Genomic DNA, 55,407 nt, shown 5'->3' with positions numbered 1-55,407 from the left:
GCCCGTTGAAGTCGTGGAGCAGTCCGTGCAGCCTGCCCTGCAGGCTGTTGATGGACCGGACGACCTGGGCGAACTCGTCGTTGCGGCCGGTGTAGCGGACCGGCTCCGCGGTGTCGGGTTCCGCCGCGAGGCGGGCGGCGCCGATCCGCAGCACGGCGAGCGGCTGGGTGAGGGTGCGGGCCACGGCGGTGGAGACGCCGACGGCGATCAGGAAGCAGCCGCCGAGGAGGGCGATCCGCAGTTCGAGCGCGGTGACGTCGTCGTCGCGCAGCTGCTCAAGCCGCCGCACCTGGGCGGTGCCGAGCGCGGACTCGACGCTGCGCATCCGGTCGATCCGGGCGGAGAGCGCCGCTCCGGTCTTCTTGCCGCTGACCTTCTGGTCGGCGTCGGAGAGCTCGGGGCGGTCGGTGAGCTCCGCGAGGTACTTCTCCGCGTCGTTGACCTCGGGGCCGGTGACGGTGGAGGCGAGCTTGTCGCGGGCGGTGGCCCCGGCCGCCTGGTCGAAGTCGGCGAGCGAGGAGAGTTCGCCGACCCTGGCCTGCTGGGCGGCGGCGCTCAGCTCGTCACGGGTGCGGTCCTCCTTGGTGGGGCCCTCGTCCTGGGTCTGGACGGGCAGCCCGGTGAAGGGGTCGGTCTGTGTCACCGGCTCCTTGCGGGGGACGGCGAGCGCGGCGAGCAGCAGCCCGCGGGTGGCCGAGGCGTGTTCGGTGGCCTGGCCGAGGGCGAGCGGGGCGCGGCCCGCTCCGGCGGCGCGCGGCGGGGTCTTCTCCGCGAGTTCGTCCGCGAGGTCGTGGAGCTTGGCGATGACCTCGGAGTACGACTGGTGGGCCTCCAGCGCGGAGCCCTTGCCGCTGACGGCGTCGCGGCGCAGCGAGGGGATGGTGGAGAGGTCACGGCGCAGGGCGTCGGGGGCCGCGTCGCGGATCTCGTCGACCTGCTGGTCGACACGGGCGCTCCGGCTTCCGGTGGCGCCGCCCTGGCCGGGCTTTCCCTCCCGGCCGGCGGCGATGTACGCGGTGACCTCGTCGCGCTCGTCCGCGAGGGAGTGCGCCAGCGCAATGGCCTGCTGGTTCAGCTCCGCGAGGGTGACCAGCCGCTGCGAGTCGTTCAGCTCGGACGAGGCGCTGAGGGCGGCCGGTGCCCCCGCGGCTATGACGGTGATCCCGACGACCGCGACCCCCGCGACCAGCCGACTGCGTACGCGCACGGTGCGCCCGCCTTCGGCCGGCGCCGAAGACGCCACCTCGGAACCGCTGTTCTTGCCGCCCTTGCTCCGAGGCCGCTTCTTCTGCACCGGTGCTCGCAATCTTGACTCGTCCGCCCTTGAAGCAGAGGTGACGCACGGCCACTTGAACGAGCGCCCCGCCCCCTGGTACGGCTTCTGACCATTCCAGTGCTTTTGAGAGGGGGGCGCGCATCAACCACTCCGCCACTTGAACGAGTGAACAACACTCAAGAGTTGACGAACAACTCTCCCCACGGGGCCCCGTCGGTACACCTGGCCGTCCGGCTGGAACTTCCGGGCGGCCTTTGGCAGGATGCCCGCCCGCACGCTTGGCGGAGTGATTACCTCCGCTCCAGCCGCCCGCCTGACCTGCTGGTACGAGCCGGCCCGGCTCCGTGCACGCCTCGTGAAGGCGTCGTGCAGACTGACCGTATGCGTATGGAGCTCGCCACCGCCCCCGGCATTCCCGGGCGCTCGAACGAGGACTGGGCCGCCACCGTCCTCCCCGCCTCCGGCCAGGGTGGAGGGCTGGTGCTGCTCGACGGGGTCACCCCGCCGCAGGGGGACGACGGTTGTGTGCATTCGGTCCCGTGGTTCACCGCACGGCTGGGCGGCGCCCTGGTCGAACTGTCGGGTTCGCGGCGGGATCTGACCCTGCGGGAGATCCTGGCCGAGTCCATCCGGCGCACCGCTGACACACACCGCCCCCTGTGTGACCTTTCTCACGTACGCACGCCACAGGCAACCGTCGTCATGGTGCGTTGGGACGAGACCTCCGTCGAACACCTGGTCCTGTCCGATTCCGTACTGCTCCTCGAATCGCCCGACGGGACCGTGCGCGCCCTGCTGGACGACCGGCTGGACCGGCTGCCGGCCGGATCGCTCGCCTCGGAGGCGATCGCGGACGCGCGGGTCCGGAACAAGGAGGGCGGCTTCTTCACCGCCGCCGCCGATCCGGCCGTGGCGCGGCGCGCGGTGACGGGGCGCACGCCCCGCGCCGAGGTGCGGGCCATGGCCGCGATGACGGACGGCGCGAGCCGCTGGACGGAGATGTTCGGCGAGGGCGACTGGACGGACTGCCTCGGGGTGCTGCGCAAGGAGGGGCCCCAGGGACTGATCGACCGGGTGCGGACCCTGGAGGACGCGGACACGGACCGTACGCGGCTGCGGCGCGCCAAGACCCACGACGACGCGACAGCGGTCTACGCGGAGCTGTGAGCAGGTGCGCGGCGCGACACCCCGCCACGCCTCCGCCCAGGTCTGCGGCTCAGTCCTCCGCGCGGGCGTTCAAGTGGTGCAGCAGCCGGGCCAGTTCCGCGACCTCGGCCCGGTCCCAGTCCGCGAGCTTGCGTACGTAGCGGTCCCGGCGGGCGTCGCGGACGTGCCGGAAGCGTTCGAGGCCCTCGTCGGTGAGACGGACGAGGAAGGCCCGCCCGTCGGCCGGATCGGGCTCGCGCGCCACCAGTCCGAGACCTTCCAGGGCGCGCAGTTGACGGCTCATGGTGGCCTTGCCGACCCCGAAGTACGAGGCGAGATCCGTCGCCCGCTGCCGGCCCGCCGACTCCAGGCGCACGAAGAGCCCGTAGGCGGCGGCCTCCAGCTCGGGGTGCACCTCGCGCGCCATCTCGCCGGAATTCGCCCGTGCGCGGCGCAGGAACACGGCCAATTCCAGCTCCAGGGCGAGGAATTCGTGGTCCACACCACTCGTCCCGGCTGCGCCGGGTTCACTCCCTTTTTCGCTCCCGTGCACGTCAACACCCCTCATGAGCTTTCCTGCCGCTGAAAGTTTCTTTCACCGCTGGTCATCGCCGCAGCTCCGCCAGTATTTCGCAGGAGTAGACCAACGGCACCGCCCCGGCCCTCTTCCGCAGCACGGGTCTACGTGCGTAGCGTCATGCATGGCATGTTCACACCATGACGTGCCATCAGGGGTGCGCCCACCGGTCCCTGAGTCAGCAGATCCCCCCACTGAGGCCTCGGAGGCACGCAATGCCCGTGCACAGATCCGGCTCGAAGACCGCTCGCCGCTCACGCATCGCGGCCGCGGGAACTCTGCTCGCAGCACTCTCCCTCCTCATCACCCTGCCCGGCGCCGCGGGCGCCGCGGGCAACCCGGCCACCGGGGACCCCACGAAGCCCGCCAGGGGCTCGGCCACCATGGGCATGGGCGTCGCCGCCCACGACGGCCGGGGCGGACTGCCGACCGACACCCGTGCGGTGCAGACGGAGGGCGTGGACGTCAGCGGCCACCAGAACGCCGTGAACTGGTCCGCCCTCTGGAGCAGCGGCGTCAAGTGGGCGTACGTGAAGGCGAGTGAGGGCACGTACTACACGAACGAGGACTTCGCCCAGCAGTACAACGGTTCGTACAACGTGGGGATGATCCGCGGCTCGTACCACTTCGCCACCCCGGACACCACGAGCGGCGCCGTGCAGGCCAACTACTTCGTCGACCACGGCGGCGGCTGGTCCAAGGACGGCAAGACGCTGCCGGGCGCGCTCGACATCGAGTGGAATCCGTACGGCGACCAGTGCTACGGCAAGACCCCGGCCGCGATGGTCTCCTGGATCCGCGACTTCGTGAACACCTACAAGGCGCGCACCGGACGCGACGCGGTCATCTACACCGCGACGAGCTGGTGGCAGACCTGCACGGGCAACAACGCGGGCTTCGGCACCACCAACCCGCTCTGGGTGGCCCGCTACAACTCCACGGTCGGCGCGCTCCCGGCCGGCTGGGGCTTCTACACGATGTGGCAGTACACCTCGACGGGCCCCACCGTGGGCGACCACAGCCACTTCAACGGCGCCCTCGACCGCGTACAGGCGCTGGCCAACGGCTGAGCCGCCCCGCCGGCAACCGCCCGGCGCACCCTCCCCACAGAAGAGCCCGGTGACGCACCCCGTCACCGGGCTCTTCCCGTTCCACGCCCCTGACCTGCGATGAAGCATCTGAGGGAGGCAGGCACCCCCGCTATACATGGCATGTATACGCGGTGTGTATAGTCCCTCCGGGCGCACGCCGAGTGCGCCATTCGGCCAAGACATTCAGCCAAGAAGGAGTGACCCGCCTTGCCCAGTAGGACGAAGTCGATCGGTACGGGGTTGGCCGTCACCCTTGTGACAGCCCTCACCCTCACGCTCAGCGGCTGCTCGATGGAGACCACCGCCCCCGGTTCCGCGCGCGCCGACGCCGCCTCGGACTCCAAGGGCTCTTTCGGCCCGGTGGACTGCCGCAAGGCCAAGTGCATAGCCCTGACGTTCGACGCGGGCCCGGCCGAGGACACCCCCCACCTGCTGGACATCCTCAAGGAGAAGAAGGTCCACGCGACCTTCTTCCTGCTGGGCAAGAACCATGTGAAGAAGCACCCGGACACGGTCCGCCGGATCGAGGCCGAGGGTCACGAGGTGGCCAACCACACCTGGTCGCACGAGATCCTGACGGACAAGAAGCCCGCCCAGATACGCGCCGAGCTGGAGAAGACGCAGGACGCGATAGCGGCGATCACCGGCAAGAAGCCGAGGCTGATGCGCCCGCCGCAGGGCCGCACCGACGACACCGTCTCCAACATCAGCAAGGACCTGGGGCTCTCCCAGATCCTGTGGAGCGCCACCGCCAAGGACTACTCGACGACCGACTCCGCGCTGATCAAGAAGCGGATACTCGACCAGGCGAGCAAGGACGGCATCATCCTGCTGCACGACATCTACAAGGGCTCGGTGCCCGCGGTGCCGGGCATCATCGACGCGCTGAAGAAGCAGGGCTACACCTTCGTGACGGTCCCCCAGCTGATGGCACCCGCCGAGCCGGTCCCGGGGACCATCTACCGCCCGTAGGACCTCCGGTACGCGAAACGGCCCGCCGCCCCCGCGAAGGGGGAGGCGGGCCGCCCGTACCGGCCGTGCGCGTGGTGCCACGTCCGTCACGCCGTGGCGCTCAAGCGGCGGCCGGGATCCTCCGCTCCGCGAGGGCCGAGGCCGGGGCGAGGGCGATCTCCAGCACCTGGCGGACGTCGGTGACCGGGTGGACCTCCAGGGTCTCCAGCACCTCGGCGGGGACGTCGTCCAGATCCGCCTCGTTGCGCTGCGGGATCACCACGGTGGTGATGCCCGCGCGGTGGGCGGCGAGCAGCTTCTGCTTCAGGCCGCCGATCGGCAGCACCCGTCCGGTCAGCGACACCTCACCGGTCATCGCCACATCCGTACGGACCAGCCGTCCGGAGAGCAGCGAGGCCAGCGCGGTCGTCAGGGTGATGCCCGCGCTCGGGCCGTCCTTGGGGACCGCGCCCGCCGGGAAGTGGATGTGCACACCCCGGTCCTTGAGGTCCGCGACCGGCAGTTCCAGCTCCGCGCCGTGCGAGCGCAGGAAGCTCAGCGCGATCTGCGCCGACTCCTTCATGACGTCACCGAGCTGGCCGGTGAGGGTCAGTCCGGAGGCACCGGTCTCCGGGTCGGCGAGCGAGGCCTCGACGAAGAGGACGTCACCCCCGGCACCGGTCACCGCGAGCCCGGTGGCCACGCCCGGCACCGCGGTGCGGCGCTCGGCCGGGTCCTGGGCGGACTCGGGGACGTGGTGCGGGCGGCCGATGAGGCCGCGCAGGTGCTCGTCGGTCACCGTGAACGGCAGCTCCCGGTCGCCCAGCTCGTGCTGGGCCGCGACCTTGCGCAGCAGCCGGGCCACGGAACGCTCCAGGTTCCGCACGCCTGCCTCGCGGGTGTACTCGCCGGCCAGCTTGCGCAGGGCCGACTCGTCGAGGGTGACCTCGTCCTGCTCCAGGCCGGCCCGCTCCAGCTGGCGCGGGAGCAGGTGGTCGCGGGCGATGACGACCTTCTCGTCCTCGGTGTAGCCGTCGAGCCTGACCAGCTCCATCCGGTCGAGCAGGGCTTCCGGGATCGCTTCCAGGACGTTGGCGGTGGCCAGGAAGACGACGTCGCTGAGGTCGAGTTCGACCTCCAGGTAGTGGTCGCGGAAGGTGTGGTTCTGGGCCGGGTCGAGCACTTCGAGGAGGGCTGCGGCGGGGTCGCCCCGGTAGTCGGAGCCGACCTTGTCGATCTCGTCGAGCAGGACGACCGGGTTCATCGAACCGGCCTCCTTGATGGCGCGGACGATGCGTCCGGGCAGCGCGCCGACGTAGGTGCGCCGGTGGCCGCGGATCTCCGCCTCGTCCCGGACGCCGCCGAGCGCGACGCGGACGAACTTACGGCCCATGGCGTGCGCGACGGACTCCCCGAGCGAGGTCTTGCCCACGCCGGGCGGACCGACCAGGGCCAGCACGGCGCCTCCGCGCCGCCCGCCGACCACGCCGAGACCCCGGTCCGCGCGCCGCTTGCGCACCGCGAGGTACTCGGTGATGCGCTCCTTCACGTCCTGCAGGCCCGCGTGCTCGGCGTCCAGGATCTCCTGGGCGCCCTTGATGTCGTAGGCGTCCTCGGTCCGCTCGGTCCACGGCAGTTCGAGGACGGTGTCGAGCCAGGTCCTGATCCAGGAGCCCTCGGGGCTCTGGTCGGAGGAGCGCTCCAGCTTGTCGACCTCCTTGAGCGCGGCCTCGCGGACGTGCTCGGGAAGGTCCGCCGCCTCGACGCGGGCCCGGTAGTCGTCGGACTCGTCGCCGGAGCCGGAGTCGCCGTTGAGTTCGGAGAGCTCCTTGCGGACGGCGTCGAGCTGGCGCCGCAGCAGGAACTCGCGCTGCTGCTTGTCGACGCCCTCCTGGACGTCCTTGGCGATGGACTCCGCGACGTCCTGCTCCGCGAGGTGTTCGCCGAGCCACTGGATGGCGAGCTTCAGCCTGGCGACCGGGTCGGCGGTCTCCAGCAGCCGCACCTTCTGGGCGGTGGTGAGGAAGGGGGAGTATCCGGAGTTGTCGGCGAGCGTGGAGATGTCCTCGATCTGCTGGACCCGGTCCACGACCTGCCAGGCGCCGCGCTGCTTCAGCCAGCTGGTGGCGAGTGCCTTGTACTCCTTGGCCAGCTCGGCGACGGCTCCGGGAAGGGGATCGGGGGCCGACGCGTCGACCCGGGTGCCCTCCACCCAGAGCGCGGAACCCGGTCCGCCGGTACCGGCGCCGATCCGTACCCGGCCGCGGCCCCGGATGAGCGCGCCGAGGTCTCCGTCGGAGAGCCGTCCGACCTGTTCGACGGTGCCTATGACACCGATGCCGGTGTAGGTGCCGTCGATGCGCGGGACGAGCAGCACCTCGGGCTTGCCGCCGCCCTCTCGGGTGACGGCCTGCGCGGACTCCACAGCGGCGCGTACGTCGGTGTCGGACAGGTCCAGAGGCACCACCATTCCGGGCAGCACGACCTCGTCGTCGAGCGGCAGCACAGGCAGGGTGAGCGGTGTGACCGCATTGGACTCAGTAGCCATGATCTCCCCTTCGGCAGTCAAGTTGAGCTATGCAGACTCAATGCTTATGAGCTGCTCAATGTTCCCCAAGCCGTGTTCGCTGTGAGCGATCAGGAGCCCGGTCAGGAGCGCGAACGGGAACGACTGCCTCCGCCTGCCCTTCGTGCAACACGGGAGAGCGCCCGTGAAATCCCGCGAAATCCCGTGGAAGGCGGCGGCCGCGCCGGACAGTATGGCGCCATGAACGATGCGGCTTCCCCCTCGCAGGCCCTGCTGGTCGTCGACGTCCAGAAAGCGGGGGTGGCGGGCGACCGCGCGGTGCCCGGCGCGGCCGGACTCCTGGAGCGGGTGGCGGAGCTGATCGCACGGGCCCGGAGCGGCGGCGCGCTGGTCGTGCACCTCCAGAACGACGGCGCGCCCGGCTCGGGCGACGAGCCGCACACCCCGGGCTGGGCGCTGCACCTGCCCGTCGAGGCCGGTCCCCGGGAGGTGGTGATCCGCAAGACCAGGGACGACGGCTTCGCGGGCACCCGGCTGGGAGAGCTGCTGAGCGGTGCCGGGGCCCAGTCGCTCGCGGTGTGCGGGGTGATGTCGGAGATGTGTGTCCAGGCCACCGCCCGCACCGCCCTGGCCCTGGGCTACCGGGTCGTCCTGCCGTACGACGCCCACGCGACGCAGGACATCCCGGCCGCCCCCGGCATCAGCGCCGCCGTCCCGGCCGCCGTGGTGTCCCGGGTCGCGGCGTGGGCGATCAGCGGCGATGCCGAGGTCACCGTGGCGGCCGCGGACGTGACGTTCACCGCCCCGCCGTCCCGGCCGCGCTGAGCCCGGAAAAGCGTTCGGCATGGTCCGGGCGGCAGGGCAGAGTGCCCGTATGAACGAGGACAGATGAACGAGGACAGAGGACTGGAACCCGACGGCACGATCGCCCGCGAGGGCTCGCTGAGCCGGGTGCCGGAACGGTTCGCGCCGGTCGTGGCGGCTGCCCGTTCCCGGATCTCGGAGGTCTTCGGCCCCGACCGGCTGGACAGCGCCTACATCTACGGAAGCATTCCGCGCGGCACGGCCGTTCCCGGCGTCTCCGACCTGGATCTGCAACTGGTCCTGCACGACGAACCCACCGGGGCGGACCGGGCAGACACCGACGCCGTCGGGGCCGGACTCGACGCCTCGTTCGGGGAGATCGACGGCGTCGGCGTCCTGCTGTCCGGCAGGGACACCGTGCTCAGCGAACTCGAACGCCACGACATGGGCTTCTTCATCGCCTGCCTGTGCACCCCGCTGCTCGGCGACGACCTCGCCGGGCGGCTGCCGCGCTACCGGCCGGGCTCGCTCCTCGCCCGGGAGACCAACGGCGACCTGTGCCTGCTGCTGCCCGGCTGGCACGAGCGGGCGGCCGGGGCCACGACGGACTCCGAACGCCGCGCCATGAGCCGCCGCGTCGCCCGCCGGATCGTACGGACGGGCTTCACGCTGGTGATGCCGAGGTGGGGCGGCTGGACCAGCGATCTGTCCGAGTGCGCCGAGCTCTTCGCCCGTTACTACCCGCAGCTGCCCGAGCGGGCGGAACAGATGCGGCTCGCCGCCCGTACGGGCCGCACCCCGACCGCCGACCCGGCCGTCCTGTCGGTGCTCGTCGACGACCTCGCCCCGTGGCTGGCGGCCGAGCACATCGCGGTGCACGGCGAGAAGGCATCGCGCCCCTGACCGCGCCGCGAACCGGGCACCCAGCGCCCCGCCGGCCGGGCAACCCGCTGGCCCCGGCACCGCCGCTCGGGCCAGGATGGGCCCGACACCGACCGGCGGTGACCGCACCCGCCGACCAACCCACCGGAGACCCGCGCCATGCACCACGCCTACGGCCCCGACGCCCTCGCCCCCGTCACCCTCGACCGCCGCGAGGGACCGTACGGGGAGGTCGTCCTGCGCAGGCGGGGCGACGACTTCGAGATCATCGCCAACGGGTGCTTCCTGATGGACACCTCGGACGGGCGTTCGGAGCGGCTGCTGATCGACGCCGCCCTCGCCGCGCTGCCCGCGGACCGGCCGGCCCCGGCGGTGCTCATCGGCGGCCTCGGGGTCGGGTTCTCGCTCGCGCGGGCCGCCTCTGAACCCCGCTGGGGCCGGGTCGTGGTGGTGGAGCGGGAACAGGCCATCGTGGACTGGCACCTGGGCGGGCCGCTGGCCGGGATCTCGGGAGAGGCGCTGGCCGATCCGCGGACCGGGATCCTGACGGCGGATCTCGTCGGCCATCTCCGTACCACTACGGAACGTTACGACGCACTGTGTCTGGACATCGACAACGGGCCGGACTGGACGGTCACGGAGGACAACGGGAACCTCTACTCCCCCGCCGGTCTGGCCGACTGCCTCCGGTGCCTCACCCCCGGCGGAGTGCTCGCGGTGTGGTCCGCCCAGCCGTCCGCAGAGTTCGAGGAAGCCCTGCGGGATGCCGGATTCCATGGGGTTCGGACCGAAGAGGTAGGCGTTGCCCGAGGTGTGCCCGACGTGGTCCATCTCGCAATTCGCGCCGACTGAGATTCCCCCGCCGGGTATCCGGACCCCGGGGACGGCCGGGGTCCAAGCGCCACAAGAGCGACACTCCACCTCCTTCGCGCGGGCCGCGCGCCCCCGCGCCCTTGCACCCTGCGTAGCCGGGAAGCGTCCGCTGCCTTTACGCTGCTGACCGATAACGGGATCTCCCGCGAAATTCACAAGCGATAACCGTGCGTCCGGGGGAATGACCCCCGCGAGAACGGGCAGGGGCGGGGCGATGGAACAGACACACACCACCCACAACGGTGTCGCGGCCACCCCTGGCGCGCAGCGCCGGGTGCTGGTGGTCGAGGACGACGCGACGATCGTCGATGCCATTTCCGCCCGGCTGCGGGCCGAGGGCTTCCTGGTGCAGACCGCGCTCGACGGCCCCGCGGCCGTGGACGCGGCCGAGGCCTGGCAGCCGGATCTGATGGTGCTCGACATCATGCTGCCCGGTTTCGACGGGCTGGAGGTCTGCCGCCGGGTACAGGCCCAGCGCCCGGTGCCGGTCCTGATGCTGACCGCCAGGGACGACGAGACCGACATGCTCGTCGGCCTCGGGGTCGGCGCCGACGACTACATGACCAAGCCGTTCTCCATGCGCGAGCTGGCGGCCCGGGTGCACGTCCTGCTGCGCCGCGTCGAGCGGGCCGCACTGGCCGCCGTGACGCCGCGCAGCGGCATACTGCGCCTCGGTGAGCTGGAGATCGACCACGCGCAGCGCCGGGTGCGGGTGCGGGCGGACGACGTCCATCTGACGCCGACCGAGTTCGACCTGCTGGTCTGCCTGGCCAACACGCCGCGCGCGGTGCTGTCCCGGGAGCAGCTGCTGGCCGAGGTCTGGGACTGGGCGGACGCCTCCGGCACCAGGACCGTCGACAGCCACATCAAGGCGCTGCGCCGGAAGATCGGCGCGGAGCGCATCCGTACCGTGCACGGTGTCGGCTACGCCCTGGAGACCCCCGCGCCATGACCGCGCCCGGACCGGGGCTGCGGCCGTTCTCGATCAAGGCCAAGCTGGGCACCCTCGTCGTGGTCTCGGTCTTCATCACGACCGGGCTGCTGATGGTGGCCCTGCGCACCCGTACCGAGCTGCGGTTCATCACGGTGTTCTCGGTCATCGCGACCCTGCTGATCACCCAGTTCGTGGCACACGGCCTGACCGCGCCGCTGGACGAGATGCGGGCCGTGGCCCGGTCGATCTCGCACGGCGACTACACCAGACGGGTGAGCGGCGCCGACCGGCGTGACGAGCTGGGCGATCTGGCCCAGACGATCAACCTGATGGCGGACGATCTGGCGGCCGTGGACCGGCACCGCAAGGAGCTGGTGGCGAATGTCTCACATGAGCTGCGCACGCCCATCGCGGCGCTGAGAGCGGTGCTGGAGAACGTCGTGGACGGGGTGTCCTCGCCCGATCCGGAGACCATGCGCACCGCCCTCAAGCAGACCGAGCGGCTCGGCAGGCTGGTGGAGACGCTGCTGGACCTGTCCCGGCTGGACAACGGGGTCGTCACGCTGAAGGCCCGCCGGTTCGAGGTGTGGCCGTATCTGTCGGGGGTGCTGAAGGAGGCGAACCTGGCCACCGGTCACCGCCGGCTGTCGTCCGGCTCCGGGAACTCCACCCGTAAGGACGTCCATCTCCATCTGGACGTGTCGCCGCCCGAGCTGACCGCGCACGCGGACGCGGAGCGGCTGCACCAGGTGGTGGCGAACCTGATCGACAACGCGGTGAAGCACAGCCCGCCGCACGGCCGGGTGACGGTGCGCGCCCGGCGCGGCAGTCAGCCGGAGTCGCTGCATCTGGAGGTCCTGGACGAGGGCCCCGGCATTCCGGAGTCCGAGCGGCACCGGGTCTTCGAGCGTTTCAACCGGGGCGACGTGACGTCCCCGCACGGTCCGGGCAGTGACGGCGGTACCGGGCTCGGCCTGGCGATCGCCCGCTGGGCGGTGGATCTGCACGGCGGACGGATCGGTGTGGCCGAATCAGCTCGCGGATGCCGCATCCGCGTCACTCTTCCGGGGACCCATCAACCGCGAGGTTGACATAGGGTTCGAACCGGAAGGGCACGTTCTGCGTGTTCTGTTCAAGGGGTACGGTCCAAGGGGCCGTAACTGCGGTCTCGCGTACCCGGAGCAATGCGGAACCAAGCTTGTTTCCCGCCATTTCCTGCGCCGAAACCCGACTTTCGATGTGACTTGCACGACGAAGACCGGCCCGGTCCGCATGGAACGGTCCGGGAGGCGTAGCCTTGATTTCCGCTGTCCACCACCTTGTGAAGCGGAAGAGGGCGGTTGCCGCCGTGTCGTCTCAGTCCCCCAGTAACTCGAGCATCTCGACCGACCAAGCCAGCCCGGGTTCGAACCCGGCTGCTGCTTTCGGCCCCAATGAGTGGCTCGTCGACGAGATCTACCAGCAGTACCTCCAGGATCCCAATTCGGTCGATCGCGCCTGGTGGGACTTCTTCGCCGACTACAAGCCGGGTACGTCCGGCACGGCGGACAAGCCCGTTCCCGGCGCCGCAGCCGCGGGGGCTGCGGTGCCCACGGCTCCGGCCGTGACCGCGCCGACCGCCACCAACCACACCGCCCCTGCCGCGCCCGTGCAGCCCGCGGCCCAGGCCCCGGCCCCGGCCGCGCCTGCCGCCCCGGCGCCCGCACCCGCCCCGGTCGCCCCAGCGGCTCCTGCCGCTCCGGCCGCCCCGGCGAAGGCGGCACCGGCTCCCGCGAAGGCCGCCCCGGCCGCCAAGGCCGCCGCCGAACCGGCCGCGGAGGCCCCTGCCGGGCCCGAGTACGTGACGCTGCGCGGCCCGTCCGCCGCGGTCGCGAAGAACATGAACGCCTCGCTGGAGCTGCCGACGGCCACGTCCGTCCGCGCCGTCCCGGTGAAGCTGCTCTTCGACAACCGCATCGTCATCAACAACCACCTCAAGCGCGCCCGGGGCGGGAAGATCTCCTTCACGCACCTCATCGGGTACGCGATGGTTCAGGCCCTCAAGGCCATGCCGGCGATGAACCACTCCTTCGCGGTGAAGGACGGCAAGCCGACCCTGGTCAAGCCGGAGCACGTCAACCTCGGCCTGGCCATCGACCTGGTGAAGCCGAACGGCGACCGCCAGCTGGTCGTCGCGGCCATCAAGAAGGCCGAGACGCTCAACTTCTTCGAGTTCTGGCAGGCCTACGAGGACATCGTCCGCCGGGCCCGCAACGGCAAGCTCGGCATGGACGACTTCACCGGCGTCACCGCCTCGCTCACCAACCCCGGCGGCATCGGCACCGTCCACTCGGTGCCCCGCCTGATGCCCGGACAGGGCCTCATCATGGGCGTCGGCGCGATGGACTACCCGGCGGAGTTCCAGGGCACCTCGCAGGACACCCTGAACAAGCTGGGCATCTCGAAGGTCATGACCCTGACCTCGACGTACGACCACCGGGTCATCCAGGGCGCCGCGTCCGGCGAGTTCCTGCGGATCCTGTCCCAGCTGCTGCTCGGCGAGAACGACTTCTACGACGAGATCTTCAAGGCGCTGCGCATCCCCTACGAGCCGGTCCGCTGGCTCAAGGACATCGACGCCTCGCACGATGACGACGTCACCAAGGCCGCACGGGTCTTCGAGCTGATCCACTCCTACCGGGTCCGCGGCCACGTCATGGCCGACACCGACCCGCTGGAGTACCGCCAGCGCAAGCACCCCGACCTGGACATCACCGAGCACGGCCTCACCCTGTGGGACCTGGAGCGGGACTTCGCCGTCGGCGGCTTCGCCGGGCAGACCCTGATGAAGCTCCGCGACATCCTCGGTGTGCTGCGTGAGTCGTACTGCCGCACCACCGGCATCGAGTTCATGCACATCCAGGACCCGAAGGAGCGCAAGTGGCTCCAGGACCGGGTGGAGCGTCCGCGCCCCGCTCCGGAGCGCGAGGAGCAGCTGCGGATCCTGCGCCGCCTCAACGCCGCGGAGGCGTTCGAGACGTTCCTGCAGACCAAGTACGTCGGCCAGAAGCGGTTCTCGCTGGAGGGCGGCGAGTCCGTCATCCCGCTGCTCGACGCGGTCATCGACTCCGCCGCCGAGGCGCGCCTGGACGAGGTCGTCATCGGCATGGCCCACCGCGGCCGGCTGAACGTCCTGGCGAACATCGTCGGCAAGTCGTACGCGCAGATCTTCCGTGAGTTCGAGGGCAACCTCGACCCCCGGTCGATGCACGGCTCCGGTGACGTGAAGTACCACCTGGGCGCCGAGGGCACCTTCACCGGTCTGGACGGCGAGCAGATCAAGGTCTCGCTGGCCGCCAACCCCTCGCACCTGGAGGCGGTCGACCCGGTCCTGGAGGGCATCGCCCGCGCCAAGCAGGACATCATCAACAAGGGCGGCACGGACTTCACCGTCCTGCCCGTCGCGCTCCACGGCGACGCGGCCTTCGCGGGCCAGGGCGTCGTCGCCGAGACGCTGAACATGTCGCAGCTGCGCGGCTACCGCACCGGTGGCACCGTGCACGTGGTGATCAACAACCAGGTCGGCTTCACCGCCGCCCCGGAGTCCTCGCGCTCCTCGATGTACGCGACGGACGTCGCGCGCATGATCGAGGCGCCGATCATCCACGTCAACGGCGACGACCCGGAGGCCGTGGTCCGCGTCGCGCGGCTCGCCTTCGAGTACCGGCAGACGTTCAACAAGGACGTCGTCATCGACCTCATCTGCTACCGCCGCCGCGGTCACAACGAGGGCGACAACCCGGAGTTCACCAACCCGCAGATGTACACCCTGATCGACAAGAAGCGCTCGGTGCGCAAGCTCTACACCGAGTCCCTCATCGGTCGCGGCGACATCACGCTGGAGGAGGCCGAGCAGGCGCTCCAGGACTTCCAGGGCCAGCTGGAGAAGGTCTTCGCGGAGGTCCGCGAGGCCACCTCGGCGCCGTCCCAGCCGCACGTCCCGGACGTCCAGGCCGAGTTCCCGGTGGCCGTGACCACCGCGGTGTCCTCGGAGGTCGTGAAGCTGATCGCCGAGTCGCAGGTCAACATCCCCGACTCGATCACCGTCCACCCGCGCCTGATGCCGCAGATGCAGCGCCGTGCCGCTTCCGTGGACAACGGCACCATCGACTGGGGCATGGGCGAGACGCTCGCCATCGGCTCGCTGCTGATGGAGGGCACCCCGGTCCGGCTCGCCGGCCAGGACACCCGCCGCGGCACCTTCGGCCAGCGCCACGCGGTGCTCGTCGACCAGAAGACCGGCGAGGACTACACCCCGCTGCTCTACCTCTCCGAGGACCAGGCCCGTTACAACGTCTACGACTCGCTGCTCAGCGAGTACGCGGCGATGGGCTTCGAGTACGGCTACTCGCTGGCCCGCCCGGAGTCGCTGGTCATCTGGGAGGCCCAGTTCGGTGACTTCGTCAACGGCGCGCAGACCGTCGTCGACGAGTTCATCTCCTCGGCCGAGCAGAAGTGGGGCCAGACCTCCGGCGTCACGCTGCTGCTGCCGCACGGCTACGAGGGCCAGGGCCCGGACCACTCGTCCGCCCGCCCGGAGCGCTTCCTCCAGATGTGCGCGCAGGACAACATGACGGTCGCCATGCCGACGCTGCCGTCGAACTACTTCCACCTCCTGCGGTGGCAGGTCCACAACCCGCACCACAAGCCGCTGATCGTCTTCACCCCGAAGTCGATGCTCCGGCTGAAGGCGGCCGCGTCGAAGGCCGAGGAGTTCACCACCGGCGGCTTCCGTCCGGTGATCGGTGACGACTCGGTCGACCCGAACGCGGTGCGCAAGGTCGTCTTCTGCGCCGGCAAGGTCTACTACGACCTTGAGGCCGAGCGCGAGAAGCGCGGCGTGACGGACACCGCGATCATCCGCCTTGAGCGCCTGTACCCGCTGCCGGGTGCCGAGCTCCAGGCCGAGATCGCCAAGTACCCGAACGCCGCGAAGTACCTGTGGGCCCAGGAGGAGCCGGCCAACCAGGGCGCGTGGCCGTTCATCGCCCTGAACCTGATCGACCACCTGGACCTGGCCGTCGGCGCCGACGTCCCGCACGGTGAGCGCCTGCGCCGCATCTCGCGGCCGCGCGGCTCCTCGCCCGCAGTCGGCTCGGCCAAGCGTCACCAGGCCGAGCAGACCCAGCTGCTCGACGAGGTCTTCGAGGCCTGACCGGCACATCACGAACCGAGGGCCCGGCCCCGCGAATCCATCGCGGGGCCGGGCCCTCGGCGTTGCCGCCGGTGCTCGGAGGTACTCAGATCATCTGCGGCTCGAAGTCCCAGTACGGCCGGTTGCGGGAGCGTGCCGAGACCGTGTGAACGTGCTGCGCTCCCAGGGTGGCGGCCAGATCGCCGAGCGCCTCCGTCTCGACCTTGTCCGCCCGCTGCCGGTCGCGCAGTGCGCGCAGATCGGCCGCGTGCGCGATGCGGGCGGTGAGGGTCAGCGGGTGGGTCCTGCCGAGGACCTCGGTGGCCCGGGTGATGACCGAGTCCGTCAGCGCGGCGGCGGACTCGGGGTCGCCCACGAGATTGCGCAGCGCCGCGGCGTTGACCGCGCAGCCCAGCGTCCAGGGGTGGTCCTCGCCCACCGCCCGGCCCATGTCAGCGAGAGCCTCCTCCGCCAGGTGGTGCGCGTGGTCACGCTCCCCGACGTTGCGCAGGATCAGGGCGTGGTTGCCACGGGTGCCCGCCACGTAGGGATGCTGCTCACCCAGCATGTCCGTGTAGGCCTCGATGACCTTCTCGCTTATGGCCCGGGCCTGGTCGATGTCGGCGTGCTCCCGAGCGAAGCAACTCTGGCTCGCGGCGAACATCGTGGTGAGCGGGTCGCTCTCACCGAGCACCCGCTCACCGCGTTCGAGCACCCGGGTGAAGAGCTCGGCAGCCGGACCGCGCTGCCCCGAACGGTAGTAGCAGAGCGCCAGGTTGTGCTCGGCGCGCAGCGTCTGGGGGTTCTCGTTGCCCATCACGAGCCGGTGCACCCGGACACTCTGGGTCTGGAGCGATTCGGCCTCGCTGTACCGGCCGAGCAGGCGCAGATCGGTGGCGTAGTTGATCTCTGAGTACAGCGTCCAGCTGTGGCGCTGCCGGAGCAGCTGCCGCCGCGATTCCAGGGTGCGCCGATTGTGTTCCAACGCCTCCTCGTACCGTCCGAGCAGGCGCAGGGACGCTCCCAGGTTGTTCTGCGCGCTGAGCGTGAGCGAGTCCTGGTCCCCCAGCAGTTCGCGGTACGCGCTCAGGACCCAGCTGGACATCTCGTACGCCTCGTCGTATCGCCCGAGGCCGCGCAGGTCGGCCGCGAGGCCACTGGCGGCGCGCAGGTGCTCCAGGTCGTGGGTGCCCCGCTCGGCGCGCAGGTGGTCGACGGCGGCCCGCTCGATCACCTCGGTCCCGGCGTAGTCACCGACCGCGCGCAGCAGGTTGGCGTAGTTGTAGCTGAGGTCCCAGACCCGGGGGTGGATCTCCCCCATCAGCTCACCCCATGCCGACATGGCACGGGAGCCCAGCTTGATTCCGGCCCGGTACTCCCCGGAGAGGTACATGTAGCGCAGGCAGTTGAGCACCAGGGACTGGACCGCCGGGTCGGTGCTGCGCAGGACGTCGGCCCACTTCAGGTGCGGGGCGATCTCCGCGTACCGGGGCCACAGCCGGGTGTCGGTGGGACGGCCCGGGTCCGCGGCGGCGAGTGCGCGGCGGACCACGTCCATGAATTCCTGGCGGTCGTGCTCCGGCATGTCCTTGCGGACGATCTGGTGGACCATGCGGTGCAGATAGATCGACTCGCCCGAGGACGACTCGTCGATGACGGCCTCGTGGGACTCCAGGCGGACCACGGAGTACTGACGCAGCTGGCCGATCGCCTTGTTCCACAGCAGCGGGTCGTTCATCAGTCCGGAGAGCTGCTCGGGCAGCTCTCCGGGCGGCATCTCCTTCAACAGCCGTACGGGGATGGAGCCGGGCGCGAAGAAGCTGCACAGCCGCAGCAGGTCGACGGACTCGGGGACGGTGTCCCGGAGTTTGTTCAGCAGTATCGACCAGGCGGTCTGGAAGGCCAGCGGGAAGTCGGCGGAGACCTTGACGACGTCCTGGTCGATGCCGCCGCCGAGGAGTTCGATGTACTCCTCGACGGACATGTCGGAGTCGTTCAGCCAGCCCGCGGTCTGGTCGAGCAGCAGCGGGAGGTCCTCCAGTGCCTCGGCCAGCTGGTCGGCTTCGGTCCGGGTGAGGCGCGGGGCCCGGCGGAGGATGAAGGCGACCGATTCGTCGCGGTTGTAGACCGGCACATCGACCAGGTTGCTGTTGTGCTCGCCCCACTCGGGGTTGCGGGAGGTGATCAGGACATGGCCGGGGCCGGTCGGCACCAGGTCCCAGATCTGTTCCGGCTCGTCCGCGCCGTCCAGGACCAGCAGCCAGTGGGAGTGCGGGTCGCCGCGGCGCAGCGAGTCGCGGACCGCGCGCAGCCGCTCCCCGTACTCGGCGCCGGTGGACAGGCCCAGCTCCGGAGCGAGTTCGGCGAGCCTCTGGCGGTAGAGGGCACGCCGGTCGGCGGGCACCCACCACACCACGTCGTACTCGGAGCCGAACCGGTAGACGTACTCGGCGGCCAGCTGGGTCTTGCCCACGCCCGACATGCCGTGCAGGGTGACGACGCCCGCGCCGGCTCCGGCGTCCTGGAGTGCGGTGTAGGCCTTGCTGAGCAGTTCTTCGCGGCCGGTGAAGCGGGTGTTGCGGCGCGGCACCCCGCCCCACACCTCGGGGGTGTCGGCCGGGTAGCGCGGCCCCGGCCGCGCCTCGGCGGACTCGGGCAGCGGGTCCGTGGGCAGTCCCAGCCGTACGAGCAGCCGGCGCTCGGCCTCGTCCGCGCCGACGTTCGTCAGGTCCGCGGCGCCGAAGACAGAGGTGGCGCCGGGCAGCGCGGAGGTGGTGACGGACGCCGCGGCGAAGCGGTCCGGGTCGGGTGCGACGACCTCGCGCAGGGCGCGGTTCCACTCCTCGTGCCCGCGGGGCCCGACTTGGAAGTACCAGTCGCTGAGCAGGACCAGGATCCGGCCGCGGGAGAGCATCAGGTCCCGCAGGGCGTCCTCCAGCGGTACCTCCATCGGCGGGTCCCAGCGCTGCTGGACGACCGCCACCCCGCGCCGCTCCAGCCGGTCCGCGATCCACGCCGCCCAGGCTCGGTTGAAACCGGCGAAACTGAGGGTGACAGTCTGCGCCCCGATTGCTCCAACTTGCTTACGCGTTCCGGGCATTCAACCGTCTCCCTGACCTCGTTGCGAGCTCTGTCAAGATACACCTGAGCACTGACTCTCCGGCCGAATTCACCTGGCCGCTCAGCTCCCGGGTGATCCGTTCCTCTGCTGCCATATCACCTTGGCGGTGCTGACATAGGCCTCCGCGCGAGCCAGGTGACCCGTGGGGGGCGGCGAATCCTCCAGACGGTGGTAGACCGTGATCATCTCGTTGACCAGCACCCGCCCCTCGTTCGTCAGCCCGGCCGAGCCGGCCAGGACCGGCAGTACGGCGCCGACCTGCCGGTGGGAGCGCGCGTGTTCCGTCCAGGCCAGATCGCGGTGGGTGACCCGGCGCGCGCCGAGCGCGAACCGCTGCCAGTAGTCGGCCAGCGCCAGGTGCGAATAGGCTCCCTGGAGCAGCCCGTCGAAGGGCCTGGGGTCGGAGCGCCACGGGGCGAAGTGGCGTGGGGTGGCGTCCTCGTGGTGCAGCCGGACGAGTGCGCCGAGCGCGGCGAGCTTGGTGTGCTGGAGTTCGTGCACGAGGGTCGAGGCGAAGTAGGCGGGGGTCGCGGGCTTGCTGCTGAGGACCGCGCCGAACGCCTCGCGCCGGGTGCCACTGCAATGGGCCCCGCCCTGTCCGGGCGGGCCGGAACCGGGCGGCGGGCCGAGCGGGACGAGGCAGCGCAGCAGGACGGCCGCTTCGGTGAGCCGGTGTTCGCCGCCCACCCGCAGCAGTGGTTCGACGCCGGACCAGGATTCCGTCCAGGCCTTGCGTTCGTGGTCGTCGATGTGGGTGGCGGCGCTGAGTCCGTGCCGTTCGAGCCCGGTGCCCCGGGTGCGGTACGGGTCGAGGTCGTCCAGGGGTACGGGCCCGGTGCCCGGCAGTACGGCGGGCAGGGTGAGCACCGGCAGCCAGCGGGGGTCGGCCGAGCTCATGGTGCTATCCGGCAGGGCCCGTACCGAGAGGGGCGGGGCACCGGCCGGGCGGACCGTCATCTCGCCGTCCGCGTACGTGAGTTCGACCAGCCCGTCGGCCGCCCGTACCGCGCCCAGGGTGGGCAGCGGGAGCAGCCCCTCGCGGGCGGTGAGCCGAGCGGTGCAGGGCAGGCCGGCCCGGATCGCGGCCGCCGCGGCGAGGGCGCCGAGGTGGGCCAGGTCGGTGCGGAGTTCCGGGCCCGCGGCGGTGGTGCCGGTGAGGCCGCCCAGGAGCCGTTGCGCCCAGGGGCCGGTCATGGGGTGGAACAGCACGGTGCGGGCGGCGGCCCGGTCGGCACGTTCGGCGGCTTCGAGCAGCGCCCAGTCCTCGCGCAGCCGGTAGAGCAGCGGGGGCGGGCACACGGTCGTGGGGGCGGCGGCCGCCGCGTCGAGCAGGGCCCGCAGGAGGACGAGACGGCGGGTGTCCTGGTCGCGGACGAGCAGGCCGAGGGAGTCGGTGTCGCCCTCGGTGCGGCCGAGTTCGCGCAGTACGCGCTCGGGGATGGCGGGGCTCATGGGGGGTCTCCTGCGGTTGCGTCGGCGAGCCGGGCCGCCACGTGGCGGACCAGCCGTTCGAGGTCCGCGCAGTAGACGGACGGGTTGCTGAAGCCGTTCTCTGCGCGGTAGCGGTGTGCGTAGTGGCCGCCGCCGCAGACGGTCAGCAGCGGGCAGGCCCGGCAGACGGCGGCGAGCGCGCCCGCTCCGGCCTGGCGGGCGGCGACGCCGGGGTGGCGCAGGGCGTCGTCGAAGGTGTGCCGGAAGACGTCGAGGCCGGTGGCGGCGGCGGTGTCGTAGGCGGACTTGAGGGAGTCGACCTGCTCGATCGAACCGTCGGTCTCGACCACGACCGCGTTGACGGGGTCCAGGCCCAGGGACTCGGTGGCGGCGGGCAGCCCGAGGAGCAGGGCGACGCACTCCTCGAAGAGTCGGATCCGGGTCTCCCGCCGGGCCGCCGGCCACCAGCGGTCGAAGACGGCGCACAGCCAGTCGCCGTACGGGGTGGCGCGGCCGGAACCCGGGCCCGTGGGGATGCCCGCCCGGTCCGGCAGTCCGGGCGGCGGGCTGGTCCAGTTGCCGTGCGGCAGGAGCAGATCCAGGGCCGGCGGGCGCAGGGCGAGCAGTGACTCGTACATCTCGACGGGGTCCGTGCGCGGGTCCACGACGGTGAGGATGCCCGCGTACGCGCCGGGGTGGCGGTCCGCGAGGAGCCGGGCACCGCGAGCGGCGGCGGGCCAGGAGGGGCGGCCCGCGTGGTCGGTGCGCTGGGTGTTGTGGGCGGCCAGTCCGCCGTCCAGGCTGATGCCGACGCTGATGCCGTGCCGGGCGAGCACGGTGACGCCCGCGTCGGTGAGCAGGGTGGCGTTGGTCTGCACGGTCGCGTGGACGGTGCAGCCGGCGGGCACCCGCTCCCGCACCCGGTCCGCCAGTGCGGCCAGCCGGTCCGGGCCCGCGAGCAGGGGTTCGCCGCCGTGCAGCACCAGGGCGACGTGGAGCAGCCGGTGAGTGGCGGCGTGCTCCGCTATCCGGTCCGCGGTGCGCTCCAGGACGGCGGGCGCGGCGGCGGCGGGCCGGTCCCGCCAGGTGCGGTCGGGGCCCTCGTACAGGTAGCAGTACCGGCAGGCGAGGTTGCAGCGGCCGTGCACCTTCACGATGAACTGGCCGAACGGTACTGGTGCGGGCGGGCCCGCTCCGCCGGCCGGTTCCGGGCGCGGTCCGGGCCCGGTGGGGCGCGCGGCACCCGGGAACGGCTCACCGCTCCCGTGCTGGTACCGCCGCTCCCTCTGCGGCGTCGTCCGTCGGGCCACTCCGGCACCCCCGTGCTGTACGTCTGCCGGGACGGTTACCGGTACCGGCGCGGGGTGAGTATCCCCGTCGCCCGGCGCAGGCAGACACGTCCCGGACGATGATGTCCTGATCGGACTCGCCCCGGGCCGAAACCGTCCGCCTGTCGCGGTCCGGGCGGCGGTACCGCGAGACGGCCCGCCGGCCCCCGCTCCGGTGGCGGTGACGCGGGACCCTCCGCCTCAGAATGCGCTGGTGAACCCCCAGAGCATTTCCTTGGGCTGTTCCGCCCGGCCGCGCAGATCCGCGACCACCTCGGCCAGCACCGGGTGGTGCAGGGTCCGCAGGGTCTCCAGATCGAGACCCAGCAGATCCGGCAGCGCGCCCTCGGCCCCGGACGGACCGCCGCCCGTGCCGGCGGGCACTGCCGCCCCGTCGCTACGTGTCGACTCGTTCATCACGCCTCCCCGTACTCAGCACCGGGCCGCCCGTGCCGCGCTCGCCGTTGAGCGCGCACCGCCGGTCCCGCGTCCCTGACCCGTTTCGTCCCACTGCCCGTGCCGTCGGCCGGCGCCGGTCGCGCGCCGGTCGCACTCCTGGCCGGTCCGGGCGCACGGCCGTGCCGGGTGCTCGCCATTGAGCACTCAGCGCTCCAGCTCCGCCAGCCGCTCCGCGGTCCGGTCGCCCGCGGCTCCGCCGCCATCCGGCAGTTTGCGCCACTCCAGGCGGGCCGCCCGGTAGGCCTCTCGCGCGGCCCGGGGACGCCCCGCTCTCTCATAGGTCATACCCCGCCAGTGGTTGGCTGTAGCACCCAACTCGACGGCTTCCCATCGCCGTTGCGGACTCTCCAGCTCCGCTTCCGCCGTCGCGGCGGACGCGGCGGCCGAGCGGAAGGCCTCCGCCGCCTCGTCGCGCCGGGTCGGCCGGGCCAGCGCGTCGGCGGCCTCCAGGAGCGCCCGGCCCAGCTCCAGCCAGCAGCGCGCGGCGGTCAGCGGGTCCGCGGCCTCCTGCGCCGCCAGCCCGAAGAGGTACTCGGCCTCCCGCAGGTCGACCCGGTCCGCCGTCGCCCGGTGCCGCAGCATCAGGGACCGGCCGAGCATCAGCAGCCGCTCCGACTGGTGCGGGCCGCCGGCCGGCGTCTCGGTCCGGCAGTCGCGCAGCACGCGCACCGCGGCCCCGATGTGCGCCGCGCCGTCCGGGAGTTCGGCGCGGCGCAGCAGTGTGCCGCCCCATTCGGCGAGCAGGTCCGTGTGGGCGCGGGAGTCCCGGGGGGTGCCCCGGGCCGCCCGGGCGAACCAGTCGGCGGCCGCCACCAGCTCGTCCGGGTCGCCGGTGTGCTCGTAGCGGGCCACCCGGACCCGCCCGGCCCTGGTCTGCAACTGGGCGCGCTGGCGCTGTTCCCGTACGGTCTCCAGCGCCTGGCCGGTCAGGGCGGCGGCCTCGTCCGGTTCCTCGCCGGAGGCCAGCAGCGCGTCCACCAGGTCCAGCACGATGCGGACCTCGGTGCCCATGGTGTGCCGGCCGCCCTGGGCGAAGGCGGTGTGCAGCGAGCGGGCGGCCTGCCGGGCGAACTCCCTGGACTGTTCGGTGTCCTCGGTGGCGCCGGCCAGCTTCAGCAGCGTCCGGCCATGCTGGAGCGGGAGCGCGGCCGGCCGGTTCTCCTGGTCGGGCCAGGCGTCGGCGAAGGCCTCCAGCATCCCGCAGGCGCTCTGCAGCAGGGCGCTGTCCCCGTCGAGCCGCCACTGCGCCTCCAGGGCCCGCACCCGCTCCAGGGTGAGCCGCAGCGCCTCCGCCGGTGCCAGGCCGGGGGCGGCGCAGGCGGCGGTGTACTCGCGGTCGGCGCGCCGCAGCAGCTCCAGGGCGCCGCGCCGGTCGCCGCGCCGCCGCCGGTCGTCGGCGGCCGCGTGCAGCACCTTGGCCAGTACCGCCCGTTCGCGTACCGCACCGGGAACGGCGGCGGCCCGCTCCGCGGCGCGCTCGGCCTCGCGGAGCAGTTCGCCGCCGCCCTGCACCTCCCAGAGCCGCAGGACGCAGCGCGCGTACTCCGCCCAGAGTTCGGGGTCGGCAGACTGGCGCGGGCCGTTCTCGGCGGCGCCGCGCAGGAGTTGGACCGCGTCGATCAGGCGCTGCACCATCTTGTCGGCGTCGAACTCCCTCGCCAGCTCGCGGGCCCGCTCCACGACAGAGGTGGTGCCGGGGGGCGGCGGTCCGGGGACGGGGGGCTTCGGCGGGATCACGAATCTGGGGGGCACAGGCATGAATCGCTCCAGTACGCGGGCTGCGACCTCGGCAAAGGCATGGGGTGCGCGGGGGCCACCGCGCCTCCCCGCCGCCCCGTCCGCCTCGTTCTCCTCGTTCTCCTCGTTCTCGTCACTCTCTTCCCTGTCGTCGCCCCCGTCTTGCTGGTCTTCCTGGTCAACAGGGCCGGACCCCGGGTACCCGGGGTCGTACGGGGAACCGTCCGCCCCGGCGTCACCGAGCTGGGCGAAGGCCAGCGCCGGGAAGTTGGGCCCGCCCTTGCCGAACCGCGTCTCGATGTACTGCGAACAGTGCTTGAGGACGAGCAGCGCCTCGTCCCGGCCCAGCGGACCGAGCAACGCCTCCTGGACGCCGGGCTCGAACGCGTACCACTGGCCGCGTCCGCCGCCCGTGCCGTCGGCGCGCGAGAGCAGCCCGCTCAGCAGCACCTCGGCCAGTTCGGAGGGCCCCGACTGGGGCAGCATGGTGCGTTGCACGAGCTGCATCACCGGCAGGTAGAGGGGCGCGGCCGCGAGGTAGACGGCCAGTTGTCCGGCCGCCGGTGAGGCGGTTGACCGGAAGCGGCTGACGAGCTGGAGCGAGGACAGGGTGGCGCCGGAGCGCTGGACGGCCGCCGGGGGCTGGTCGGCCCGCACCCAGCCGACCGCTCCGGAGATCCGGGCCGCGCCGGTACCGGAGAGCAGCCTGGCCCAGGCCGCGAGCGCGTCCGGCGCCGGCGGGAGGACCGGGACGGCGAGGGCGCCGGGGTGCACGGCGGGGCCCGTTCCGGCGTCCTCCGTGACCTTCAGCAGGGTGGCTCCCGCGAGGCCGTCGCCGCGGGAGAGCGAACCGAAGGTGACCGGCAGCCGGGTGCGGTTCCACATGCGCTGCGGCAGCGGCTGGAGCACGGCGACCGGGGCCAGCCGGGCGAGCTGGTGCAGCAGCCGGTGGGCGCGTCCGCTGCGCCAGAGCGGCCCGGCGCAGTCGCTGATCATCACGGTGACCCGGCGCCCGGTCGGATCGCTGAGCCGGTCGGCGGAGTGCAGCGGGGCCGAGGCGGGGTCGGAGCTCCTGCTGACCGTGCAGCCGCCGTCCGGGCCTTGGTGCAGATAGCGCACCTGCACATCCCGGAAGGCACCCAACTGACCGAAGATCTGCTGGAGTTCGCCGAACATCCGGTCCCACACCAGCATGGACGACGAGGCGTCCATGACGCACTGGAGGATCGCGTCGCCCCGGCCGACGCCACGGAACACCGGCATGACCATGCCGCCCGCGCGGGCGCTGCGATCAGCGGTGGCCGTCTCGTCAAGGGTGCGTCGCAGCGGGGCGGAGACCGGGCGGTAGCGCTGCAACGGGCGTAGCGCGCGGGTGAGTTCCAGGGGCGCGGGCAGGACCGGGGCGGCCGGTACGCCGAGCGCGAGTTCGGTGGTTCGGGACCCGGCCGGGGATCTGCGGCGGCCCCGCGCACCGCCCCCGTCCAGGCCGCCCCCGTCCAGGCCGTCTCCGTCCAGGCCGTCCCCGTCCGGGTCGTCCCCGTCCCTGCCGGTTCCGGAGCGCGGGGTGCCGGGGTCGGGGTACAGGGCGATGCGTCCGTCGGCGGCCGGCCCGTCTCGCGGCTCACGGTCCTCGCCGGGCCGGTCGGTGTCCGCGACGGCGCCGCCGTCCGCGCCGGTCCGTTCCCGTCCCCCCGGGCCGGCCTGCCCCCCAAGGGCCGGGAGGTCCGGGAGCGTCACCCCTGACCCGTCCCCCTCCTCCTCCGGGCCGCCGGACGCACCGGTCAGGCCCGCCAGCCAGAGGGCGTCGCAGAGCTGCTCGGCATCGGGATCGAACCCGGCCCCGCGCAGCCGGGCCACCAGCGCCTGCAGGAGCTCTCCGTCGTACGGCTCCGAGGCACGGCCCGCACCGGGCCGCGCGACGGCGTCGTCCGCCCCGGGCATCAGTACCTCACCTCGGCCGGTCGAGCCGCTGGATGAGCAGTTCCGCCAGCCGGTCGCGGCCGGCCGGCGCAGCGGCTTGGGTGAGGTAGATGGCGTTCAACAGCTGATCGGTGGCGAGGAGTTCGCTGCGTGAGCGCTCCAGGAACCGGGCGATGAGATCCTCGCTGGAGCGGGCCGCCTCCTCGCCCAGATGGGCCTTGACGAAGGAGGCCAGCCGCTTGTGGTCGGGGCGGTCGAGCTCCAGATGGATGCAGCGGCGCATCAGGGGCGCCGGGAAGTCCCGCTCGCCGTTGCTGGTGAGGACGACGAACGGGAACGCCCGGCACTGCACCCGGCCGCCCTTGATCCGCACCTTGTTGCCGTCGTGGTCCAGCACGTCCGCCTCGCCGTCGGGCAGCCGGTCCACGATCCGCTCCAGCTCGGGAATGGCGAACTCGCCCTCCTCCAGCACGTTGAGCAGATCGTTCGGCAGGTCGATATCGCTCTTGTCGAGCTCGTCGATGAGCAGCACCCGGGGCCGGTCCGAGGGCAGCAGCGCGGTGCCGAGCGGGCCGAGCCGGATGTAACTGCCCACGTTCTGGGCCGAGTCGGCTCCTGTTTCGCCGTTCGCGGCGGTGTGCGAGGCGATCTGTACGTCCTGCAGCCGGGCGATCGCGTCGTAGTGGTAGAGGCCGTCCAGCAGCGTGGAGCGGCTGACGATGGGCCAGCGCAGCACCTTGCCGAATTCGAGCTCACGGGCGACCGAGTGGGCCAGCGTGCTCTTGCCGGCCCCCGGATCCCCGGTGACGAGCAGCGGCCGCCGCAGATACAGCGCGGCGTTGATCATTTCGAGCTCCTCCGCGCCCGGCCGGTGCTCCTCCGCGATGCGCCCGGGGATGCCGAGCCGGCGGTCCGCGGAGTCGTCCCCGTCCGCCGGGTCACCGCGCCCGCCCGAGAAGTCACGCCAGGGCGGCGGGGGCGGCAACTCCGGTAAACCGTCGTGCGGTTCGCCGATCCCTCGGTAGATGAGCCACTCAGTGGGTTCACTCATAGCGTGGTCCTTGTGTCACTCGTCCGCCGGGTACGGCGGCTGCTCCGCAGGAGACGGCAGCCGCCGGACGTGCTTTACCGTAGCGATCGGGCGCACCCCTCGTAAGAGGACCGGCACGGTCCTCAGGGGTCCTTTCCCTATGATGACCGGCGCGTCTGGTCACGGCGCCTCCAGGAACTCGTCGGAACCGGGCAACGGATGGTGCGGATCGTCCCAGAACAGGGCTATTCCATCGGACCAGTACGTCTCGGGGCGTTCCGCACCCACTCCCTTTCTCAGCTCCAGCATTTTCAGCGGCAGCACGTCACGGGACCGGGCGTCGGAGACGGCCTCGGTCACGCGTCGGTGGAATTCCCGGCAGACCGTGTCGGTCTCCGTCGGCCGCCGTTGCAGCAGGGCCACGCCGAAGCCGGTTTCCAGCACCCGCACCACCCCGGCCGTGATCTCGGGGTCCGGCCGGCTGCCGTAACGGCAGAGCACCGGCACGCTGTCGTGGGCCAGGGTGCGCAGCTGCGCGACCTCCGGTACTCGTACCCGCATTTCGTTCTCGCAGTCGACGACTTCGGCCCGGCTCTGGCTGTCCTGGGGGAGCTTCCAGCGCGCCAGGCGCTCCTCGGCAGGCCCGTGGACGGTGCTGCGCAGCACCACCGGGCGCATGACGCCGAGCGGCAGCCCGTCCGAGGGGAGCGTCCAGCGGTCGACCTCAAGGCCGAACAGCGCGGGTGCGACGGCGACCTGGAGGAGGGCGGGGCTACCCGGCTCGTCGCACTGCCGGAAGGCCTCGGTCAGCGCGGCCGCGAGCCGGTCCGGCAGCGGGTCGAGCGCGGCGCCCTGGCTGTCCTCGTCGACGGGCAGCATCTCCCCGGTGTGGCGGGCCACCCCGATCCGCCAGTCGTAGCGGTCCCGGGCCCAGCCCTGGGGTTCCAGCGCCAGCAGCACACAGGGGCGTTCGCCGGGCCGGCCGGCCCCGCCCGTCCGGGTAACGGCCCGGCGGCGGTTCTCCTCCAGGCGCAGCCGGACGGCCGCCCATTCCATGGCGAGCTGCCGGCGGAAGTCCCGGGACAGCTCCTCCTCCGCGATCCGCTTCACCCACTCCCACAGCGACTTGGCGGCGGTCCTGGTGGAGGGCACGTCGAAGGGGCGCTCCGCGGCGAGGACGCCCATGCAGTAGCGCAGGACCAGTTCGAGCGGGGCGTCCCGGTCGCGGGCCCGGGTGTCGTACAGCGCCCCCAGGCCGTCCCGCCAGCCGCGCGGGGCCGGGCGGTGGTCACGGGAGTGGACGCCGGGCAGCGTGTCCAGGAGGACGAGGAGGGCGCGGGTGCTGACCGGGGGTGGGAACTCGGCGAGCCGCCCCAGCAGATCCGCCCGCCGCTTCGGGCCGAGGACGCCGCCGGGCGGGTACGCCAGCTCGCTCTGCACGTCGGCCCAGGTCCGCTCGGTGCTGGCCGGGCTGTTGTGCCGGTCCGCGTGGTAGCGGTCGTGGGCGTGGAAGACGGACTGGTAGGTGTCGTCGGCCTCGGTCTCGACGGGCGCGGACGGCACTTTCACGGTGCGCAGCCGCTCGATCCCCACGGCCGTTCCGCCCTGGTGGTTGTCGAGCCGCGACTTGATCACGCCGACCACCTCCCCCCGGGCGAGATCGACCACGGGTCCGCCGGACATGCCGGGCTCCAGCCAGTCCCCGTCGAGCCGGACGACCTGTTCGGCGTCGTCCGACGCGCCGTACGCCCCCTTCACCACGCAGACGCCGCTGCGCTTCAGCAGTCCGCCGCCCTGCGAGGGCGCCCAGCCCACGCAGTGGATCTCCCGGCTGCGGAGCATGGCCTCCGAGCGCTCGGTGACGTACACGCAGGTGTGCTCGACGGGCCGCTGGAGCTTGATCAGCGCGAGGTCGGGGGCCGGCCAGCCGGGGGCGCCCTGCGGGCGGGCGCCGGGCATCGCGACGACGACCTTGCCGGGCACCTCGCTCAGTTCGGTGCTGTAGCGGTCCTCCTTGAACCACACGTTCACCACGCCCCCCTCCCCCCGCATCGCCACGTGCGCACACGTGAGGATCCAGCTCGGGGCGATGAAGAAGCCGCTCCCCAGGAACTCCCCGCCGGGTCCGTCCTGGGCATACCCGGCCCCGGTGCGATGGATGCGCACGGTGGCGTCGTGCACGAGGCCCATGAGCGCAGTCTCCGGCTGTCCCGGCCCCCCGTCCGCGCCCCCGTCGCCCTCCGGGCTCATGTCCCGCCACCGTCCGGGCCGCCCGCGCCGTCCGGATGCGCCGGGGCGCCGGGAGACGCACCGGCGGACGGACCGGGGGGCGCGGGAGCCGGTGCGACGGGCGGGGCCACGGAGGGCGCGAACGGGACCGGCGGCGCGGGCGGCGGCGGCGCGGGGGCCGGAGGCGCGGGGGCCGGAGGCGCCGGGGCCTGCGCGGGGACGGGTACGGGGGCGGGCGGGGGCGGGTCCACGGGAGGTCCGCCGCCGTTCCAGGTGAGCGTGACCTTGATGGCTCCCTTGGCCTCACCGTCCGCGAGGAGCCCGACGATCCGGCCCGACTTGGCCGTGAGCTCGATCCCGAACTCAACACTGACCTCGTCCGGCCGCACCGCGCGCAGCGGCACGGCGAGCGAGCGCGCGACGCTGGTCACCACGGAGTGGAGACTCTCGACGCGGGCCTGCACCTGGTCGGCGATGTCACCGAACCCGGTGTCCGTGTAGGTGGGACCGGAACCGGGCGCCGGACCGTCCAGCTCCCCGGCTCCCGAGATACGGGCCCAGACCGGCGTGCCGTCCGGCATCTCAATGCGCGTAATACGGGCCTCACTGTCACCCATGACACCCCCCGTTCCCCAACTACCCGCAGGTTAACGGGCGTAGACGTCCGATGCGAGGTACATGAACGAGGACGCGGGGGTGCGGCGGATCGGTTCACGGGCCGCCCGCACGGCCGGTTCCGGCAGCCGATGCGGGCTCTCACCAGGCATTAAACTGGCCGGCATGTACTTCACCGACCGCGGTATCGAGGAGCTGGAGAAGCGGCGAGGCGAGGAGGAGGTTTCCTTCGAGTGGCTCGCCGAGCAGCTGCGTACGTTCGTCGATCTGAATCCCGACTTCGAGGTGCCGGTCGAGCGCCTCGCCACCTGGCTGGCCCGGCTGGACGACGACGAGGACGAGGACGAGTAGCGCGCCACGTCCGGCAGTGCCCCCGGCCCTGCGCAGGCCACCGGCTTCTGGCGGGGTGGACCGGACGGATCGCCGCGACCCTGCGGAGCCGCTGGCCCGACGCGGACCAGGACTTCACCGATCCGGACCGCTTCCCGCCCTACCGGCGACGCGGCTGACGCCATGAGGCATGCGGCGCGACCGCTCGGGCTCGCCTACGACCGTCAGACGGGCTCGTCCGCCGCCCCGTCCGCCCCTGCCGCCCCGTCCGGCCCCTCGGACCTGATCCGGTCGTACGCGAGCCCGAGCGCGCCGTGCACCATCAGCAGGGCCCCGGCGAAGACCCAGCCGCCGCTGCGCCGGCCTGCTCCCCAGAGTGCGAGCGGGAGCCCTGCGGCCAGCTGGGCGCCTGCCAGGGCGCGGGCCCTGGGGCCGCGCATCCAGGGCCCGACGCGGCTGCCCTCGACCGCGTCCAGCTCGACCATGACCGCGTCGCGCCAGCCGGTCCAGGCGATCCGCTCGACCTCGGGCCCACCGCCGGCTCCGGCGGTCAGCTCGGCGGCGGACTGCCCGGGGTCGAGCCCGGCCGGAAGCGTCAGCCCGGTGCGGGTGAGGACGGCGAGCAGACCGCGCAGCCGGGTACGGGCGTCCGCCTCCGGATCGGGGCGGGTGAGACCTTCGAGCACCTGGACGTCCAGTACGGGATCGAGGCCGAGCCGCTCGGCGAACGTACGCATCGCCTCGTCCTCACCCACCGGTGTGCCGTCCGCGAGCCAGACGTAGCCGACCGGGCGGCGGAAGCCCGCGGCCAGGGTGTATCCGGCCCGGTCGCCGTCCCACCAGAGCGCGAGGACCGGCCAGGTGGAGCCGACCGCGAGTGCGGTGGCCCAGCCGCCCAGCACCCGGTCGACGGGCTCGGCCGCCTCCCCAGCGCCCCGCTCGCGCCGGTCCTGCCAGGGCGTTCCCCCGGGGACGAGGACGCTCCAGCCGTCTCCGGCGGGCGCGAGCAGCATCGGTTCGCGCAGCAGGTGGGCGACGGGCCGTACGGCCTCGGATCCGGCCCGGCACAGCAGCAGTGCGCCCACAGGTGATGTCGCGTCCATGCCCTCACCGTAAGACAGATCATCCAGATTCCTCATGCTTTGGTGCGATTTAAACGGGCGGCCTCACCCCGGCCACTCTCCCGACCCGTCTTGACTTCCCCGATCCGCGATATATCGTGTTCTGCAAGAGACGCGATATGTTGCGTCAGCCGCGCTCCCCGGGAGGTCAGATCCATGCCTGTGTCGACGTGGGCCATCGCCGAGCCTCAGAAGCTCACCTTCGACGAACCCGTGACGGCGCTCAGCGTGCGCATCGTCAACGGCACGGTCAACGTCGTCGGCACCGACGAACCGACCACCAGGCTGGAGGTCACCGGCATCGAGGGACCGCCGCTGATCGTGACCCAGAAGGACGGCGTCCTCACCGTCACCTACGAGGACCTGGCCTGGCAGGGCCTCCTGAAGTGGTTCGACCGCAAGGGCTGGCACCGGCACGCCGCCGTCTCCCTCGCGGTACCGGCCGGTTCGGCCGTGGAGGTCGGCGTGGTCGGCGCCGGGGCCTTCGTCTCCGGGATCCGCGGCCGTACGGACGTGCGTGGCGTCACCGGCGACACCACCCTCGTCGGACTATCGGGCCCGGTCGGCGCGGAGACCGTGTCCGGCAACGTGGAGGCCCAGGCCGTCACCGGTGATCTGCGCTTCCACTCGGTCTCGGGCGATCTGACGGTCGTCGAGGGCGCCGGGGCTTCCGTACTGGCCGAATCGGTCAGCGGCGACATGGTGCTCGACCTGGACCCGAACGGGAAGCCCACCGACATCCGGCTCACCACCGTCTCCGGGGAGGTCGCCATCCGGCTGCCGCACCCGGCGGACGCGAAGGTGGAGGCGAACACCGCGAGCGGCTCCGTCTCCAACGGCTTCGAGGACCTGCGGGTCAACGGCCAGTGGGGTTCGAAGCGGATCACCGGAACGCTCGGCTCCGGAACGGGGACACTGAAGGCGACCACGGTCTCGGGTTCGATCGCCCTGCTCCGCCGCCCACCGGTGGACGACGACGCGCACGACGCCGAGCCGACCGGAAAGGTGCTCTGACATGCCCCCCGTATTCGCCCACGGCCGCCTGCGCCTCTACCTGCTGAAGCTGCTCGACGAGGCGCCCCGCCACGGCTACGAGGTGATCCGGCTGCTGGAGGAACGCTTCCAGGGGCTGTACGCGCCCTCGGCCGGCACGGTCTATCCGAGGCTGGCCAAGCTGGAGGCGGAGGGCCTGGTCACCCATGCCACCGAGGGCGGCCGCAAGGTCTACTCGATCACCGACGCCGGCCGCGCCGAACTAGCGGGCCGCACCGGCGAGCTGGCCGATCTGGAGCTGGAGATCCGGGAGTCGGTCTCCGAACTGGCCGCCGAGATCCGCGACGACGTGCGCGGAGCGGCGGGCAAGCTGCGCAGCGATATGCGCGCCGCCGCCGACGAGTCCCGGCACACCGCCGGCCCCCGTCCGGGAAAGAAGGCCGGCAAGGAGTCCCCCTTCGGTGGGTTCGGGGACTTCGGCGGCCTCGGCGATCTGTCAGACCTCAGCGACAGGGAGGCGTGGCGGACCGCGAAGGAGGAGCTGCGCAAGGCCAGGCAGGAGTGGAAGGAGCAGGCCCGCCGGGCGAAGGACGAGTCCCGGCGCGCCCGCGAGGACGCCCAGCAGGCCCGCCGCCAGGCCAAGGAGGCTCAGGACCGGGCGCGCGAGCAGATGCAGAACGCCGCCCGCCAGGTCCAGGAGCACTTCTCCCGCGGCGACTGGCCGGCCGGTGTACGGGAGGGACTGGCGGAGATCACCGGCCAGCTGGGCGGCATCGTCCGCACCGGAGGCTGGCCCCCCTACATCAAGCCGGAACCAGCGGACGCCGACCCCGACTGGGGCAAGGACTCGGGCGGTACGGGTGACCCGGCGCGCGATCTGGACCGGCTGCTCGACCGCTTCCGCGACGACATCCGGGACGCGGCCAGGGACCGGGGCGTGACGGAGGAGCAGCTCGCGGAGGCCCGCCGCCACCTCTCGACGGCGGCGGCCCACATCGGCGCACTGCTGCGGAAGGACCCCGACGGCGGTACGGAGTAGGGGGCGAGGCCACGGGGGACGACGGGGGACGACGGGGACGACGGAAGACGACGGGCGGCCCGGGGGAATCCCGGCCGCCCGTCACTCATCCCTCCCCGCCCGCGTCGCTCATCCCGCCCAGCGGTCCTGCTGCGCGCCACCGTCCCCGTAGAGCGCGCGCTCGATCGCCGCGTAGCTCGCACCGTGCTCCGCGAGCACGTCCGCCACGACACCCGGGGACGCGGCGAGGGCGAGCAGGACGTGCTCCTCACCGATGAACCTGTCCCCCCGGCCGAGCGCGATGCGCAGCGACTTCTCCAGGATCCCCTTGGCCCCGCGGCTGAACCGGCCGCCGATCCGTCTGCGGCGGTCGGCGCGCTCGCCCCGAAGGGCGCCCTCGCCGTGCGCCTCCTCGATCCGGGACACGATCGCGGTGAGGTCGATACCGATGCCCGCGAGGGCGTCGGCGTCGGCCTTCGTCATGCCGCCGCGCCTGCGCGCGTCGGCCAGCGCGGCCTCCACCGACGCCCTGCGGCCCGTGAGACCCAGCGAGGCGGCGGCGAAGGAGGCGCGACTCCCCCGCTGGTCCAACAGGGCGAGCAGCAGGTGCTCCTCGGTGACCGGACCGCTGCCGGCCCGGTCGGCGTGGGTGACGGCGCCGGTCACGGTGGCGCGGGCACCCTTGGTGAATCGCTCGAACATCAATGCCTCCCGTACTTCTTGTGCACGGCCTGGCGGCTGACACCCAGTTCGGCCGCGATCTCCTGCCACGACCAGCCCTTGGCGCGGGCGCTTCTGACTTGTACGGCTTCGAGCTGCTCCAGCAGCCGTCGCAGCGCGGCGACCGACCGCAGCCCCACCCGGGGGTCGTGGTCGCCGGCGCGTGCGGCGAGTTCCGTTGCTTCGGTCATGGTGTCAACTTACATTGACACGACCGACGTGTCAATCCTGGTTGACAGTCAGCACGATTTTGCCGAACTGGTCGCCGGAAGCGAGGCGTTCGAAGCCCTCCTGCGCCCGGTCCAGCGGCAGCACCTCGTCGATGACGGGGCGCACCCCGGTGGCCGCGCAGAACGCCAGCAGGTCCTCCAGCTCGTCCTTGGACCCCATGGTCGAGCCGACGACCTTCAGTTCCAGGAAGAAGATCCGGGTCAGCTCGGCGTGCGCGGGCCGGTCGCCGCTGGTGGCACCCGAGATGACCAGCGTGCCGCCGGGGCGCAGGGACTTGACGGAGTGGGACCAGGTCGCGGCGCCGACCGTCTCGATGACGGCGTCGACGCGGTGGGGCAGCCGCGCGCCGGGCTCGTACGCCTCGACGGCACCGAGTTCGACGGCGCGCTTGCGCCTGGCCTCGTCGCGGCTGGTGGCGTAGATCCGCAGTCCGGCGGCCCGGCCGAGCACGATCGCGGCGGTCGCGACCCCGCCGCCGGCGCCCTGGACGAGCACGGAGTCGCCGGGCCGTACCCCGGCGTTGGTGAAGAGCATCCGGTACGCGGTCAGCCAGGCGGTGGGCAGGCAGGCGGCCTGCTCGAAGGTGAGCTCCTTCGGCTTGGGCAGCACGTTCCAGGTGGGGACGGTGACCTGTTCGGCGAAGGTGCCCTGGTGGCGTTCGGTGAGGATGGAGCGGGGCTCGTCGGGGCCGACCCCGTGCCCGGTCTGGCCGATGACGGAGTGCAGGACGACCTCGTTGCCGTCCTGGTCGGTCCCGGCGGCGTCGCAGCCGAGGATCATCGGCAGCTTGTCCTCCGCGAGGCCGACGCCGCGCAGGGACCAGAGGTCGTGGTGGTTGAGGGAGGCGGCCCGGACGTTGACGGTGGTCCAGCCCGGACGCGCGCCGGGAGCCGGGCGTTCGCCCAGCTCAAGGCCGTTGAGGGGGTGGTCGCGGTCGATGCGGGATGCGTAGGCGGCGAACATGGGGCCGACGATAGGCCGGGCGGCGGCCCGGCGTAACCGGCCACGGGTGTGACACGGGGCTCAGGCGGAATCGCCCCGCCTTCCGTGCGGCGAGCGGCCGAAGAACAAGCCCCTCCGACGAATGAGGAGCGGGGGTCCGGGGGCAGCGCCCCCGGAAAGGCGCCGGCCCCGGACCCCCGCGTCACGACCTCAGCGCCGGGCGACACCCTCCGCCCGCGCAGCCGCGGCGACGGCCGCCGTGACGGCCGGGGCGACCCGCTCGTCGAACGGCGACGGGATCACGTAGTCCGCGGCCAGCTCGTCGCCCACCACGTCCGCCAGCGCGGTCGCCGCGGCGATCTTCATGCCCTCGGTGATCCGGGACGCCCGCACCTGGAGCGCGCCCGCGAAGATGCCGGGGAACGCCAGCACGTTGTTGATCTGGTTCGGGTAGTCGGAGCGCCCGGTCGCCACGACGGCCGCGTACTTGTGCGCGATGTCGGGGTGCACCTCGGGGTTCGGGTTCGCCATGGCGAAGACGAACGCACCGGGCGCCATCGAGGCGACGGCCGGCTCCGGGACCGTACCGCCGGAGACGCCGATGAACACGTCCGCACCGGCCAGCGCGGTGTCCAGCGGCCCGGAGATGCCGGCCTTGTTCGTCAGCTCGGCCAGCTCCCGCTTGACCTCCGTCAGGTCCTCCCGGTCCCGGCTGACGATGCCCTTGCGGTCGGCGACCGCGACATCCCCGAGCCCCGCCTCCAGCAGGAACTTGGCGATGGCCACCCCGGCCGCACCCGCGCCCGAGATGACGGCGCGCAGATCACCGAGGCTGCGCCCGGACAGCTTCGCGGCGTTGCGCAGAGCGGCGAGCGTGACCACGGCGGTGCCGTGCTGGTCGTCGTGGAAGACCGGGATGTCGAGCCGCTCCTGGAGCCTGCGCTCGATCTCGAAGCAGCGCGGGGCCGAGATGTCCTCCAGGTTCACGCCGCCGAAGGACGGGGCGAGCCTGACGACGGTCTCGACGATCTCGTCCGCGTCGGTGGTCGCGAGCGCGATCGGCACCGCGTCGACCCCGCCGAACTGCTTGAACAGGATCGCCTTGCCCTCCATCACCGGGAGGGAGGCCTCGGGTCCGATGTCCCCGAGCCCCAGCACCGCGGTGCCGTCCGTCACGACGGCGACGACCTGCGACTTCCAGGTGTAGTCGTGGACGAGCTCGGGATTCTCCGCGATCGCGCTGCACACCTTCGCCACACCGGGCGTGTACGCGAGGGAGAGGTCGTCCTTGTCCCGGATCGGGACGGTGGCCTGCACGGCCATCTTCCCGCCCCGGTGGAGGGCGAAGGCCGGATCGAACGGCTCGTCGGTCGCACTGCCCGTACCGCCGTGTGCACTGCTGTCCGTACTGCTGTCGCTGCGAGGATTGACGATCTCCGCTGCCATGGTGTTGACCCCTTAAGTCTTCATCGTTTGAGGGTGGCCACTCCTGGTTGAGGAGGGGTGGGCGGGCACCGCGTACGTGCCCTGCGCCGGACGGTTGGTCCGTCCGGCGCAGGGAGAGGTACATACGCGCGGGCGCGCCGCACACGCGCCCTGAGCCCCGGATGAGGGGTGTAAACGTCTTTCATACCGGACGGACCGGGTCATGGACGAGTCCATACCCCCTCGGTGACCTGACTCATAGCCCAATATCTGGACAATGTCCGCCACGCGAAGAATGAGTGTCCGCTCTCCGAGACGCGCCGCAGATTCTGCGGTCGCGGGAAAGAAACCCCATAGAAGGTCCGGCCCTGGTGTACCGGCCTCGTGAGGATCGGGGATCGCCCGTTACCCGATTTTGACATGACCGGCCCCCTGAATGCGCTGGTCCAAATGGCAAGATGCCGTAATCGCACACGGCGGCGACACCCGACGATGTGTGCCACACCGCCTGGCAACACCACCCCCATCTGCCGGAGGAACCCGATCATGACCGCACGCAAGACTCGTCGTACGACCGCGAAGTCCCGGATCGCAGCGGTCGGCGCCATCGCGGTCGCCGGCACCATGCTGCTGACCGCCTGTGGCGACCAGACGAAGAACAACTCCAGCGACTCCGCATCGGCGAAGGCGAGCGACGGCGCCGCCGCCTCCCCCGCCGACCTGCTCCCCCCTGAGATCAAGTCCAAGGGCGTCATCAAGGTCGGCTCGGACATCGCGTACCCGCCGGTCGAGTTCAAGGACAAGTCCGGCAAGACGGTCGGCATCGACCCGGACCTCGCCGCGGCCCTGGGCAAGCAGCTGGGCGTGGAGTTCCAGTTCGAGAACGGCACGTTCGACACGCTCGTCACGGGGCTGCGCTCCAAGCGCTACGACGTGGCCATGTCGGCGATGACCGACAGCAAGGAGCGCCAGGAGGGCATCGACCCCGAGACGAAGAAGAAGGTCGGTGAGGGGGTCGACTTCGTCGACTACTTCACCGCCGGTGTCTCGATCTACACCAAGAAGGGTGACGACCAGGGCATCAAGAGCTGGTCCGACCTCTGCGGCAAGAAGATCGCCGTCCAGCGCAACACGGTCTCCAACGACCTGGCCAAGGCCGAGTCGAAGAAGTGCACGGGCGGCAAGAAGATCGCCATCGAGCCGTACGACAACGACCTGGAGGCCCAGACCCGGATCCGCTCCGGTGGCGCCGACGCCGGTTCCTCCGACTTCCCGGTCGCCGCGTACGCGGTGAAGACCTCGGGCGGCGGCAAGGACTTCCAGATCGTCGGCGACCAGGTCGAGGCGGCCCCGTACGGCATCGCCATCGCCAAGGGCAACGACCAGCTGACCAAGGCCATCAAGGCGGCCATGGACGCGATCATCAAGAGCGGCGAGTACGAGAAGATCATCGCCAAGTGGGGCGTCGAGGCCGGTGCGGTCACCGAGGCCAAGCTGAACGGCGGATCGTGACCGGGCGCCGGCGCTGAAAGGCATCAGCCGTGATTGACATCGACAAGCCGGGCCCGGCCGAGCAGCCGCCCGTACCCCCCACCCCGGCGGCCGGACCGGAGGCGATCAAGGCCATCCCGGTCCGGCACTACGGCCGGTACGTCTCCGCGGTCATCGCCATCGCCGCCCTGGTCGCGATCATCTACGCGTTCAGCCAGGGCAAGATCAACTGGGGTGCGGTCCCCGACTACTTCTTCGACGACCGCATCGTCAAGGGGGTCGGCCAGACGCTGCTGCTGACCGCCCTCTCCATGGTGATCGGCGTGGTCGGCGGCATCCTGCTGGCCGTCATGCGCCTGTCGAAGAACCCGGTGACCTCGTCGATCGCCTGGTCCTACATCTGGTTCTTCCGCGGCACACCGGTCCTGGTCCAGCTGTTCGTCTGGTTCAACCTGGGGCTGGTCTTCCAGTACATCAACCTCGGGCCGATCTACAAGGACTACTGGTCGAGCTTCATGACGCCGCTGCTGACGGCGCTGCTCGGCCTCGGCCTCAACGAGGCCGCGTACATGGCGGAGATCTGCCGGGCCGGTCTGCTCTCGGTCGACGAGGGCCAGACGGAGGCGTCCCACGCGCTGGGCATGAGCCACGGCAAGACCCTGCGACGCGTCGTGATCCCGCAGGCCATGCGGGTGATCGTGCCGCCGACGGGCAACGAGGTCATCAACATGCTCAAGACCACCTCCCTGGTGGCCGCCGTGCAGTTCTACGAACTCTTCAAGTACGCGCAGGACATCGGGCAGGCGTCCGGGGCGCCGGTGGAGATGTACTTCCTCGCCGCGGCCTGGTACCTGATCATGACCTCGGTGCTGAGCATCGGTCAGTACTACCTGGAGCGGTACTACGCGCGCGGCTCCAGCCGCAGCCTGCCGCCCACGCCGATGCAGAAGATCCGGGCCAACCTGCTGTCACTGGGCCGCCCGAAGGGAGGCATGGCATGACCGCCATGGTGAAGGCCGAGGGCGTCCACAAGTCCTTCGGCGCCGCACACATCCTCAAGGGCATCGACCTGGAGGTCGCCCCGCGCGAGGTCTTCTGTCTGATCGGCCCGTCCGGTTCCGGCAAGTCGACGTTCCTGCGGTGCATCAACCACCTGGAGCAGATCAGCGCCGGCCGGCTCTCCGTCGACGGCGAGCTGGTGGGCTACCGCCAGAAGGGCGACAAGCTCTACGAGCTCAAGGACAGCGAAGTCGCCCTGAAGCGCCGGGACATCGGCATGGTCTTCCAGCGCTTCAACCTGTTCCCGCACATGACGGCGATCGAGAACGTCATGGAGGCGCCGGTCCAGGTCAAGCGCGAGTCCAAGGCGGTCGCCCGGGCCCGTGCCGAACAGCTCCTGGACCGGGTCGGCCTGTCCGACAAGGCGAACAACTACCCCTCGCAGCTCTCCGGCGGCCAGCAGCAGCGGGTGGCCATCGCCCGCGCGCTGGCGATGGAGCCCAAGCTGATGCTCTTCGACGAGCCCACCTCCGCGCTCGACCCGGAGCTGGTGGGCGATGTCCTGGACGTCATGCGCGGCCTCGCGGAGGACGGCATGACGATGATCGTGGTGACCCACGAGATGGGCTTCGCCCGCGAGGTGGGGGACGCGCTGGTCTTCATGGACGACGGTGTGGTGGTCGAATCGGGCCACCCGCGCGACGTACTGACCAACCCCCAGCACGACCGGACGAAGTCGTTCCTGTCGAAGGTGCTGTAACCGGTTCAGCAGGACAGAGGACGGAATGGCAGAGGGCGGTACGGACCGACGGGGTCCGTACCGCCCTCGCCCATGCGGGCGCCATGCGGGCGCTATGTGAGCGCTACTTCTTCGGCAGCAGCTCCGGGCTGAGCATCAGCGTCCGCAGCTGCGCCCGGGTGAGCGGCGGGGCCTTCAGCAGCGGTCCCTGGGCGGTGTCGGCCTCGAAGCCGGTGCTGTCCCGTACGGCCAGCTCACCGCCGTCCGGGAGCGAGAGACGGCCCACCAGCTCGGGGCCCCACTGCGGGGTGCCGTCCCCGTAGTCCATCGAGTCGCTCCAGAGGGTCAGCACCCGCCCGCCCGGCAGCTCCTCGCGGACGCAGTCCTTACGGTGCGGCTCCCCCGGCAGGGCCGCGCACAGATCCGTGTCCCGCGGCCCTCCCCCGAGCTTCTTCTCCACCTTCTTCGCGTCCATGAGCCCGATGACGAGATAGCCGACGCCGCCGCCCCTGCGGACCGCGAACTGCCCGTCCACGGGCCCGTACAGGTGCTCCTTCGCCTGGGCGGGCGTGGCGTGCTTGATGATGGCGGCCAGCGAGACCTGCTCGACCGAGCCGACGCCCTCCGGCAGCAGCCGGGTCAGCTTCTCGGCCCGCCCGGAACCGCCGCCGAGCTTGCCCGGCGCCGCCACCGACGAGGTCTGCGGGCTCTGCTCCTGCCCCGCGGACAGCCCCGGCACCACGAACGCCCCGGCGGCGACCGCGCAGACCGCAGCCGCCGAGACCCCGGCCCGGCGGCGCCACCGCACCCGGGCCGCCTTGGCGTATACCGCTTCCGTGCTGATGACCGGCCGCCCCGCGTCCTCCGCGGCCCGCCCCAGCAGCTCACGCACGTCGCTCATACCTTCTCCTCCGCCATTTCGGCGCGCAGCGCCGCCAACCCCCGAGCCGCGTGGCTCTTGACCGTGTTCTCCCGCATCCCGAGCAGCGTGGCCGTGGCCTCGACGCTCAGGTCCTCCCAGTAGCGCAGCACCAGTACGGCCCGCTGCCTGGCGGTGAGCCGGGCGAGTGCCGCCCGGACCGCGAGGCCGGTGTCCGTGTCGGGCGCGTGGTCCGCCCGCTCGGGCAGTTCGCCGTACGACTGCTCCCGCCGCCAGAAGCGGCGGCGGGAGGCGATGAAGGTGTTGACCAGGGTCTTGCGCGCGTACGCCTCGATGTTGTCGAGCCGCCCGTGCCGCCGCCCGCCGAGCACCACCTTGACCAGGGCCGTCTGAACCAGGTCCTCGGCCTCGTACCGGTCGCCGCAGAGCAGGTACGCGCTGCGGAACAGCGCGGTGCGTCTGCTCTCGACGAAGGCGTGCAGCACGGCGTCGTCATCGATCCGCATCGTCACCGCCCCTCTCCGGGTCCGCTGGTGCGGACCGTCTCACCCTTCCAGTGCGCTGGGGTGCCGGGTGGGTTGCGGCGCTGGCCGGAAAAAACGGAGGGGCGGCCCGGACCACAGTCCGCACCGCCCCTCCGTCGAGCGTCCCGCTACTTCACCGCGAGCACCAGGCTGTCCGAGGGTGAGGACCAGACGGCCCGCGCCTCACCGAAGCCGGCCGCGCGCAGGCTGTCCGCGTGCCAGCGCGCGGAGGGCGTGTCGCCGTCCGCGTGCTCGCCGTAGATCCTGAACCGCTCGGCGGTCGGCCCGGCGAGGACCGGGTCCTTCGCGGCCAGCGCCCACCAGTCCGCCCAGTCCAGGGCACCGCCGGCCTTGGCCCCGTCCATGACGGCGTGCCGGTGGGCGCGTTCGGCGGCGTTGATCCGGGGGGTGTCCGGGTCGGTCATGTGGTCGGCGTTCATGAACACCCCGCCGTCCCGGACGAGGCCGCCGAGCTGCCCGTAGAGAACGGCGAGCGGCTCGCTGTGCAGCCAGTGCAGGGCGGTGGCGGTGAGGACCGCGTCGTACGAGCCGTACGGCAGCGCGTCCGGCCACCGCGGGTCCTTCAGGTCCGCGGTGACGAAGGTGACGCGCTCGTCGCCGTCGAAGGTGCCGCGGGCGATGGCGAGCAGTGCGGGGTCGAGGTCGACCCCGGTGCTGGTCGCCTTGGGGAACCGACGGAGCAGCCGGTCCGTAATACTTCCCGTACCGCACGCGAGGTCGAGCACCCGGGGTTCGGGACCCACCAAGGCCTCGACCATGTCGAGCATCACGCGGAAGCGTTCCTCGCGGTCGGGCATGTACCACTCCTGCTGCCGGTCCCAGCTCTCCTGCCAGGACCTCCAGTCGGCACCCCGCACTGACTCCGTCACCCGAATCCCTCCCATGTAATACCCTGGACCCATAGCAGCCCATTACATCAACGTCCGCACCGACCTTAGACCGACGCCGTAAGGACTACAAGTGGAACTGGCCTATTACTCGGACTACGCCGTGCGCCTGGTCAACACCGAGGAGCCGGCCCGCAACAAGGACACCCTCACCACGGTCGACGCGGTGCGCGAACTCTTCGGGGTCAACGGACAGGCCGCCCGCCGGGCGACCGACGCGGACGTGACCCGGTTCCGGTCCGTCCGGGCCCGGCTCCGCTCGGTCTTCGAGGCGGCCGACGGCGGCGACGAGACGCTGGCCGTGGACCTGCTCAACTCACTGCTGCTGGAGTTCCCGGTCAGCCCGCAGATCTCCGGCCACGACATCCGGGACGCGGACGGAAAGCCGGACTGGCACATGCACCTGGCCGACCACCCGTCCAACGCCACGGCGGGCTACGCGGCCACGGCGGCGATGGGCCTCGCCTTCCACCTCACCTCGTACGGCGTGGACCGGCTCGGCCTGTGCGAGGCGGCGCCGTGCCGCAACGCCTACCTCGACACCTCGACCAACCGCTCCCGCCGCTACTGCTCCGACCGCTGCGCCACCCGCGCCAACGTCGCCGCCTACCGGGCCCGGAAGCGCCTGGAGACGGAGCGCGCCGCCGAGACGGGCCGCAGCGCGGAGACCGCCCAGCCCACCAGCCCGCGCAACGAACGCTGATCCTTCGTCAGCGGCCGGTACCGCGCCCGCACCCTGGCCAGCACCAGCTCCTCGGGCACGGTCCCGTAATCCGTGCTGTCGCCACCCGCGAACCGGTTGTCACCGCGCACCCACCAGCCCCCGGTCCGCCGCTCCACGGCGCGTTTGACCACCAGCAGGTCCTGCTGGAACGGGTGTCTCAGGATCACCACATCACCGGGACGCACCGGCGCCCCGTACTGCACGAGCAGCCAGTCCCCGTGGTGGAGCGTGGGCACCATCGAGGGCCCCGTCACCTCCACCACCTGAAACGGCACCCGCGCCGCCAGCCCGCGTTGGGGCTGTTCATCGGTCAGCTCCGGCAACTCCGGCACCTCCCGCATCTCTCCGGCACCTCCCCGTCCGTCCAGTACACCGTCCACCACAGCGTTCCGTACATTCGGCCACTGGGCCCATCCTCACCCTGGACTTTTGGCCTAAGCCCATGGGGGCACCCACTAATTCGCGGCTCTCACGGAGTAATGTCCCACCTGAGAAGACGATCACGAGGAAGGACAGCCCCATGCTTTCCCGCCTGTTTGCCCCCAAGGTGAAGGTCAGCGCCCACTGCGACCTCCCCTGCGGCGTGTACGACCCGGCCCAGGCCCGCATCGAGGCGGAGTCGGTCAAGGCCGTCCAGGAGAAGTACCAGGCCAACGAGGACGCGGACTTCCGCACTCGCGCGGTCCTGATCAAGGAACAGCGCGCCGAGCTCGCGAAGCACCACGTCTCGGTGCTCTGGAGCGACTACTTCAAGCCGCCGCACTTCGAGAAGTACCCGGAGCTGCACCAGCTGGTCAACGACACCCTGAAGGCGCTCTCCGCGGCCAAGGGCTCGAACGACCCGGCGACCGGCCAGAAGGCTCTGGACCTGATCGCCCAGATCGACAAGATCTTCTGGGAGACCAAGAAGGCCTGATCGACCACCCGTTCGGCCACCGGCCGGGCAGCAGGTCGGAGCAGGAATGAAAGAGGCCCGACCGCTTCGAGCGGTCGGGCCTCTTCGCCGTTCACAGATCAAGTCGTAGCCGCATCGGTGCCTGCGCGACGGCTAGGACGGCTTCCCCCCGCGGATGTCGATGTCGCCATTGCGCGTCCGCACGTTCACTCTGTGGCTGCTCGTGCTGTCGTCCGCGACATCCACGGTGACGTCCCCCTTCTTCGCCGCCGTACGGACCGCGTACGCCGATGCGGGCAGGCCGAGCCGAACGTTGCCGTCCCGGCTCTGCACATCGACACGATCGGGTACGGAGGCGAGGCCGAGGTCGGTGTCGCCGTTTCGCGAGACGACGCTCACCGACGTCGCGGAGATCCCGTCGCCCCGCACGGTTCCGTCGCGTCCCTCCAGGTGGAGGGCGGCGCCGCCGAGGTTGGACAACTGCACGTCGCTGTTGCCGTACTCGGCCGTGACCGCGACCTTGCGCGGCACCTTCACGGTGTACGTCGCACCGCAGTTGACGGAGACACCATCACAATCCACCGAGAGTGTGAGAATCCCGCCCTCGAACTGCCATCCGGCGTCTATCTCACCGCCGATCTTCGTGCCGCTGACCCGGCGTTCCACCTCGATGTCGTCGACGTCGGAGGCGACGAGGTGGAGGTCGGCGGAGTCCGACTTCACGGTCAGGCTGTCGCCGCTGAAGCCGAAGGACTTCGATTCAGAAGTTCCATTCGCCCGGTCGACATCCGGGTCGCATCCGGTTGCCACGAGAGCGAGGAAGGCGGCTGCGCCGAGGGCGAGGACCGTGCGTGTCCGGCTGTGGTTCATTGTTTCCGTTCCCTAGTGATTCAGTTGCGTGGTCGGTCGTCGTACCGGTTCGGTTCAGGAGCGCAGAGCACGGGCCGGGACGGTGCGGGAGACGCGGGCGGCCTGGAGTGCCAGGGCGAGGCAGGTCGTCACGAGCGTCACGGCGGCGAGGGCGCCGAGCGTCGCCCACGGGAGGCCGTCGAGCACCTGGCCCACGCCGACCTTGGCTCCCACGGCGATGGTGGTACTCGCCACCGCGAGGAAGACCGCGCCGAAGACGATCGCCGTGCCCGCGTAGATCACGCCCTCGTAGACCGTGGACCGCGTGGTGACGCCCGGCCGCGCGCCGGCGACGGCGACGATCGCCGAATCGCGTGTGCGCTCCCGCCCGACCAGGGCAATCACCGCCAGGCCACCGGACCAGGACACGACGAAGACCCAGCCCAGAACGGTCATGACGTCGCCCAGCCCCGCGGTACTTCCGGGCATGACGTTGCCCATCGTCATGAACAGCGCGACGAACGACAGGGAGAGCGCGAAGGGCAGCACCGTGGTGACACTCCGTGCCGCGCGCGTTCGGCACGACTGCACGGCGAGGTGCCAGGCGACGCCACGCGACGGGACGAGGGCGGTCCAGAGTCTCATCAGAGGTGTGAGCACCCACGGCCCCATCAGCAGCAACAGGCAGACGAGGAAGAGGTTCCCGGCGAAGGCGAAGGCGGTCCGCTGTTCGATGCCCCCTTCGAGTTCGAGGCCGAGGCCGGGAATCCACATCCCGAGCACACCGGCGAGAAGGCAGAGGGCGAGAACGCTCCGCGCGACTCCGGGCCGCGCCGGCGGATCGGAGTGGTCCCGGAAGGCGTGCATCTCCGGCGTCCTGGCGGCTCGGCGTGTGACGCCCCAACCGCCGAGCAGGCAGGGGACCACACCGGCCAGGAGGCTCGCGCCGATGTGCCAGGGCCGGAGTCCGGCGGTGGCTCCGTGCAGGTCGAGTCCCGTCGCCGTCCACTGCGAGAGGGCGATGTTCGCGACGAAGGGGGCCAACGGTACGGCCAGCGCGCCGGCGACCGTGCCGAGGACCACCAGTTCGGCGCGGAGAACGGACCTGACGCGGCGGCGCGGGATCCCGAGGATCACCCACAGGGCGTGTTCGCGTCGCTGGGACGTCAAGGTCAGACCGACGGTCGAGGCGACGACACCCACGGCGGCCAGCACGGTGAAGAAGACGATGTTGCCGCCGAGCGCGATCGACGCGGAGACCATCCGCGCGTCACCCGCCGCCCGCGCCGCCGAGACGGCGGTGAGCATGGCGATGACCGAGCCCGCCGAGCAGGCCGCGCCGACGGCCGCACAGGCGAGTGTCCACACCCACATCGACGCCTGCATGCGGACGTCCGACAGGACGAGCCGCAGCATGTCGCTCGTACCGCTGATGCGGCTCGTACCACGGATGCGGCTCGTACCACGGATGCGGCTCGTACCGCTCGCGCCGCTCACGCCGCCGCCTCGTTCGCGTCGTCCTTCGACTGCGCCGCGAGGACGGCATCGCTCACCGTGTGCGGGTCGCCGCCGGAGATGACGGCGTGCACCCGCCCGGACCCCATCACCACGACCCGGTCGGCACGCGCGGCCGCGTGCGGGTCGTGCGTGACCATGACCACCGTCGATCCCTGTGCGGGCAGTGCCTGCAACCAATCGAGGACGACGTGACCGGACTTGAGGTCGAGCGCGCCGGTCGGCTCGTCGGCGAAGACGATCCGTGGCTGATTCGCGAGGACCCTGGCCACGGCCACGCGCTGGCGTTCGCCTCCGGAGAGCCGGTCGGGGCGCCGCCCGGCGTGCTGGGCGATGCCGAGCCGCGACATGGCCTCGCGGACCCGTGACCTGGGCACCCGGTGGCCTGCGAGTCTCGCCGGCAGACAGATGTTGTCCTCGACGGTGAGCGAGCTGACGAGGTTGTACTCCTGGAAGACGAAACCGATGTTCTCGCTGCGGAACGCGGCCTGCTTGCGCGGGCCGAGCGACAGGACATCCGTTCCGAGGATCTCGATGGAACCCGCGGTCACCCGCTCCAGGCCTGCCATGCAGAGCAGGAGCGTCGACTTTCCCGATCCGGAGGGTCCTACGATCGCGGTCAGTCGGCCCTCAGGAATGTCCAGATCGATATCGTCGAGTACACGTGTCATCTCTCTTTTGCGGCCGGGAATGGGGAAGTCCATACGGAGGCCACGCATACGGATACACGGTGCGGAAATGGGGACTGCGGTAGACATATGACAACATTAGGCAGGGCCGAACACGCTCTGCACGGGTGTCAGCACTACTTCGAGGTAGACCTAGGTCTACCTTCTCGATCGAGATCCGCCGTATGCCATAATTCTGGCCATGTCGCAGATTCGTGTCGCCCGAAGGGTGCTGACGGAAATCATCGCAGCAATGGCCTTCCCGATTCTGCTGCTCTCCCTTGTTGCCGCACCGGCCTCGGCCGCCGTGCTGACGGAGTTGGACCGTTCGAGAGCGCGATGGTGCGGCGTCGACACGATGCCGCTGCGACCCGCGGACCAGAGCTGGGCACAGTGGGTGGCACACCGGCTGCGATCGCGGTCGATGTGGCGTACCGACCTCCCGGTCTTCGTCGCCGCCACGCTCCTTTCCGTGCTGTCACTGATCGTGGAATTCTTCGGTTTCATCGGTTCCGCCGCACTTATTTTCTCTCCCGTCCTGTGGTCGTTCGGCATCGCCGCACAGGTCGGCCCTTTCACTCCGAAATCGCTTACGGAATCCTTTCTGGCGATTCCCGCAGGCGTACTCCTGGGTGCGGTGACCACAGGCCTCCTGACCGGAATTTCCCTTCTCCGGGACTTTTTCCTGCGCACTTTCTCAAGAAGCCGGGACCCGAGCCTGCTCGCGAAGCTGGAGGAACTCCGCACCAGCCGGGCATCGTTGACAACGGCCTTCGAATTCGAGCGCCAACGCATCGAACGCGACCTGCACGACGGCGCTCAACAGGAGCTGGTCGCCGTCGTGATGCGCCTCGGGATGCTGGAGGCCGCAGCCTCGGCGAGCGGCGAGGAACGCCTCGTGGAACTGGCGCGTCAGGCACAGGACCAGGCCGAGCACGCGCTGGAACGGCTCCGGGAAACGGTGCGCGAGATCCACCCCCGCGAATTGAGCGACCTCGGCCTCGTCGCCGCCGTCCGCGAGCTGGCCGCTCGATCACCGCTGCGGGTCGGACTGAACAGCACCGGAGATGATGCCCAGCTGTCGTCGCCGACCGCGACAGCGGCCTATTTCACGATCTCCGAGGCGCTCACGAATATTACGAAGCACGCGGGCGTGGGCAGCGCCCGGATCGACCTGCGGTGCGATTCAAGCGGGGTCCGTGTCCGCGTACGTGACGACGGTGCGGGCGGCGCGGAGATCAACGCGGGTTCAGGCCTTGCCGGACTGCGCGAGCGGATGCGGAGCATCGGCGGCGAGCTGGAGATCCGAAGCCCCGCGGATGGTGGCGGAACCGAAGTCGTAGCATCCGCTCCCGCCCAACCGACATGGGAATAGAGTGACTGAAGGCGAACAGGTGAGGCAGAGTCCATGAGAATCGTCCTGGCAGATGACAGCATGCTGATTCGTGCCGGAATCCGGGAAATCCTGACCTCCCACTCCCACGAGGTGATCCGTGAATGTGAGGACGCTACCGAACTGGTCGCCGCCGTCGACGGGTTCGCGAACTCCGGGGCCGCTCCGGACCTGGTGATCACCGATGTCCGCATGCCTCCTGGAAACACCGACGACGGGCTCCGCGCCGCCATCGACCTGCGATCACGCCATCGGGACCTGCCGGTCCTCGTCCTTTCCGCCTACGTCACCGGACCGTACGTCCAGGAACTGTTGAACGGTCCGGGCGCGGACGGGGCCGTCGGATACCTGCTCAAGGAGAAGGTCGGCAGAGTCGTCGACTTCCTGCGCGTACTCGATACGGTTTCCGGTGGCGGCGTCGTCATCGACCCGGAAGTCGTCCGCTACGTCACGCACGCGGACGCGCCCCAGGGCCCGCTCGCCCGGCTCACCGACCGCGAACGCGAGGTGATCGCCCTCATGGCGGAAGGACGCTCCAACGCGGAAATCGCATCAGCGCTGTTTCTTTCCGGAGCAGCCGTGAGTAAGCACGTGGCCAATGTGTTCGTGAAACTCGGAATGCCCCCGAACGAGGACAACCGCCGCGTCAAGGCCATTCTGACCTGGTTCGAGTACAACTACTGAGTTCAAGCCTGAGAGAGGTCTCCGTCGGCTGATCGATTCCGGGCTGCGGCTCGACCTCCTTGATGCCGTAGCTTGCCGCCATGCGTGCGCTTCCGACTCGGACTGGAGGGTGGCCGATGGCCGGTGGAGTCGTTCTCGACGGGGTGCTGACCCGGCTTGTCCCGACGACCGAGGGTGATGTGGACCTGCTGGCCCGGTGGTTCGCCTCGCCGGACTTCGTCGAGCACTGGGGCGGCGTACCGATTTCGCGGGCCGAGGTGGCTGAGAAGTATGTGGGCAGGCGCCGGCCGCGGGTGGAGTCCTTCCTCGTGCTGGCGGAGAGCGCACCGGTGGGCTACGCGCAGTACTGGCGGGGCGGAGTGGCTGAGGGCGGCATCGACATGGTGTTGGGGCCCGACGCGAGAGGGCGGGGTCTGGGGCCGGATGCCGCTCGGGTGCTCCTCGCACACCTGGGCGGGGACCTTGGATGGTCTCGCGTGACCGTCGATCCCGCGAGAGGGAACCTACGGGCGGTGCGCGCCTGGGAGAAGGCCGGGTTCCGGCAGGTGCCGAGCGCGGGCGAGAACCTGCTCATGGAGTACAGGTTTCCCGAGGGGCGCCCGGGCTGACCCCTTCGATCGATGAGCGGCGGCGCCACGCCCCCTCAGGAGCTGAGCAGCCCGCCCTGGCCCACACCGTGCAGCAGGGTGTCGACCACGAGGGCGGCTCGGTCTTCCACGCTTCCGGTTTCGGTGGCGCGGGCCTGGGCGGCCTCGTGGATCAGGGCGTAGTAGACGCGGCGCGCCCAGGCCAGATCCGTGCCCGGACGCAGGACGCCGGCTTCCAGGGCGCGTCGGAACAACCGGTCGCACTGGTCGAGCACTTCGGCGTGCACGCGGGCCACCTCGGGGTCCTCCGGGGTGGTCGCGCCCATCGCGAAGCCCCAGCCGGTCTTGACGCGCAGGACGTTGGCGGTCACCTGGTAGAGGGCGACCAGTGGCGGGGCGCTGTCGGCGTGGGCGCTCGTCACGGCTTCGTGGAACTGGCGGGCGGCCCACTCCCGCAGCGCGGTCACCAGGGCCTCGCGGCTGCTGAAACGGCGGTGCACCGTGGTGCGGGCGACGCCCGCCGCCTCAGCGATCTGCTCCATCGTGGCGGCCGGATTCGCGCCGAGGACCCGCTCGGCGGCTTCCAGGATCGCCCTGACCGTCCGCTCCGTATCCGCGCGCAGCGGTCGCTGCTGACTCTTCCGGTCCACGAGGCTCCTCACATCCCAGTGTGTGTTCGAACAGGCTACGGGACAGTCGCCGGTCGTTCGTGAGTTGCGACATTTGTGTTGCAGGTTCTAGGGTTGTTGCATCACCTGTGACCCATCTAGGCAGAGGGGTGCCTCATGGACCTGCAACTGACCGACAAGACCGCCGTCGTGACCGGCGCAAGCCGCGGAATCGGCCTGGCCACCGTCTCCGCGCTGGTGGGCGAGGGCATGCGCGTGGTCGGCGCGGCACGGACCGTCACACCGGAGCTCAAGGAGACCGGCGCGATCTGCGTCGCGACGGACCTCTCCGCACCCGACGCCCCCGGCCGGCTCATCGCCCTGGCCACGGCCGAGCTCGGCGGGCTCGACCTCCTGGTGAACAACGTCGGCGGCGGCGACCCGGGCGCGAATCCGACGGGCGGGTTCCTCGACTTCACGGACCAGCAGTGGCTCGACACGTTCAACCTGAACTTCATGACCGCCGTCCGCACCACACGGGCGGCCCTGCCCCACCTGACGGAGAGTCGCGGTTCCGTCGTCAACATCTCCTCGAACGGGGCCAGGACCCCGCACGCCGGCCCCGTCCCGTACACCACCGCGAAGGCGGCACTCACCGCGCTGGGCAAGGCGCTGGCCGAGGAGTTCGGCCCCTTGGGCGTGCGCGTCAACACCGTCTCGCCCGGCCCCGTCCGCACCGCCATGTGGGAGAGTCCCGACGGATACGGGGCCGAGCTGTCCAGGTCCATGGGCGTGGAGCACGAGCAGCTCCTGGCCGGTCTCCCGGCCGCCGTGGGCATGGTCACCGGCAGGCTCGTACACCCCGAAGAGGTCGCCGCACTCGTCGCCTGCCTCGCCTCCCCCCGCGCCGGCAGCACCACCGGCGCGGACCACATCATCGACGGAGGCTCGATCAAAACAGTGTGACCGGGAGGGTGCGACCGGACGGACCGGTGCGGTCAGGACGGCGTGACCGCCGCACGCTCCGCTCGTCGGCCGCCGAGGAAGGCGCCGGCGAGCAGGGCCCCGGCCAGGACCAGCGCGGAGTTGACGAGGATCGCGACCGCGACCCCGGAGAGGACCCCGTCGGGGCCCGTGTCCCCCAGGGCGGCCATCCGGGCCGTGGCGACGGCGCTCATGACAGGGATGCCCAGGGTGATGCCGACCTGCTGGGTCATCGTGGCGAGGCCGGTGGCCAGGCCCTGTTCCTCGTCCGGGAGGCCGGAGGTGGCGGTCACCATGAAGCCGACGATCATCAGCATGTTGCCGACGCCCCCGATGAACGTGGCCGCCAGGAGCAGCCAGATCCACGCTCCCGAGGTGCCGAGGGCGACCAGGGAGAGGGTGGCCGCCGCCTGGACGACGCCGCCGGTGACGATGGTGGCGCGGTTGCCGAACCGGCCGACGGCCCGGCCGCCCAGGGTGCCGCCGATGACCGTGCCGATGCCGAGGACACCGAAGGCGAGTCCGGTCGCGAGGGGCGAATAGCCGAGGACCTCCTGGAGGTACAGCGTCAGCAGGAAGACCAGTGAGGTCTCGGTGACGAAGGCGATCAGGCCGGTGGCGTTGCCCCAGATGACGCTGCGGCGCTTGAGGATGTGTACGGGGACGAGCGGCGCGGCGGCCCTCTTCTCGACGAACCAGAAGCCGATGAGCAGCGCGATGCCGGCGAGGAGCGCGGCCAGGGTGGTGGGCGTGGTCCAGCCGGTCGCGCCCGCCTGGGTCAGTCCGTAGACCAGGAGCAGCAGGCCGCCGGTGACGGTCGCGGCTCCGGGCACGTCGAGCCGGGGCCGTTCGGCCGGGCGCGAGTCGGTGATGACGGACGGGGCGAGGGCGACGACGAGCGCCGCGACGGGCACGTTGACGAAGAACGCCCAGCGCCAGGAGAGCAGATCGGTGAGCAGCCCGCCGAGGATCGCGCCCGCCGTGAACCCGGCGGACATCAGCGCCCCGTTGAGGCCCAGGGCGCGTTCGCGCAGCGGGCCCTCCTTGAATGCCGTGGTCAGCAGGGCGAGTCCGGCCGGGGTGACGGCCGCGGTGGCGAGACCCTGGAGGACCCGGGCGGTGAGCAGCACCTCCGGGGAGGTCGCCAGCCCGCCCAGCGCCGAGGAGAGGCCGAGGACGATCATGCCGCCGACGAACAGGCGCTTACGGCCGACGAGATCGGCCACCCGGCCGAACAGGAGCGTGAACCCGGCGGCCGCCAGGGCGAACGCGGTGGCGATCCACTGGAGGTCCGCGAGGGCGAAGCCGAGGCCCTCGCCGACGACGGGCAGTGCGACGTTCAGGATCGAGAAGTCCACCGCGATCATGAACTGGGCGCCGAGGAGGAGAGCGAGTACGAGTTTCTGCCGGCCGGTCATCCGGGGCCGCGACGGAGGGGCGGGATCCATGGGTGGCGCGGGTGGCGTGGCACCGAGGGGTGCGCGGGGCACGGACGGGGTCTGGCTGGTTGCGGACATGGTCGGCCTTCCTCAGGCGGAGGTGTTAACGGTTCTGGAGTTCCGTTAAGATGGCATGACCGTAGCAGAGGAGAGGGTGTTAATGGAACTGGAGACCCGTTATGACGTCTGAAGGTGTGGAACCCGGTACGGTCCGGCCCGGCGGGCGCACCGCCCGGGTCCGGGAGGCCGTCCTGCGCGCGGCGGGCGACGCGCTGGCGGAACACGGCTTCGACCGCCTCGATCTCGCCGATGTCGCGCGCCGCGCCGAGGTCGGCAAGACGACCGTCTACCGCCGCTGGTCGAGCCCCACCGGGCTGATCGCGGAGCTGCTCGACGACATGGCGGAGCAGTCCTCCCCGCGCACGGCGACCGGCTCACTGGACGAGGACCTCAGGGCCAACGCCCGGCTCGTGCTGCGTACGCTCACCGACCCCCGCCAGGGCGCCCTGTTCCGCTCCGTGATCGCGGCGGCGACGTGCGACGAGCGCACGGCGGCGGCGCTGCACCGCTTCTACGCGATCCGCATCGAGGAGTGGTCCGGCTGTGTCACCGAGGCCGTCGAGCGCGGGGAGCTTCCCGCGGGCACCGATCCGGACGAGGTGATCCGTGCCGTCTCCGCGCCGCTCTACTACCGGCTGCTGGCCAGCGGCGATCCGCTCGACGCGGCGGCCGCCGACCGCGCCGCCGACGCCGCCGCGGCGGCCGCGAGGGCGGGTGCGTACGTGAGCTGAGCCGGGTCCACCCCACCCGCAGCCGGGCCCAACCCACCCGCAGCCGGGGGCAACCAGCCGACAGCCGGGGTCAACCAGCCCGCAGCCGTGCCGCCCAGGGGTGGTCCGCGCCCTCGGCCAGGGTGATCGTCTCGGTCAGCCAAGCGCGCTGGTCGTCACCGAGGACGGGCAGCGCGGCCGCGAAGTCCCGCTCGTCCTTGGGGCGCCGGGACCGGGACTTGTACAGCAGCTGGACCTCCGGCACGACGTACGGGACGCCGTCCCCGGAGACCGCGCCCAGCCGGTCCAGCGGCAGCCTGATCCTGGGGTCGCGCCGGAACACCCAGTCCTCGCCCGCCACGTCGTCGAGCATGAACTGGACGCGCCACGGCTCGTCCGGCCCCGGCCTGCACCAGATGTCGTGCACGTCCGCCGGCAGGATCTCGCCGGGGTTCCAGGGCCGCAGCGTGCCGGGCGGGTCGGCGGCCCACCACTCCCAGCCCGGCAGTGCCCGCTGGACGGCGAGCTGGTCACGGCGCAGCAGGAGCACATCGATGTCACCGTGTTCGCGGAAGGCGCGGCCGACGGCCAGCTCGACCGCGTACCCGCCCGCGATCCACCACGGGCCGCGCAGCGGGGCGAGCAGGCCGACGGTCGCGGGGAGGGAGAGCGGGTCCCAGGGGCCCCACGGGGTTTCCGTTCGCACGGCGCCCTCAGCCCGGAAGGAGGAGGTGCCGGTAGCTGTCCGGGTGCTCCCCGAGGTAGGTGGCCAGGTCCTTGGGCGGCCGGCCGGTGAGCCGCTCCACGGCGTCGGAGACCGTGGCCATCTCGCCGGCCGCGATGGCCTCGTACGACGTCACCCAGCCCGCCACCTCCCAGTCCGGCGCGCCGTACCCCGAGCGTGAGGCGTAGGCCTCCTCCCGCGTCTCCGGCACGTAGGTGACGGTCCGTCCGGCGACCCGGCTCAGCTCCTCCGCCGCTTCCGCGAGGGTGAACGCCCGGGGCCCCGTCAGGTCGTACGTCGCACCGTCGTGCGCGGTGTCCCCGGTGGGGCCGCCGCCGGGAAGCAGTACAGCGGTCGCGGCGTCGGCGATGTCCTCGTGGGCCACCGCGGCCACCAGGCCGTCGCCTCCCGGACCGCGCAGTACACCGTCGGCGCCGGTCATCGCCGGGAGGCCCGCGAGGTACCAACTGTCGCGCAGGAAGGTGTGGCGGAGGCCGGAGACCCGGATGTGCGCCTCGGTCTCCCAGTGGTCCCGGGCGAAGGTGAACGTCGCGTCGGGCGCGGCGCCCAGGAACGACACGTACACGATCCGTTCGACGCCCGCCGCCGTCGCCGCGTTCACGGCGCTGATGTGCTCGCCCACCCGGTCCGGGCTCTCGTGCGCGGATACGAGGAACAGGGTGTGCGCCCCGGCCAGCGCCCGGCGCATCGCCTCCCCGTCGCCGTAGGACGCGGCCGGTGCGGTGTCGGCGCCGGGCAGGTCGGGGAGCCGGGACGGGTCGCGGCCCAGCAGCCGGACCGGAACGCCCGCCTGGACCAGCCGCCTCGCGACCCGGCCGCCGAGCGCACCGCTCGCGCCGGTGACCGCCGTGAGGGGGCCGCCCGTGAGGTCGTCGGGGCCGTGCCTGTCGTCGTCCGATGAGGTCATGCCGGGTCGCCTTCCTTGCGCTGCCAGGGACGCACCTCCACGACCGCGTCGACCGGAATCGGTCCGTAGATGTGCGGGAACTCCTCGCCGCCGGGTGTGACCGACTCGTACCGCACGGGCGCGGGGAGCCGCTCGGTGTCGACGACCAGCACCACCAGGTCCTGGTCACCGGCTCCGGCCCGGCTCCCGGCGCCGTACAGCATCTCGGCCACAC

50 protein-coding genes (2 of these 50 cut by a window edge) are annotated in these 55,407 nt (G+C 71.5%); 22 read left to right on the top strand and 28 right to left on the bottom strand.

Annotation, left to right across the window (positions count from 1 at the left end):
- Positions 1–1,294, bottom strand: the beginning of a protein-coding gene (locus ACFVQ0_RS13030; RefSeq protein WP_390087286.1) for a nitrate- and nitrite sensing domain-containing protein. Its footprint begins 1,658 nt before the window's first position; the window shows 1,294 of its 2,952 coding nt (coding positions 1–1,294); the start codon lies at positions 1,292–1,294; the stop codon falls past the left edge of the window.
- A 363-nt stretch (positions 1,295–1,657) separates the two neighbouring features.
- On the opposite strand from ACFVQ0_RS13030, the gene ACFVQ0_RS13025 reads away from it, so the two are divergent.
- On the top strand, positions 1,658–2,443 hold the full coding sequence (locus ACFVQ0_RS13025) for a hypothetical protein (protein WP_390087284.1): 786 nt from the start codon (positions 1,658–1,660) through the stop codon (positions 2,441–2,443).
- A gap of 49 nt (positions 2,444–2,492) precedes the next feature.
- Here ACFVQ0_RS13025 and ACFVQ0_RS13020 read toward each other — a convergent pair whose 3' ends face one another.
- Positions 2,493–2,990 (bottom strand): MarR family winged helix-turn-helix transcriptional regulator, encoded by a 498-nt coding sequence (locus ACFVQ0_RS13020; protein WP_390087282.1) that lies wholly within the window; start codon positions 2,988–2,990, stop codon positions 2,493–2,495.
- Between the two features lie 224 nt (positions 2,991–3,214).
- Between ACFVQ0_RS13020 and ACFVQ0_RS13015 the strand changes: the two genes are divergently transcribed.
- Complete coding sequence (locus tag ACFVQ0_RS13015; RefSeq protein WP_390087280.1) at positions 3,215–4,069, top strand: lysozyme; 855 nt, start codon at positions 3,215–3,217, stop codon at positions 4,067–4,069.
- 312 nt (positions 4,070–4,381) lie between these two features.
- Positions 4,382–5,062 carry a polysaccharide deacetylase family protein gene (locus ACFVQ0_RS13010; protein WP_390087808.1) on the top strand — a complete coding sequence of 227 codons (681 nt, stop codon included), beginning with the start codon at positions 4,382–4,384 and terminating at the stop codon, positions 5,060–5,062.
- 100 nt (positions 5,063–5,162) lie between these two features.
- Here the strand turns inward: ACFVQ0_RS13010 and lon are convergent, their stop codons facing one another.
- Positions 5,163–7,589, bottom strand: a complete 2,427-nt coding sequence (gene lon, locus ACFVQ0_RS13005; protein WP_390087278.1) for an endopeptidase La — start codon at positions 7,587–7,589, stop codon at positions 5,163–5,165.
- A 219-nt stretch (positions 7,590–7,808) separates the two neighbouring features.
- On the opposite strand from lon, the gene ACFVQ0_RS13000 reads away from it, so the two are divergent.
- From ACFVQ0_RS13000 to ACFVQ0_RS12975, 6 genes are all read left to right on the top strand, one after another.
- Positions 7,809–8,393 (top strand): isochorismatase family protein, encoded by a 585-nt coding sequence (locus ACFVQ0_RS13000; RefSeq protein ID WP_390087276.1) that lies wholly within the window; start codon positions 7,809–7,811, stop codon positions 8,391–8,393.
- A 63-nt stretch (positions 8,394–8,456) separates the two neighbouring features.
- Positions 8,457–9,275, top strand: a complete 819-nt coding sequence (locus ACFVQ0_RS12995) for a nucleotidyltransferase (RefSeq protein WP_390087274.1) — start codon at positions 8,457–8,459, stop codon at positions 9,273–9,275.
- A gap of 138 nt (positions 9,276–9,413) precedes the next feature.
- Positions 9,414–10,106, top strand: coding sequence for a spermidine synthase (locus tag ACFVQ0_RS12990; RefSeq protein ID WP_390087273.1), 693 nt, complete (start codon positions 9,414–9,416; stop codon positions 10,104–10,106).
- A 235-nt stretch (positions 10,107–10,341) separates the two neighbouring features.
- Positions 10,342–11,079 (top strand): response regulator transcription factor, encoded by a 738-nt coding sequence (locus ACFVQ0_RS12985; RefSeq protein WP_014154105.1) that lies wholly within the window; start codon positions 10,342–10,344, stop codon positions 11,077–11,079.
- Positions 11,076–12,152 carry an ATP-binding protein gene (locus ACFVQ0_RS12980; protein ID WP_390087271.1) on the top strand — a complete coding sequence of 359 codons (1,077 nt, stop codon included), beginning with the start codon at positions 11,076–11,078 and terminating at the stop codon, positions 12,150–12,152. Before ACFVQ0_RS12985 ends, ACFVQ0_RS12980 begins: the two co-directional genes overlap by 4 nt.
- Positions 12,153–12,409: 257 nt before the next feature.
- Entirely contained in the window at positions 12,410–16,255 is a 3,846-nt protein-coding gene (locus ACFVQ0_RS12975) for a multifunctional oxoglutarate decarboxylase/oxoglutarate dehydrogenase thiamine pyrophosphate-binding subunit/dihydrolipoyllysine-residue succinyltransferase subunit (protein WP_390087269.1), read from the top strand.
- An 85-nt stretch (positions 16,256–16,340) separates the two neighbouring features.
- Here ACFVQ0_RS12975 and fxsT read toward each other — a convergent pair whose 3' ends face one another.
- The 8 genes from fxsT to ACFVQ0_RS12935 all read right to left on the bottom strand — a co-directional run bounded on the left by fxsT (position 16,341) and on the right by ACFVQ0_RS12935 (position 30,106).
- Positions 16,341–19,334, bottom strand: coding sequence for an FxSxx-COOH system tetratricopeptide repeat protein (gene fxsT, locus ACFVQ0_RS12970; protein ID WP_390087267.1), 2,994 nt, complete (start codon positions 19,332–19,334; stop codon positions 16,341–16,343).
- An 81-nt stretch (positions 19,335–19,415) separates the two neighbouring features.
- Entirely contained in the window at positions 19,416–20,807 is a 1,392-nt protein-coding gene (locus ACFVQ0_RS12965; RefSeq protein ID WP_390087265.1) for an aKG-HExxH-type peptide beta-hydroxylase, read from the bottom strand.
- The gene (locus ACFVQ0_RS12960; protein WP_390087806.1) at positions 20,804–21,943 is read right to left on the bottom strand and encodes an FxsB family cyclophane-forming radical SAM/SPASM peptide maturase; all 1,140 of its coding nucleotides are present in this window, start codon (positions 21,941–21,943) and stop codon (positions 20,804–20,806) included. The genes ACFVQ0_RS12965 and ACFVQ0_RS12960 overlap by 4 nt, the downstream gene beginning before the upstream one ends.
- A gap of 372 nt (positions 21,944–22,315) precedes the next feature.
- Entirely contained in the window at positions 22,316–22,531 is a 216-nt protein-coding gene (fxsA, locus tag ACFVQ0_RS12955; RefSeq protein ID WP_390087263.1) for an FxSxx-COOH cyclophane-containing RiPP peptide, read from the bottom strand.
- 186 nt (positions 22,532–22,717) lie between these two features.
- Positions 22,718–26,251 (bottom strand): SAV_2336 N-terminal domain-related protein, encoded by a 3,534-nt coding sequence (locus ACFVQ0_RS12950; protein WP_390087261.1) that lies wholly within the window; start codon positions 26,249–26,251, stop codon positions 22,718–22,720.
- Between the two features lie 7 nt (positions 26,252–26,258).
- Positions 26,259–27,281 carry an AAA family ATPase gene (locus ACFVQ0_RS12945; protein ID WP_390087259.1) on the bottom strand — a complete coding sequence of 341 codons (1,023 nt, stop codon included), beginning with the start codon at positions 27,279–27,281 and terminating at the stop codon, positions 26,259–26,261.
- A gap of 159 nt (positions 27,282–27,440) precedes the next feature.
- Positions 27,441–29,450, bottom strand: a complete 2,010-nt coding sequence (locus ACFVQ0_RS12940) for a trypsin-like peptidase domain-containing protein (RefSeq protein ID WP_390087258.1) — start codon at positions 29,448–29,450, stop codon at positions 27,441–27,443.
- Between the two features lie 56 nt (positions 29,451–29,506).
- Entirely contained in the window at positions 29,507–30,106 is a 600-nt protein-coding gene (locus tag ACFVQ0_RS12935) for a CU044_2847 family protein (RefSeq protein WP_390087256.1), read from the bottom strand.
- 163 nt (positions 30,107–30,269) lie between these two features.
- On the opposite strand from ACFVQ0_RS12935, the gene ACFVQ0_RS12930 reads away from it, so the two are divergent.
- Positions 30,270–30,455: a DUF6104 family protein gene (locus ACFVQ0_RS12930; protein ID WP_390087254.1), complete on the top strand. Its 186-nt coding sequence runs from the start codon at positions 30,270–30,272 to the stop codon at positions 30,453–30,455.
- 203 nt (positions 30,456–30,658) lie between these two features.
- Here the strand turns inward: ACFVQ0_RS12930 and ACFVQ0_RS12925 are convergent, their stop codons facing one another.
- Positions 30,659–31,537 carry a hypothetical protein gene (locus tag ACFVQ0_RS12925; RefSeq protein ID WP_390087252.1) on the bottom strand — a complete coding sequence of 293 codons (879 nt, stop codon included), beginning with the start codon at positions 31,535–31,537 and terminating at the stop codon, positions 30,659–30,661.
- A gap of 174 nt (positions 31,538–31,711) precedes the next feature.
- Here ACFVQ0_RS12925 and ACFVQ0_RS12920 point away from each other — a divergent pair, with 174 nt between their 5' ends.
- Together ACFVQ0_RS12920 and ACFVQ0_RS12915 are read left to right on the top strand one after the other, a co-directional pair.
- Positions 31,712–32,569, top strand: coding sequence for a DUF4097 domain-containing protein (locus ACFVQ0_RS12920; protein ID WP_390087251.1), 858 nt, complete (start codon positions 31,712–31,714; stop codon positions 32,567–32,569).
- A 1-nt stretch (position 32,570) separates the two neighbouring features.
- Positions 32,571–33,587, top strand: coding sequence for a helix-turn-helix transcriptional regulator (locus ACFVQ0_RS12915; protein WP_390087249.1), 1,017 nt, complete (start codon positions 32,571–32,573; stop codon positions 33,585–33,587).
- Between the two features lie 108 nt (positions 33,588–33,695).
- Here ACFVQ0_RS12915 and ACFVQ0_RS12910 read toward each other — a convergent pair whose 3' ends face one another.
- The 4 genes from ACFVQ0_RS12910 to ACFVQ0_RS12895 all read right to left on the bottom strand — a co-directional run bounded on the left by ACFVQ0_RS12910 (position 33,696) and on the right by ACFVQ0_RS12895 (position 36,905).
- Positions 33,696–34,268: a Clp protease N-terminal domain-containing protein gene (locus ACFVQ0_RS12910; RefSeq protein WP_390087247.1), complete on the bottom strand. Its 573-nt coding sequence runs from the start codon at positions 34,266–34,268 to the stop codon at positions 33,696–33,698.
- The gene (locus ACFVQ0_RS12905) at positions 34,268–34,477 is read right to left on the bottom strand and encodes a helix-turn-helix domain-containing protein (protein WP_311303269.1); all 210 of its coding nucleotides are present in this window, start codon (positions 34,475–34,477) and stop codon (positions 34,268–34,270) included. The genes ACFVQ0_RS12910 and ACFVQ0_RS12905 overlap by 1 nt, the downstream gene beginning before the upstream one ends.
- Positions 34,478–34,508: 31 nt before the next feature.
- Complete coding sequence (locus ACFVQ0_RS12900; RefSeq protein ID WP_390087245.1) at positions 34,509–35,480, bottom strand: zinc-binding dehydrogenase; 972 nt, start codon at positions 35,478–35,480, stop codon at positions 34,509–34,511.
- A gap of 189 nt (positions 35,481–35,669) precedes the next feature.
- Entirely contained in the window at positions 35,670–36,905 is a 1,236-nt protein-coding gene (locus tag ACFVQ0_RS12895) for an NADP-dependent malic enzyme (protein ID WP_390087244.1), read from the bottom strand.
- Between the two features lie 525 nt (positions 36,906–37,430).
- Between ACFVQ0_RS12895 and ACFVQ0_RS12890 the strand changes: the two genes are divergently transcribed.
- From ACFVQ0_RS12890 to ACFVQ0_RS12880, 3 genes are read left to right on the top strand one after another with little or no spacing between them, the layout of a single operon-like run.
- The gene (locus tag ACFVQ0_RS12890) at positions 37,431–38,396 is read left to right on the top strand and encodes an ABC transporter substrate-binding protein (RefSeq protein ID WP_390087242.1); all 966 of its coding nucleotides are present in this window, start codon (positions 37,431–37,433) and stop codon (positions 38,394–38,396) included.
- Positions 38,397–38,425: 29 nt separating this feature from the next.
- Positions 38,426–39,376, top strand: coding sequence for an amino acid ABC transporter permease (locus ACFVQ0_RS12885; protein ID WP_390087240.1), 951 nt, complete (start codon positions 38,426–38,428; stop codon positions 39,374–39,376).
- Positions 39,373–40,134, top strand: a complete 762-nt coding sequence (locus ACFVQ0_RS12880) for an amino acid ABC transporter ATP-binding protein (RefSeq protein WP_390087238.1) — start codon at positions 39,373–39,375, stop codon at positions 40,132–40,134. The genes ACFVQ0_RS12885 and ACFVQ0_RS12880 overlap by 4 nt, the downstream gene beginning before the upstream one ends.
- A 103-nt stretch (positions 40,135–40,237) precedes the next feature.
- Here ACFVQ0_RS12880 and ACFVQ0_RS12875 read toward each other — a convergent pair whose 3' ends face one another.
- From ACFVQ0_RS12875 to ACFVQ0_RS12865, 3 genes are all read right to left on the bottom strand, one after another.
- The gene (locus ACFVQ0_RS12875; protein WP_390087236.1) at positions 40,238–41,014 is read right to left on the bottom strand and encodes a hypothetical protein; all 777 of its coding nucleotides are present in this window, start codon (positions 41,012–41,014) and stop codon (positions 40,238–40,240) included.
- The gene (locus ACFVQ0_RS12870) at positions 41,011–41,499 is read right to left on the bottom strand and encodes a SigE family RNA polymerase sigma factor (RefSeq protein WP_390087234.1); all 489 of its coding nucleotides are present in this window, start codon (positions 41,497–41,499) and stop codon (positions 41,011–41,013) included. The genes ACFVQ0_RS12875 and ACFVQ0_RS12870 overlap by 4 nt, the downstream gene beginning before the upstream one ends.
- A gap of 146 nt (positions 41,500–41,645) precedes the next feature.
- On the bottom strand, positions 41,646–42,422 hold the full coding sequence (locus ACFVQ0_RS12865; RefSeq protein ID WP_390087232.1) for a class I SAM-dependent methyltransferase: 777 nt from the start codon (positions 42,420–42,422) through the stop codon (positions 41,646–41,648).
- Between the two features lie 76 nt (positions 42,423–42,498).
- Here ACFVQ0_RS12865 and ACFVQ0_RS12860 point away from each other — a divergent pair, with 76 nt between their 5' ends.
- Complete coding sequence (locus ACFVQ0_RS12860) at positions 42,499–43,128, top strand: CGNR zinc finger domain-containing protein (protein ID WP_390087230.1); 630 nt, start codon at positions 42,499–42,501, stop codon at positions 43,126–43,128.
- On the opposite strand, the gene sodX is transcribed toward ACFVQ0_RS12860, so the two are convergent.
- Entirely contained in the window at positions 43,032–43,490 is a 459-nt protein-coding gene (sodX, locus tag ACFVQ0_RS12855; RefSeq protein ID WP_390087228.1) for a nickel-type superoxide dismutase maturation protease, read from the bottom strand. The two genes, ACFVQ0_RS12860 and sodX, sit on opposite strands and share 97 nt — an antisense overlap.
- A 179-nt stretch (positions 43,491–43,669) precedes the next feature.
- Here sodX and sodN point away from each other — a divergent pair, with 179 nt between their 5' ends.
- Complete coding sequence (sodN, locus tag ACFVQ0_RS12850; RefSeq protein WP_033298259.1) at positions 43,670–44,065, top strand: superoxide dismutase, Ni; 396 nt, start codon at positions 43,670–43,672, stop codon at positions 44,063–44,065.
- 132 nt (positions 44,066–44,197) lie between these two features.
- Here sodN and ACFVQ0_RS12845 read toward each other — a convergent pair whose 3' ends face one another.
- Genes ACFVQ0_RS12845 through ACFVQ0_RS12835 form a run of 3 tightly spaced genes read right to left on the bottom strand, consistent with a single transcriptional unit; the run spans position 44,198 to position 47,079 of the window.
- Positions 44,198–44,914: a DUF4097 family beta strand repeat-containing protein gene (locus ACFVQ0_RS12845; protein WP_390087226.1), complete on the bottom strand. Its 717-nt coding sequence runs from the start codon at positions 44,912–44,914 to the stop codon at positions 44,198–44,200.
- Between the two features lie 54 nt (positions 44,915–44,968).
- Positions 44,969–46,390, bottom strand: a complete 1,422-nt coding sequence (locus ACFVQ0_RS12840) for an FtsX-like permease family protein (RefSeq protein WP_390087224.1) — start codon at positions 46,388–46,390, stop codon at positions 44,969–44,971.
- Positions 46,387–47,079 (bottom strand): ABC transporter ATP-binding protein, encoded by a 693-nt coding sequence (locus ACFVQ0_RS12835; RefSeq protein ID WP_390087222.1) that lies wholly within the window; start codon positions 47,077–47,079, stop codon positions 46,387–46,389. Before ACFVQ0_RS12835 ends, ACFVQ0_RS12840 begins: the two co-directional genes overlap by 4 nt.
- Positions 47,080–47,278: 199 nt before the next feature.
- Between ACFVQ0_RS12835 and ACFVQ0_RS12830 the strand changes: the two genes are divergently transcribed.
- The 3 genes from ACFVQ0_RS12830 to ACFVQ0_RS12820 all read left to right on the top strand — a co-directional run bounded on the left by ACFVQ0_RS12830 (position 47,279) and on the right by ACFVQ0_RS12820 (position 49,761).
- Positions 47,279–48,451: a histidine kinase gene (locus ACFVQ0_RS12830; protein WP_390087220.1), complete on the top strand. Its 1,173-nt coding sequence runs from the start codon at positions 47,279–47,281 to the stop codon at positions 48,449–48,451.
- Positions 48,452–48,484: 33 nt separating this feature from the next.
- On the top strand, positions 48,485–49,153 hold the full coding sequence (locus ACFVQ0_RS12825) for a response regulator (protein ID WP_390087218.1): 669 nt from the start codon (positions 48,485–48,487) through the stop codon (positions 49,151–49,153).
- A gap of 116 nt (positions 49,154–49,269) precedes the next feature.
- Positions 49,270–49,761 (top strand): GNAT family N-acetyltransferase, encoded by a 492-nt coding sequence (locus ACFVQ0_RS12820; RefSeq protein ID WP_390087216.1) that lies wholly within the window; start codon positions 49,270–49,272, stop codon positions 49,759–49,761.
- A 35-nt stretch (positions 49,762–49,796) separates the two neighbouring features.
- Here ACFVQ0_RS12820 and ACFVQ0_RS12815 read toward each other — a convergent pair whose 3' ends face one another.
- Positions 49,797–50,390: a TetR/AcrR family transcriptional regulator gene (locus ACFVQ0_RS12815; protein WP_390087214.1), complete on the bottom strand. Its 594-nt coding sequence runs from the start codon at positions 50,388–50,390 to the stop codon at positions 49,797–49,799.
- 135 nt (positions 50,391–50,525) lie between these two features.
- On the opposite strand from ACFVQ0_RS12815, the gene ACFVQ0_RS12810 reads away from it, so the two are divergent.
- Positions 50,526–51,314: an SDR family oxidoreductase gene (locus ACFVQ0_RS12810; protein ID WP_390087212.1), complete on the top strand. Its 789-nt coding sequence runs from the start codon at positions 50,526–50,528 to the stop codon at positions 51,312–51,314.
- Positions 51,315–51,346: 32 nt separating this feature from the next.
- Here the strand turns inward: ACFVQ0_RS12810 and ACFVQ0_RS12805 are convergent, their stop codons facing one another.
- Entirely contained in the window at positions 51,347–52,849 is a 1,503-nt protein-coding gene (locus ACFVQ0_RS12805) for an MFS transporter (RefSeq protein ID WP_390087210.1), read from the bottom strand.
- Between the two features lie 101 nt (positions 52,850–52,950).
- Here ACFVQ0_RS12805 and ACFVQ0_RS12800 point away from each other — a divergent pair, with 101 nt between their 5' ends.
- Positions 52,951–53,562: a TetR/AcrR family transcriptional regulator gene (locus ACFVQ0_RS12800; protein ID WP_390087208.1), complete on the top strand. Its 612-nt coding sequence runs from the start codon at positions 52,951–52,953 to the stop codon at positions 53,560–53,562.
- A gap of 70 nt (positions 53,563–53,632) precedes the next feature.
- Here ACFVQ0_RS12800 and ACFVQ0_RS12795 read toward each other — a convergent pair whose 3' ends face one another.
- The 3 genes in view from ACFVQ0_RS12795 to ACFVQ0_RS12785 are tightly spaced (at most 7 nt apart) and all read right to left on the bottom strand, a layout consistent with a single transcriptional unit that may run on beyond the window.
- Entirely contained in the window at positions 53,633–54,247 is a 615-nt protein-coding gene (locus ACFVQ0_RS12795) for a nucleotidyltransferase domain-containing protein (protein WP_390087206.1), read from the bottom strand.
- Positions 54,248–54,254: 7 nt separating this feature from the next.
- Entirely contained in the window at positions 54,255–55,193 is a 939-nt protein-coding gene (locus ACFVQ0_RS12790; protein WP_390087204.1) for an SDR family oxidoreductase, read from the bottom strand.
- Positions 55,190–55,407, bottom strand: partial view of a DUF952 domain-containing protein gene (locus ACFVQ0_RS12785; RefSeq protein WP_390087202.1) — the 3' portion only. Its footprint extends 139 nt past the window's final position; the window shows 218 of its 357 coding nt (coding positions 140–357); its start codon lies beyond the right edge, outside the window; its stop codon occupies positions 55,190–55,192. The genes ACFVQ0_RS12790 and ACFVQ0_RS12785 overlap by 4 nt, the downstream gene beginning before the upstream one ends.

The sequence above is a fragment of the Streptomyces sp. NPDC057900 genome (assembly GCF_042887885.1).
Lineage (GTDB): Bacteria > Actinomycetota > Actinomycetes > Streptomycetales > Streptomycetaceae > Streptomyces.
The sequence above is the reverse complement of the archived record's forward strand: the minus strand, read 5'-3'. Positions and strand labels throughout refer to the sequence as shown.

Excerpts from the sequence above, each read along its gene's own strand:
- ACFVQ0_RS13025 (WP_390087284.1), top strand. The coding sequence starts at position 1,658 with ATGCGTATGGAGCTCGCCACCGCCCCCGGCATTCCCGGGCGCTCGAAC.
- ACFVQ0_RS13020 (WP_390087282.1), bottom strand. The coding sequence starts at position 2,990 with ATGAGGGGTGTTGACGTGCACGGGAGCGAAAAAGGGAGTGAACCCGGC.
- ACFVQ0_RS13015 (WP_390087280.1), top strand. The coding sequence starts at position 3,215 with ATGCCCGTGCACAGATCCGGCTCGAAGACCGCTCGCCGCTCACGCATC.
- ACFVQ0_RS13010 (WP_390087808.1), top strand. The coding sequence starts at position 4,382 with ATGGAGACCACCGCCCCCGGTTCCGCGCGCGCCGACGCCGCCTCGGAC.
- lon (WP_390087278.1), bottom strand. The coding sequence starts at position 7,589 with ATGGCTACTGAGTCCAATGCGGTCACACCGCTCACCCTGCCTGTGCTG.
- ACFVQ0_RS13000 (WP_390087276.1), top strand. The coding sequence starts at position 7,809 with ATGAACGATGCGGCTTCCCCCTCGCAGGCCCTGCTGGTCGTCGACGTC.
- ACFVQ0_RS12995 (WP_390087274.1), top strand. The coding sequence starts at position 8,457 with ATGAACGAGGACAGAGGACTGGAACCCGACGGCACGATCGCCCGCGAG.
- ACFVQ0_RS12990 (WP_390087273.1), top strand. The coding sequence starts at position 9,414 with ATGCACCACGCCTACGGCCCCGACGCCCTCGCCCCCGTCACCCTCGAC.
- ACFVQ0_RS12985 (WP_014154105.1), top strand. The coding sequence starts at position 10,342 with ATGGAACAGACACACACCACCCACAACGGTGTCGCGGCCACCCCTGGC.
- ACFVQ0_RS12980 (WP_390087271.1), top strand. The coding sequence starts at position 11,076 with ATGACCGCGCCCGGACCGGGGCTGCGGCCGTTCTCGATCAAGGCCAAG.
- fxsT (WP_390087267.1), bottom strand. The coding sequence starts at position 19,334 with ATGCCCGGAACGCGTAAGCAAGTTGGAGCAATCGGGGCGCAGACTGTC.
- ACFVQ0_RS12965 (WP_390087265.1), bottom strand. The coding sequence starts at position 20,807 with ATGAGCCCCGCCATCCCCGAGCGCGTACTGCGCGAACTCGGCCGCACC.
- fxsA (WP_390087263.1), bottom strand. The coding sequence starts at position 22,531 with ATGAACGAGTCGACACGTAGCGACGGGGCGGCAGTGCCCGCCGGCACG.
- ACFVQ0_RS12950 (WP_390087261.1), bottom strand. The coding sequence starts at position 26,251 with ATGCCCGGGGCGGACGACGCCGTCGCGCGGCCCGGTGCGGGCCGTGCC.
- ACFVQ0_RS12945 (WP_390087259.1), bottom strand. The coding sequence starts at position 27,281 with ATGAGTGAACCCACTGAGTGGCTCATCTACCGAGGGATCGGCGAACCG.
- ACFVQ0_RS12940 (WP_390087258.1), bottom strand. The coding sequence starts at position 29,450 with ATGGGCCTCGTGCACGACGCCACCGTGCGCATCCATCGCACCGGGGCC.
- ACFVQ0_RS12935 (WP_390087256.1), bottom strand. The coding sequence starts at position 30,106 with ATGGGTGACAGTGAGGCCCGTATTACGCGCATTGAGATGCCGGACGGC.
- ACFVQ0_RS12930 (WP_390087254.1), top strand. The coding sequence starts at position 30,270 with ATGTACTTCACCGACCGCGGTATCGAGGAGCTGGAGAAGCGGCGAGGC.
- ACFVQ0_RS12925 (WP_390087252.1), bottom strand. The coding sequence starts at position 31,537 with ATGGACGCGACATCACCTGTGGGCGCACTGCTGCTGTGCCGGGCCGGA.
- ACFVQ0_RS12920 (WP_390087251.1), top strand. The coding sequence starts at position 31,712 with ATGCCTGTGTCGACGTGGGCCATCGCCGAGCCTCAGAAGCTCACCTTC.
- ACFVQ0_RS12915 (WP_390087249.1), top strand. The coding sequence starts at position 32,571 with ATGCCCCCCGTATTCGCCCACGGCCGCCTGCGCCTCTACCTGCTGAAG.
- ACFVQ0_RS12910 (WP_390087247.1), bottom strand. The coding sequence starts at position 34,268 with ATGTTCGAGCGATTCACCAAGGGTGCCCGCGCCACCGTGACCGGCGCC.
- ACFVQ0_RS12905 (WP_311303269.1), bottom strand. The coding sequence starts at position 34,477 with ATGACCGAAGCAACGGAACTCGCCGCACGCGCCGGCGACCACGACCCC.
- ACFVQ0_RS12900 (WP_390087245.1), bottom strand. The coding sequence starts at position 35,480 with ATGTTCGCCGCCTACGCATCCCGCATCGACCGCGACCACCCCCTCAAC.
- ACFVQ0_RS12895 (WP_390087244.1), bottom strand. The coding sequence starts at position 36,905 with ATGGCAGCGGAGATCGTCAATCCTCGCAGCGACAGCAGTACGGACAGC.
- ACFVQ0_RS12890 (WP_390087242.1), top strand. The coding sequence starts at position 37,431 with ATGACCGCACGCAAGACTCGTCGTACGACCGCGAAGTCCCGGATCGCA.
- ACFVQ0_RS12880 (WP_390087238.1), top strand. The coding sequence starts at position 39,373 with ATGACCGCCATGGTGAAGGCCGAGGGCGTCCACAAGTCCTTCGGCGCC.
- ACFVQ0_RS12875 (WP_390087236.1), bottom strand. The coding sequence starts at position 41,014 with ATGAGCGACGTGCGTGAGCTGCTGGGGCGGGCCGCGGAGGACGCGGGG.
- ACFVQ0_RS12870 (WP_390087234.1), bottom strand. The coding sequence starts at position 41,499 with ATGCGGATCGATGACGACGCCGTGCTGCACGCCTTCGTCGAGAGCAGA.
- ACFVQ0_RS12865 (WP_390087232.1), bottom strand. The coding sequence starts at position 42,422 with ATGGGAGGGATTCGGGTGACGGAGTCAGTGCGGGGTGCCGACTGGAGG.
- sodX (WP_390087228.1), bottom strand. The coding sequence starts at position 43,490 with ATGCGGGAGGTGCCGGAGTTGCCGGAGCTGACCGATGAACAGCCCCAA.
- sodN (WP_033298259.1), top strand. The coding sequence starts at position 43,670 with ATGCTTTCCCGCCTGTTTGCCCCCAAGGTGAAGGTCAGCGCCCACTGC.
- ACFVQ0_RS12845 (WP_390087226.1), bottom strand. The coding sequence starts at position 44,914 with ATGAACCACAGCCGGACACGCACGGTCCTCGCCCTCGGCGCAGCCGCC.
- ACFVQ0_RS12835 (WP_390087222.1), bottom strand. The coding sequence starts at position 47,079 with ATGACACGTGTACTCGACGATATCGATCTGGACATTCCTGAGGGCCGA.
- ACFVQ0_RS12830 (WP_390087220.1), top strand. The coding sequence starts at position 47,279 with ATGTCGCAGATTCGTGTCGCCCGAAGGGTGCTGACGGAAATCATCGCA.
- ACFVQ0_RS12825 (WP_390087218.1), top strand. The coding sequence starts at position 48,485 with ATGAGAATCGTCCTGGCAGATGACAGCATGCTGATTCGTGCCGGAATC.
- ACFVQ0_RS12820 (WP_390087216.1), top strand. The coding sequence starts at position 49,270 with ATGGCCGGTGGAGTCGTTCTCGACGGGGTGCTGACCCGGCTTGTCCCG.
- ACFVQ0_RS12810 (WP_390087212.1), top strand. The coding sequence starts at position 50,526 with ATGGACCTGCAACTGACCGACAAGACCGCCGTCGTGACCGGCGCAAGC.
- ACFVQ0_RS12805 (WP_390087210.1), bottom strand. The coding sequence starts at position 52,849 with ATGTCCGCAACCAGCCAGACCCCGTCCGTGCCCCGCGCACCCCTCGGT.
- ACFVQ0_RS12800 (WP_390087208.1), top strand. The coding sequence starts at position 52,951 with ATGACGTCTGAAGGTGTGGAACCCGGTACGGTCCGGCCCGGCGGGCGC.
- ACFVQ0_RS12790 (WP_390087204.1), bottom strand. The coding sequence starts at position 55,193 with ATGACCTCATCGGACGACGACAGGCACGGCCCCGACGACCTCACGGGC.